Source organism: Candidatus Bathyarchaeota archaeon (assembly GCA_026014725.1).
Taxonomy (GTDB): domain Archaea; phylum Thermoproteota; class Bathyarchaeia; order Bathyarchaeales; family Bathycorpusculaceae; genus Bathycorpusculum.
On sequence record JAOZHV010000001.1, the window covers coordinates 1 to 57,088 of the forward strand.

Sequence of the window (57,088 nt, forward strand, 5' to 3'; positions counted from 1 at the left end):
TTCCACAGCCACTGCAACGTTGTCTCCGAAATTGCATGCTTGAGCGAAAGCGTAGTCTGCTAGCGAAAAGATTGCGCCGCCATGCGTGAAGCCCAAAGCGTTTGTGTGCAGTTTCTCAACTTTCATAGAAACTTTTGCGTACCCATCCCTAACTTCGACAAGCTTAATCCCTAATGCTTCTGCAAAATGATCTGTTCCCTTCATTGTTTCTTCTCCCTCTCGAAAATGCGTCCCTTGACCAAGTCATTGAATAAATTACGAAGTTTAGGGCTTGTCCCTTTGAATTTATTGGGCAAAGATATCAAACCTTTCGGCGCAAAAATGACAATTAAGACCAAAATGGCTCCAACTGTAATGTACGTAATTGGAGGCCCAACATTGCTAACTTGTGGGAAGTACGAGCCAAGAGAAGAACGCAAAGCTTCAACCACTATTGGCAGCGCAACAATCTGCTGAATCGAAACAAAAAAGATAGAGCCGATTACTGGTCCAGCAACCGTGCCTAACCCTCCTATAACGCTCATAATCAACGGCGTAAAAGAGTGGGCTGGAGAGAATATTGAATTATCAATGAGCCTGATGAAGTAGGCATATAACCCTCCTGATATCCCCGCAAAAAAGGAGCTTATAACAAAAGCGATAAGCTTGTATTTTGCAGTGTTTATCCCAATCATCTTGGCCTCCGCTTCATTCCCATGAATAGCCTTGAACCCTAACCCTATCCTCGACTTCATAATTATGTACATTACAGTGATAGCCGCCACGGCAAAGAAAACTACCAAAACATAAAATGGATACCCTTTAGGAACAAGAGTTGTCGTTGCATACCCATTAATGCCCTGAGTGATCCAGTCAAACTGACTCGACAAAGTTGCTGCGATGACTGAAAAACCAAAAGTAACCATAGCTAGATACCACGCCTTTAACCTTACACAGGTTAAACCTATCAACAAACCAATCGCAGCGGAAAGCAAACCGCCAACCAGAACCGCCAAAACCTGTATGCCGACCGATAAAGGTCCAACTGGCAATTGAGTTATACCCGCTAAGCTTGCTGCACTGTTGGCAATTGAACTCCCGATTATCGCTGAAGAAAACCCACCTATACCCAAGAAGACAGCGTGACCCAGTGAACCTTGACCTGAGTTAGCAAGAAAGTTCCAGCTGGCAGCGTAGATCGTGAAAATTACGATAAGAGTCAAAACAGTTAAGAAAAAATTATCTCCGACAAAAACTGGAATAAGACCTAAAATGCTGAAGAAGCCAACAATAGACAAGAAGCCTTTTGAACGCAGAAAAGTGTAAATTGATTGTTTAAGTGACATTTTCATTCTCCCTTCTCGCCGAATATTCCGTTCGGTCTGAGGACCAACACAACTATAAGTAGTGCGAAGGCAACAGCGCTTCCCCAAATCCCGCCGAAGAGCAAAGTTGCCAACTGCTCAGTGATACCGTACAGTAAACCACCGATGATTGCACCTTTAATGCTTCCTAAACCGCCCATTATTATGATGGCAAACGCTATGATTGTCGGCATGGCTCCGACCTGATAGTCAAACGAAAAAATTATACCGTATAACCCTCCAGCTACAGCGGCCAATGCTGCGCCGATGGCGAAAGTAAGCATGTAAATTTTCTCAACGTTTATCCCCATGAGAAGTGCTGTGCTGTTTCTTTGACTGGTTGCTCTCATGGCTAAGCCCACTTTTGTTTTCTTAATCAAAAACCCAAAGGCTGCAAGTGTGGCAATCACCACAAATACGGCAACGACGCGGTCATAGGTGATGGAAAAGCTGCCGAAGTTTAGACTTAAGCCATAGAAAGGGCTAACAACCTGCTTGGAAGTAGCTCCCCAAATGAGCATAGCCGCATATTCAAAAATGTAAATCAACCCTAAACTTACAAAAATCTCGTTCAACTTGTCTGTACCAAGAACTTTGCGGAATGTTAATCTTTCAACAGCAATTCCCAAAAAAGCAACAACAATCATGGCGACTACGATGGCCACGTATGCGTTCATTCCCGAGGAAAATGCTATTGTCCATGTCAGAAAAGCACCTAACATGAGCAGTTGTCCATGGGCAAAGTTAACTAGTTTCATGACGCCAAAAATAATGTTTAACCCAGTTGCCAATAGTATGTAAACGCAGCCAATGGCGACACCCCAGACTAAAGTTAAGACGACTGTTGGAGCGGTTATGTCCATATTTGAGCTTATCCTCTCTATAACGATTAATGGGTTGACATAAATTCTCCTGTTAACTATTTAAAATATGCTGGAAACAAAAGAAAAGAAGAGGTTTAAGATAATTTACTGTCCAGGTTGATAGCCTGTTGGTAGCGTGAAGTCAGCTTGCTTTAGGTTGGTTCCGCTGATCGGTACCCAAACGATTTGTGAGGTAAGATGGTTGGTTGCTGCGTCCCATTTGAGTTGCTCAACGAAGGTTATAGGCTCAATTTCATGGTAGTTGACGCCTGTGCTGAAGCTTATTTTGCCTGTCTTTGTTGGGAACAACCTTTGGTCCAGATTTGTGTTTTCGATTGCATCTCTAACGGATGCTTTGTCAACTGTTCCTGCTCTCGTAATCGCGTCTTTAGCTATGTAGAAAGCGTCATAGGTGCCTGCACCCATCATTCCAGGCATTACATGTGGATATAGTTGGTTGAACTTCTCTGTGTACGTCTGCACGGCTGTTGAGTATGAGGGTTGCATGAAAGGGTTAAATCTCGACTCAAGAAGTTGACCGTTTCCAGTTTCGCCTAAGAGGTCATAGAATGCGGGGTCTTGATTGTTTTCAATCACGATGTAAACAGTCTTTAAGCCGACATCGTTCCATCCTTGCTTTATTATTTGAGGTGATTTGTCTGGGTTGTCAACTACGAGCACTCCATCAGGTTTCGCGCTTGCCACCGCTGTCAAATCAGTCTGGTAATTGGTTGTTGCTGGGTCATAGCTTCTGTCTGCTACTAGGGTTATCGGTAAGCTTAGATTCTGTATCCAGTACTTTGTAGCTTGCTGAACACCTTGGCCGAATGCATCGTTCCTGTAGAGTATTGCAAGGTTGAAGTTTCGGTTTGGTGCAACCATGGGCTTCATCTCGTTGGCAAAGAATTCAACTACTGTTTTGCTGTAGTGGTAGGTTGTCGTGCAGTAATGGAACATGTAGCTCATTCCTTCGGCATCAGAAACACTATTGGGTCCATTTGGTCCAAAACCACCGTAGTTGCCTTGTGGGCCTCTTCGGGTGACTAGTTCGTTTGAGGCTCCAGTGATAATGAATGGGACTTTGTTATCAATGGCTACCATTTGGTTAGCAAGTGTGCCTGCGCTACCATACCCGCCTATGAGGAGGTCAACTTGGTCTGTTTCGACGGCTCTTGTTACTGGTGTGACTGCGTTGGCTGGGGCGTCGTTTATGGTGTCAGCAATTATGAGGGTTATGTTCACATTGGTGTGCCATTCATCGACATAGATACCACCTGCGTTATTTATCTCGTCTACTGCCATGCGAGCGGCGCGCTCCATATCCTGGCCGATTGGTGAGCCTGATATTGGTGCAACTAGGCCTATCTTTATGTTTCTGGCTTCTGCTGATGGTGCTTTTGGTGCTAACTGCAAAGCTGCTACTGTTGCAACGATTATAATTATAGCTACGATTATGGCTATTATTTTCTTTTGCAAATTAAATCCTCTCTTTTTTATTCTCTCAATATCGAAGCAGTGTGTTAATAAAATTAACTCTTTAACACGCTTTCTCTGCCTAGTTGGAAGGCTTTGAGGTTCAAATTGATGTATTTTTCCTTAAGCCTGCCCGCTATGGCTTGCTTGAAAGATTCACTCTTCACGGGAATTTGCGGAAGAGCCGAAAGCGCTCCCAAAAGAACCGTGTTAACAACCAGTAAGTTGCCTAACTGTTGCGCGATGCCTATGCCGTCTACTTCATAAACCTTGGCTTTAGCCCTAAGCATCGCCAGCAACTCCTCAGTTTTTTTAGGTTTAACGCCAACTGTGGCGCAGCTTGGCGGAATATACTTCATGTTCACGATTACAGTGCCGTTTTTCTTTAGCATCGGCAGGGCTCTTGCAGTTTCAAGAATTTCAAAACCGACAATCGCGTCAGCTTTTCCTGTTTCGATGAGGGGGGATTCAACCTTGGCGCCGATTCGCGCGTACGCTACGATTGAACCGCCGCGCTGTGCCATGCCGTGAATTTCCGCTTTCGCCGCATCAAACCCGTCTATCATTGCCGCTTCACAGTAAATGTCACTTAGAACCACAACGCCTTGTCCACCTACACCGCTAAAAACAATGTCGAGGCTTTTCATTTTTCCGTCTCCTTTATGGCTTCAAAGGGGCAGACAACTTGGCATACGCCGCACCCGTAGCAGAGCGTGCTGTCTATTTCGGCTCGTTCATTTGAGAGCGCGATGGCTGGGCAGCCGAAGGCTTTTACGCATACTCCGCAACCGTTGCATTTGTCGGTGACTTCTCTGGGTCTGCCTCTTTCGACAAGAAGCGGGCAGGCTCTTTGCGAAATAATAACTGATGGCGCGTTGTATTCCATGATTTCTCTTATCGCTTGGGTTGTGCCCTTAATGTCGTAGGGGTCAACGGTTACGATTTTTTCTATGCCAACCCCCTTCGCGATGTCTTGCAAACGAACAACTTTGGCGTCTGTGCCCATAGCAGTTTTCCCTGAACCCGGAGTTGGCTGATGCCCAGTCATGGCGACGACGCTGTTATCCAAGATTATCACGCAAATGTTTGCTTTGTTATACACAGCGTTCAAAAGTCCTGGCATGCCTGCGTGGAAGAACGTGGAGTCTCCGATAACCGCAAATGCCTTGTCTTTCACACCAGCATGAACCATCCCTGCGGCTTGAGCAATTCCAGCGCCCATGCAAAGGCATGTTTGAACCGAGTTTACAGGCGGCAAAACACCCAGCGTATAACAGCCAATATCGCCAGTAACGATTTTATCGTCTGATTTACCAGTTAAACTCAGTGCACTCTCTGGACACAGCGGAATACATTTTGGGTCGCCCCCACACATGTCGCACACTATTGCTTTGTGGCTGGTCGGATGCAGGGTTATGGCGCCGTATTTGCAGGCTTCTATACACCAATCACAGCCTTTGCATTTTTCTTCATCAACAATTATTGCGCCCGTTTTGCTGGATACGGCTAAGGCGTCTTCGGGGCAAGCGGTTATGCAGGGAGTATCTATGCATCCTTTGCAGGTTACTGCCGTGTTAAAGGTTTGTCCAATCCGAATCGAACGGATTCTTGATTTTAATGGGTTGAAGACTTTCTCTTTTTCATATGAGCAGACGTACTCGCAGATGTCACAGCCCACACATTTGTCATTGTCGCATTCAATGTGCTGGTTAACCATGTTCAAAGCGTAATAGAACGCTCGGTGAGGACAGCCAGGACAAAGGGCTGGCGGTCTGGGCGGCAGCTTCACAAGTTCTGGCTCTTCTGCTTTCTCTGTCAATTTTCGACTAGCTAGGGCTTTGCGTACGCTGTCGGGTGTTAACTCGCCGATTTCCTCTAAGCCTAACTGGTCTTTTCCTATTACGCGCAAGCCTAAGCGCTGAATGTTCTCTTCTAGATAGGGTCTTAGTTCTTCGATTACTATGAGTTTTTTAACTTTAAGTGCAAACCTTTTTACGATTTCTTGCGGGAAGGGGTAAACAAAACCCAGTTTTAGCCAAGAGAACTTTTTTGTGTCAAGCACTGAGCGGGCGTAGTAGTAGCCTACTCCGCTTCCTATGACGCCGATGTCGCTACCGTTGTCTTCAATGAAGTTGAATTTTGAGTGGTTGGCAAGTGTTTTAGCCTCTGCCATCTTCACCTCTAAAACTCGGTGCTGGCGAATGGCGTTTGATGGCACCATAACCCATTTTGAACCGACCTTGTCGAATTCTGGCTTGCGTTTTAGTCTTTGGAAATCACCGAGTTTAACCTTGGCTTTGCTATGCGCAACTCTTGTTGTGAGACGGAGAATTACGGGCAGATGCAGTTTTTCGCTGATTTCAAAGGCTTCCTTTGCCATATCATGGGCTTCTTGCGGGTTCCCAGCGTCAAGCAGTGGCAGTTTTGCGTGAACAGCAAAGTAACGGGTGTCTTGCTCGTTTTGGCTACTGTGCAACGCTGGGTCATCACAGACGGCAATAACCATCCCGCCTTCAACGCCCGTGTAAGCCAAGGTCATGGCTGCGTCAGCGGCAACGTTAAGTCCAACATGCTTCATTGACGCTATAGAGCGCACGCCAGCCATGGAAGCACCAGCGGCAACTTCCACAGCCACAATCTCGTTAACGCTCCACTCGGCATAGATATCTAATTCTTTAGCAACTTCGGCTATTGCTTCCAAAATTTCAGTTGCAGGCGTGCCTGGGTAAGAGGCTGCAACTTTAACGGTGGCTTCCACTGCCCCACGTGCAACTGCCTCATCTCCGTTAAGCAAGGCAAAACTGCCCGGCTTATCAACTGCAATCTTGGAAGTCATCTTTAAATCCTTACATTTTGCCCTTACGCAAGTCCAGAACCCGTTTTGCTTTGCCCTCTGTTCTTGGGAGTTCGCCTGGCTTTACGATTTCCACTTCAGCGGTTATGCCTGTTACAATGTGGATTCTCTTTTGAATTTCGCTCTTGAGGGCGTTGATGTTTAGGTTCGGGTCTTTGGACGCTTTCTCAGATAATTCAACCTTAACAACGAAGGTGTCCAGTGCTCCTGGTCTATCTACAACTATAAGGTATTGAGTAGCCAGTTCTGAGAAGCACATTACTGCAAACTCGATTTGCGAGGGGAAAACGTTTACTCCGCGGATAATGAGCATGTCATCTGATCTTCCATGAACTCGCATCATTCTGGCGTGGGTGCGTCCGCATTTGCATGGGGCAGTTTCTATTTTTGAGATGTCCCGTGTACGGTATCTGAGCATTGGCAACGCTGTTTTAGTCAGTGTTGTGAAGACTAGCTCCCCTTCTTCACCAGGAGACAAAACCTCGCCCGTGTCAGGGTTTATGGTTTCAACGATAAAATGGTCTTCCCAAACATGTAATCCGTCATGCTCCTCACACTCCACGGAGACACCTGGACCGCAAAGCTCGGTTAACCCGTAAATGTCAAAGGCTTGGATTCCAGTGTCTTTTTCTAGTCTTTCCCTAATTTTGTTTGACCATGGTTCAGCGCCGAACATGCCGATTCTGAGTTTGAGGTCTCTTCTGGGGTCGATGCCTTCTTGAGCCATGGTTTCTGCAAGATAAACCGCAAAACTTGGCGTGCACGCAAGGATGGTTGCGCCCAAGTCTTTCATGAGTTTAATTTGGCGCTGCGTCATGCCACCGCTTGCTGGAATAATTTTGGCTCCGATTTTTTGAGCGCCATAGTGGAAGCCTAAGCCGCCAGTGAATAAGCCGTAGCCGTAAGCAATGTGGATGACATCTTGGCGTCTGCCACCTACAGTATAGATAGAGCGCGCCATAAGTTCAGACCAGACATCCATGTCACTTTGCGTGTAGGCACCGATGATTGGGTTTCCAGTTGTTCCGCTGGAAGCATGAATCTCTACCACTTCGTCTGATTTGACTGTGACCATGCCGAACGGGTAGTTATCCCTCAAATCGTTTTTTACTGTAAAAGGAATTTTTTGTAGGTCCTCAAGAGAGCGTATGTCTTGAGGTTTCAGCCCTACGCTGTCAAACTTTTTGCGGTAAAAACTGCTGTTTTCATAGCAGTGCTTGACTTGTTCTTTGAGTTTTTTGAGTTGATAGTTTTTGAGTTCTTCAGTGTGCATGGTTTCTATTTTTTCGTTCCAGTACTTGCCATTGGCCATGATTCTGTCCCTCTCTCTTTTATAGGCCTAGATACACTTCTTTTATGTGACTATTAGATAAAAGTTCCCTACTCTTGCCTTCCAATATAATCTTTCCCTGCTCAAGAACATAGCCTCGGTCAGCCACGTTTAAACTGTCATGAATGTTTTGTTCCACCAGCAAGACGGTTACGCCTTCTTCGTTGATTGTTCGCACAGTGTCGAGAACTTTCTCCACGATCATGGGTGCTAAACCCAGTGAGGGCTCATCTAAAATTAACAGTTGCGGATTCGACATTAGGCTTCGACAGATAACCAGCATCTGCTGTTCGCCGCCGCTGAGTGTTTGCGCGAGTGATTTTTCCTTCTTTTTGAGCACTGGAAAGATTTCGTAGACTTTCTCTTTGTTTTCCATGACGCTTTTTTTGTCTTTTATGGTGTAAGCGCCAAGCAACAGGTTTTCTTCAACAGTCATGCGGGGAAAGATTTCTCTGCCCTCAGGAATCATAGTGAGTCCACGTTTGACTCGTTCGTAAGGGGGCAGTTTGCCTATGTCTTCGCCCTTAAACTTGATTGACCCTGTTTTTGGCTGCAGAAAGCCCATGATGGTTTTGACGAGGGTGGTTTTTCCTGCACCGTTAGGTCCGATTATACTGACGATTTCTTTTTCGTTAATCTTGAAAGTTACCTCTCTTAGAATCTGCACCAGTCCATAAGCAGCAGACAAGTTTTCTATTTCCAGCACGCCTTATTCTTCCTCCCCTGAAAGCAGAAATCGCTTGCCTAAGTAAACCTTCACCACGTGCTGGTCGTTGCATACGTGTTGCGGTGTGCCTTCGCAGATTTTTTCGCCATGGTGCAATACGATAACTCTGTTGCAAAGCCCCATGATTACACGCATCACGTGCTCAACTATGAGTACCGTAACTCCTTGCTTGTTTATCTGTTTGATAAGTTCGATTGCCTCGTCACATTCTTTCGGTGTTAAACCCGTTAGCAACTCATCAAGTAAAAGCAGTTTAGGGTTTGTTGCGAGCGCCTTGGCAAGTTGAATTTTGCGCAGTTCAACAACGTTTAGGCTTTTCGCTGAAACACCAAACTTTTCTTTACTTAAACCCACAAAGCCCAAGAGCTCCTCAGCCCTCAGCAGGGCATCCGTTCTTTCTGTTGATTTTTCCTTGTTAAATAGTACACTTGTAAGTACATTTTCGACCGCGGTCATTTCGGGAAAAGACTGAACCGTTTGCGCTGTTTTGGTGATGCCTTTAGCGCAAATTCGGTAAGGCGGAAGCTTAGAAATGTCCTCGTCTAAAAACAGGATTTGACCTGAATCAGGTTTGTAGACGCCGCTGATTAGGTTTAAGAGTGTGGATTTGCCTGACCCGTTGGGTCCAACAAGCCCTGCTATTTCACCGCTTTCTATCGTGAAATCGACGTTTTTTAGGGCTTGGAGTCCTCCGAAACGCTTGGAGACTTGGGTACATTTTAGCAAATTAGCTGTTCTCCGAATAGCAAACAAATATCCCACGTGAAAATATAAAGCTTGGCGAAAACGATGGCTATGAAGGGTCCCTCTTCCACACGCTCTTTTTTTCTAAATTTTGCGGGGGTCTATTCTTTTTATCCCTGGCAAGCAATCAAACACTTTGTCCGTTGAAATTATTGTGTGGTCTTCAACCTGGTTTAGTGCAGTTGCCGCGTAATAGGCATCAAAAATGGATGTAAAACGGTATTGCTTTAGTAATGTTAACGCAAGTAAATCAATTAGGTATGTAGTATCTAGAAAAACCAAGTTTTCAATGGCTGTTAGAGTGGCACCTCTGGCAACTATTTCATCTATAGAGACTCCTTCTTCCTGCGACACATAATATATTTCATGCAAGGATTCTCTAGAAGCATAAACCGTCCCATAGTTTCCTTTTACTATTTTTGAAAATAGGTTTTTTGCGGTTGGTTTTAGCCAGTCTTCTTCTTTGACATAGGCATACAGCATATCAGTTTCAAGCATCAAAGTTGTTGTCGCCTTTTAGCGCGTTTTACTGCGTCTTGTCTAGCGAGTTTTTCTGCTTCGTCTTTTAACTCCCGCCGTTCCTTATCGGTGTGCAGCCATCCTTCGGCTTCTTTCTGAGGAATAGTGGGAAGAGGTATGGTAACAAAAAATGAGCCAGCGGGGATTACTACGGCTCTTGTTTTTCTTAGCCCTAACTTTTTTGGTACTGTCATTCTTCCCCTTTCGTCAATTTCAACCACAGACACTATGAATCCCTGAAAAATAGAATAAACCCTCATTTTTATAATTTTCCCCATTTTGGGATTTTTACCCATAAATTCAACGCATTAATTAAAAGTTAAATATTAAGTGAACCTACTCTCATATGGTGTCTTGTTTGCCAATAACACAAGTAAGCATTTTCCTCGACAACAGACCAGGCTCACTCTACGAAGCCATGACCCAACTTGACCAAAACAAAATAAAAATCTACGCCCTATCCATCGCCGACGCAGGCGAATTCGGCTTAATACGCCTAATCACTGAGGAGCCGCAGAAAGCCGCCAAACTGTTGGAAGATGCCGATTTTAACTTGGCAAAGTCGAAAAAGAACACGGAAGTCACAGCGATTTTCAGTTCAAAACATGATAGGCTATCAAAAATCACCAGGATTCTTGGTGACGCTGGAATAAACATAGAATACGCGTACTCTTCTGCTGTTCATGTTGATGGCAAGGTCGCATTAATCCTGCGCCCAAGCAATGTTGAAAAGGCAGAGCAGATGTTGGCGGAAAACGGTATTGAAGTTCTCTCTCTGGAGCAGATTAAAAAGTACTTTCAGTAACTAGACTATTGGTAGCGCTGTCGCCAGCTAAACTTTAAACACTAGCTTTACCATAATAATGCTGATTTCTGTTCAACGAATCAATATTCTTGAACGATAAGATTTAATTTAGACGGTTGCGGGACGATAGCGCAGAGGTAAAATAGATGGTAACAACCAACCTTGACAAGATTTTTAATCCTCAAGTTGTAGCTATCATTGGCGCCAGCGATGCGGAAGGCTCAGTAGGCTATGCTATTGTGAAGAATTTTACTCAACTGGGCTATGCTGGCAAAGTGTATTTTGTTAACATTCGCAAACCAGAAATTTTGGGCGTTAAAACTTACCAGTCGGTTGATCAGATTCCTGAACCTGTAGATTTAGCCATGATTGCCACACCAGCCAAGACGGTTCCCGATGTAATGGAGGAATGTGGAAGAGCAAACGTGAAAGGCGTAATAATCGTTTCAGCTGGCTTTAAAGAAACTGGCGCTGCAGGAAAAGCGCTGGAAGAAAAAATTCTGCAGATTGCACGGAAATACGGCATCCGCGTTATCGGTCCAAACTGCATCGGAATAATTCGACCCCGAAAGAACCTTAACGCTACTTTCCTTGATAAAATGCCAAAGCCTGGCAATATTGCTTTTCTGTCTCAAAGTGGTGCTTTGGGCTCAGCTATCCTTGATTGGGCAATCAATGAAAACATCGGCTTTAGCAACTTTGTCTCTGTCGGCTCAATGATTGATGTGGACTTTGGCGATTTGATTGATTACTTTGGTGGTGACCCTAAAACTAAGAGCATACTAATGTATGTGGAAGGCATAACTGAAGCCCGCAAGTTCATGAGTGCCGCACGGCACTTCGCAAGAACCAAACCCATAATTGTCGTGAAATCAGGCAAGTTTGCTGAAAGCGCGAAAGCTGCTGCTTCTCACACGGGTTCTCTTTCAGGCGAGGATGACATTTATGATGCTGCATTCAAGCGTGCTGGTATTGTTCGTGTGGATGAAATAGCTGACTTATTTAACGCTGCTGAGGTTTTGGGGACTCAACCCTTGCCTAAAGGTCCAAGACTTGCTGTGATAACTAATGCTGGTGGGCCAGGTGTGATGGCTACTGATTCTCTGATTGCTCAAGGGGGCAGGTTGGCTCATTTAAGCCAAAAAACCTTGGATTCTCTCAACGCTGTTTTGCCTCCGTTTTGGAGCCGCGGCAACCCAATTGATGTTCTCGGTGATGCTCATGCTGACCGTTACAGGATTGCGGTTGAAGCCTGCTTAAACGATGAGAATATTGATGGCATTTTGATTGTTTACACTCAGCAGGCTGTTTCTGAATCGGTTGAAATAGCCAAAAGCATAGTGGAGCTTGTACGTAGTAAAACTTACCAGAACAAAACTATATTGACTTCTTTCATGGGTTCTGGTGCGGTGCAGGAAGCAAACAAAATCCTCAATGCTAACAATATCCCGACTTATTCAACGCCTGAGCAAGCCATCAAAACCTACATGTACATGTACAATTACCAACGGAACATTGATTTGCTGTATGAAACACCTGAAGAGTTGCCTGTTGATGCTGCGCCTCCAAAACGTCCAATTCAAGTTATTCTTAGAAATGCGGCTTTTGAAGACCGTGAAGTGCTAACTGAAGATGAAGCTAAAAGAATACTAAAGTACTACAATTTCCCAGTCGTGAGGACTGCTGTTGCTAACAATGTCGATGAGGCGGTTGCGTACGCGCAAGACATGGGTTTCCCTGTTGTCTTAAAGATTTTGTCACCGCAAATCGTGCACAAAAGCGATGCTGGCGGCGTAATCCTTAATGTGAATTCTGCACGTGAAGTGCGTGAAGCGTTTGAAACTTTAATTCAAAGAGCAACAGCTTACAATCCTAACGCTCAAATAATCGGTGTTACAGTTCAGCCCATGATTGAGAAGAAAGGCTACGAAATCATCCTCGGCGGCAAAACTGACCCTGTTTTTGGCCCCGTAATCCTCTTTGGCATGGGCGGAGTAGGCGTGGAACTGTTTAAGGATTACGCGATTGGGTTGCCACCGCTAAACACTGCGCTTATTGACAGGATGATGGAAGAAACCAAGGTTTATCGGCTTCTCAAAGGCTATCGCGGTGAAAACCCCGTTGACCTCAAACGACTCTATGAAACTATGTTGCTATTCTCCCAGTTGCTGGTTGATTTTCCGCAGATAAAAGAAATAGACATCAACCCCCTGTTAATCAACGAGAAAGAAGCCTGCATACTTGATGCGCGAATTGTTATCGACAAAGACAAAGTCTGCAAGCAATTTGAGCCCCATGAACACATGGTAATTAGTCCTTACCCCAAAAAATACGAGCTCCTTTGGACGCTCAAAAACGGGCAAGAAGTAATGCTTCGACCTATAAAACCTGAAGATGAACCTTTATGGCTACAGTGGTTCCAAAGCCTCTCAGAGGAAGCCATACGTTACCGTTTCTTCCAGATGTTAAAGGATACGCCGCATGAAGTTCGAGTCCGCTACTGCAACATTGATTACGACAGAGAAATCGCCATTGTCGCCGAAATGGTGGAGGACAGCAAGAAGAAAATTCTTGGCGTAAGCCGCCTCAGCATCGAGCCAGATGGCAAGAGCGGGGAGATGGCTTTTATTGTTAGTGACTACTGGCAGGGCTTGGGTTTAGGCACTAAGATGGTTGATTACACGCTTGACATCGCCAAAGAGAAGGGTGTTGAAAGCGTTTACGCAATCATGCTGCCTGACAACTATAGAGCTTTGAGCCTCACTAAGAAAATGGGCTTCGACATTGAATACCTAAACGATGGCACCGTCAAAGGAGAACTCGACCTCAAAAATGAAGACATAGACATTCGTTGTCTACGGCAAAAAATAACGTTGGAAACGCCAATAGAAGAAAAGACGGCAATACAAGCAGTGCCAAAAGAAGCTAAGCGTGAAGCGAAACAGCGGCAACCAGAAGTTGCCTCTGCTTAATCAATTTTTTCACTTTGTTTAGAAATATAGACTAACTCGCAAAGACGTCTGAGCGGGCTTCAGATAGCATAATCAAGATGCTCGCATCTCACCATAGTTTGCTTTTCCACTTTTCTCCTTAAAGAAAACTACCAAAAGCCCCAGCAAGACTCTAAACAGCAGGGTATAGCTAGAGCTAGAACTTATACTCTTGGCTCTCATTCCACGTTTTTTCAAAATAATTCTTAAATATCTCGACGCAACCACGGTGATTAGTTTTCAGCAACTGCATTTTTGAAATTGGATTAGATATCAGATGTAAAGATGCAGTTTTCCTGTCCGTAATTATAACTTCGACTTGAGGTCTGTTGGATAAAAATCTGATCTGAAAGTTAACGCATTTTGTAAACGGGTATATTTCTTTATTAAATTTATCAAAGGCTGTTCTCTCTGTAATAATACGATATTCAATCCCGCGCTTAACGCAGTCGAGTTGTTCTGCGGCTAAGTTGATGAATAAATGAGTAAAAACTATCTCGCTAATTATTAGGTCGAAGCTTTGGTTCACTTCTTTTAAAAGATTTATTACGCGTTGTTCCATCGCTTTCTTTGGTTTTGTTATTATCTTAAATTCGCAACTTTCTACGTCTGTCGGTGTTTCTAAGTTGCTTGAGTCAAAGAAATTATTTGCCTCTTTTTCGAGCGATTTAAACTCGTCTTCTTTTGATTTGAGAAGTATTGAAACTGCCTCTTTCACAGGCAAGGATTCGTAAAGATTTGGCTTTCCGAGTATTTGAGTGGTCAATCCAATTTCTTGCAGCTTCCTGATTACGTTATAAGCGTTTGATCGGTCTATACCTGCCAAGCTTGCTATTCTTTCAATTTTTTGTCTCCCTATTCTTGAAGACACTATGAAAATTCTTGCTTCTAACGGAGTTAATCCAAGTCTATGAAAGATTGCGACATCTTGTTCTTTGATATTCATTCGCTATCCGCCCTTTAGCAATCAAGAAGTTTGTTCTGAATTTGGAATTTAATTTTTTCCTTTTTCAGGAGATTGGCGGTCGCTGCTGCAAACTAAGCAGTTTTGTGTCATAGATTGCATAACACCACTTCTTTAATAGCAAAAAAGCGATGTCAAATTCACCAAATAAAAGGAGATAAAAATGATTAGAATACTTCATAAAAATCAAAAGCAAGTATCAGCGACGATATTGCTGACACTGCTCTTTGTTTCAATTGGAGCAGCTCTAAGTATACCAGTTGCTAGCGCTATTGACGTTACAACGTATGCATGGATAGCCGTTTCACCTAACCCTGCCGGGGTCGGTCAGTCTGTGTTGGTTTCCTTCTGGGTTATGCCCCTTTCTCCGACATTTAACGATACTGCAACCGGTGAACACTTCCACGACTATACAGTAAAAATCACCATGCCCGACGGAAAAACCGAAATACAAGGACCGTACACCCCACCAGCAGTAGGCTCTACGTACTTTATGTACACACCCACACAGCTAGGCGAGTATACATTTACGTTCAGCTACCCTGGACAAACAATGGGTAACGGAAACAAGTATCTTCCAAGTAACAATACTGCAACACTTACAGTAACTGAACAGCCAATAGCACAATTAGAGAACCTTCCACTGCCAACCGAATACTGGTCAAGACCAATAAGCGGTGAAACCAGAGGATGGGCTTCGATTTCAGGACCATGGCTAATGACCAACTACGACGCATTCCAAGTTCCATTCGGCTCACAAGCAGGCTACAATCCATACACAGAAGCACCAAAATCTGGACACATACTCTGGACCAAACAGATCGCAGCAGGCGGTATTGCCGGCGGTCAACTAGAAGATTATAGCTTCTATCCAGGCTTGTCATATGAACTTCGTCTTACGCCCCCAATCATTATGGACGGAAAACTATACTACAACCTATTCCCTAACGCTTTTGCAGGTGGAACAGCAAGAAACGGATTTGCATGCGTAGATCTTAGAACAGGACAAGAACTATGGCGGGTAAATGACAACCGAGTAACTTGTGGACAGCAAATATTCATCAGCGACGCAAACCAAGTCGGTGTTTTCCAGTATGTTTGGGCTATGACTGGAACAACATGGACAGCATATGATCCACTAAATGGCGCAGTGATGTTTACAATCGCGAACGCAACTTCGGGCAGAGTTACTTTCGATAGTACAGGAAACATGTTAGTATACGTTTTCAGCGGAACATCAGGCAGACAATGGGCAGGTATGTGGAACCTATCAAAAGCAATACCTCAGCTATACAGCGGATATTCCATGTGGCAGCCAAGCGGAACTTACAACTGGCCAAACGGTATGCAATGGAACATGACATTACCCTACAACGGCACATTCATGGGCTCAGGAAACCAAAATCTAATTTACTTTAATGGCAAGCAAGGAGTAGCTGCAATAACAACCTTTAACGGCGGACCGGCTGTGCACATAGGCTATGACTTCACAGACAACAAAGTCAGACTACTTTGGACAAAGGAACGCGACTTCAATTCAATTACATGCTTTGGAGCTATAGGTCAAGATGTTTACGTTCAGTTAAACTCAGCTGATGGCAGGATCTATGCATACAGCCTTGCCACTGGTGAAAGAGTGTGGGTAACTGATCCTCCGACCAATGCGTGGGCAACCCAGCCAGGTAACCCAACAATTGCAGACGGAAGACTCTATGTGCCAGGATACGATGGCTATGTACATGTCTATAACGTAACAAACGGAGTCAAACTGTTCGATTTCTTCGGAGCTCAAACAGCTGAAGTACCTTACGGTCAATATCCACTGTACACTGGACCAATAATCGGTGGTGACGTTGCATTTGTACCTACCATGGAGCACTCGCCAACAATGCCTCTCTATAAAGGAGAAACCCTGTATGCTTTCGACAAGAATACTGGCGAGTTCTTATGGAATATAACTGGCTACTACCAGACCGGTGCCATAGCAGAAGGCAACCTAATACTCTACAACGCCTATGACGGCAGCATCTACAACTTTGGCAAAGGCCCAAGCGCAATGACGTTAACCGCACCAAACACTGCCTCAACACTTGGAACACCCATTGTATTACGTGGTACAGTAATCGATATCGCTACGGGCACAAAACAAAACGAGCAGGCAGCACGCTTCCCCAATGGTGTCCCAGCAGTGTCTGACGAGAGCCAAAGCGCATGGATGGAATACGTCTACATGAATCATCCAAAACCGACAGATGTAACTGGTGTACCAATCACGCTGAGTGTGATTGACTCTAACGGCAACTACCGAACCATCGGCAACACAAAAAGCGATGCAAACGGCATGTTTACCTATACATGGACACCTGACATCGAAGGCGACTTCACTGTTATCGCTACATTCGCTGGATCTAACTCGTACTATGGCTCATCTGCTCAATCCTCATTCACCGTCATGGCTGCAGAACCGATAGCAACACCGCAGTCAGTGCTTACTCTTCCACCAACTGAAATGTACATCTTAGGCGCAACAGCCGCAATCATCATTGCAATCGCCATTGTTGGCGCTGTAATGTTGATGACGATTAAAAAACGACAATAAGGCGAAATCTATGGGAACTATTGTCCCTCCTTTTTTTAGTTTAAATTTAAGGTTAAGTCAAGTTGGGGCTGAGTAGGCTTCTGGCTGAAATGTTTCCACGTTACCTCTAGCCTGAGAGTCGTGGTGTAGCATTTTTCTATTCTCCTGTAAAGTTTGGGCCAGAAGCCTCAGCAAACCCAAAGTGCCTGCTGTCTAAGCTGTTTTTTACTCGCTTTTTTGTGTGGCAAAATTTGCTTATAGAGGTGGTTGGTTGCTTGTGTGGTGACGGGCGAAGTTTGCCAAAATGGGCAAGCAAACTTTCCTAGTGCGTATATACAAACGTATATACAGCACCTACCCCCCTCCCTGAGCCTTTACACACTCGTACTAACAACTAATGAACACAGTCTCGAACAAAAGGAAAAAGTAAAAGAAGGCTTATACGAAATGAACTTTTACAGCGTGTGTTGAGCAGCTGATGCAGGGGTCGTAGGCTCTAACCAGCATTTCCAGCGTTAATTCAATTTCTTTTTCCGATTTATCGAGTATTTTTGGTACCAGATTTTTCATGTCGAGTTCAATGTTTCCATGGTTCTGGTTGGTCGGGATTACGCAGTTGGCTTTGGTGCAGTACCCTTTGTCATTATAGGTGTAATCATGGAACAGTATGCCTCTTGGCACTTCAACAGCGCCCACACCATGTCCAGCTTTAACTTTGATTTCTGGTTTGTTATAATCTGGTTGACCCTTTAAGCCCACTGCTTCCAATTCGTCAATGAGTCTAATCGAATCTTCGACACAGTGAACCACTTCTACAAGCTGAGCGATATTATTCATGAAGGGATTATGGCACACAGGTTTGAGTTCAAAGAGTTCGGCTGTCTGCTTAGCCAACGGCAACAGCTTATCAGCATTTAGGTTGAATCTGGCAAGTGCACCAACCATGTAAGAGTCACGGGAGTGTTTTGCACGTTTAGCAGTAGACATTGGGACAACGTATTCGTTGGTGTATGAGAGGTACTCGTTTGCTGGTGCGGCGCAGGTGTCGGTTGAGCCTATTTTTCCATCGTAGAACGCATACTCGTCTGGGCTGGTTAAGGCAATGAACTCTGTTTCTCTGGTGAAATCAGGTAGTTTACTGGAAACGCTCTTGAATAATTGTGCGACTGCTTGAAGGTCGGGGACTGAGTCTTTCAGTTTTTGTCTAAGTGTTGCTAATTCTTTCATGGAAGGAATCTTTGAGAAGCCGCCAGGCAATAGCCTCTGGGGATGGGTAGTTCGCCCGCAGAGAAGGTCAGACATTTCATTTGCCAGTCTGTGCAGGCGGAGAACGGTTTTTACTTCTTTTGGGTTTGAGGCTGCAAGCGGAATCACTGAGCCAACACCAAGCAGGTCAGGCAAGACAAGGAATCCAAGGTGCAGGATGTGGCTTTGCAGGTTTTCGCCGTGAAGCGCCAGTTTTCTTAGTTTTAGGTCTTGTTCGTTTATTTTTACGCCCAGAGCTGCCTCAGTTGCCTTCAGCGATGCAAGGGTGTGTCCTATGGAGCAGATTCCGCATATTCGGCTGGTTATGTGGTGTAGTTCACTGTATGGTCGTCCCACAACCATGGCTTCGAAGAATCTGGGGGCCTCAGGGATTGCCCATTCACATCTTTCTAACTTTCCATCGCGCAAATTTACGTATATGTTGCCGTGCCCCTCGACACGTGTAACATAGTGCACTGCTAGGTCTAAATTACGGTTTTTCATTTTTTCCTCTCCTGCCAACCAAAGTATAACCTAAACTTACTAATCGCATCATCAATCGTTAAGCCATATTTGATTAAAACTTCTTTTTGGGCGTTCTCGTTAGGGTTGTCTACTAAGCCGCGGCATCCCCAGCATATAGTTCCTTCGTTGACACAGCAAGAGTTGCAACCTGCTCTGGTGACTGGTCCCACGCAGAATTGTCCTCTTTCGAAGGCGCAGACATTTTCATTTTTCTTGCACTCAACGCAAACAGGATATGTGGGTATGTCTGGTCTTTTTCCAAGTAAGAGCGATTTTACCACGCTAAGGAATTCTTCCTTGTTTATAGGACACCCGTGAACGTAGGCGTCTACAGTTATTACCGCGTCTATGGGTCTTGCTGTATAAGCATCGAAATACTTTGCGTTATCACCATAAACGATTCTTTTGACATCGTCTAGCTCTCGGTAGTTTCTTAGCGAATTTATGCCGCCGATGGTTGCGCACGAGCCGATGGCAACAACTATCTTGGCATTCTTTCGGATTTGTTTTAATCGGTCTTCATCTTGGAGTCTTGTGCATGACCCCTCGATGAATGCTATGTCATAGTTATCGCTGTGTTCTTTCATGACTTCTCTAAAGCTCACCACTTCCACTTGTTGCAGAAGTGCCAGCAAATCTTCTTCCAGATTGGCGATTTGCAGTTGGTCTCCTTCGCAGCCTGCAAAATCAAAGAAAGCTACTTTCGGTTTCATTTAGAGTGCCTCCGGGATACCTTTTATTTTTGAATAATTAAACACGGGTCCATCCTTGCAGACGTAGACTTGGTTAATTTGGCAGTGACCGCACTTGCCTACCCCGCATTTCATCCTTCGTTCTAAAGATATTATAATATGGTCGTCTGGAACATTCCTGGCTTTTAAGTCTGCAATGACGAACTTGTACATTATGGGTGGACCGCAAATTACAGCGTAGGTTTTCTCAGGGTCAAAGTCTACTTGTGGAATCAGTGTTGTGATTACGCCTATGTTCCCTGCCCATGTTTCGTTTTCAGGACACCAGTTAACTGTAGGCTTAAAGTCAACATCGTCTCTTTTTGCAAGAGCAATAAGTTCGTCAGCAAAAAGTAGTTCTCTGGGTTCTTTGCATCCGTAGAGCAGGGTAACTTTGCCGTAATCCTTTCGGTTATCAAGTACATAGTTGAACAGTGACCGCAGTGGTGCAAGACCAAGGCCTCCGGCTATGAAGAGTAAGTCTTTGTTTTTGAGTGCTTCAGCGTCAAACCCGTTTCCGAATGGTCCTCTTATACCAACTTTATCGCCCACGTTTAGGGTGTGCATCTTGTTTGTTACGTTGCCAAGTTTGCGGATGCACAGTTCAAACGTGTCTTTCTTGGTAGGCGGAGATGACACGGATATTGGTGCTTCGCCGATTCCGAAAACTGAAACTTCCACGAATTGACCTGGTTTGTGACCAAGCGTTGACCTATCGTCTAGCTCGATTTCAAATAATGTTTCGTTGGCGGTCATGGCTTGTTTCTTTATGATTGTTGCTAGCCTAGGTACATAGTCGATATTGCCTTCAGTTTTAATCTGCACGTCAGGGGCTTCTGCGGCGGTAACATGTACCCCGCTCACGAGGCTTTCAACGTACATATCGTTGAATAAGTTAACAGGATTAGCAATATCTGGCAGGCAGTTTGAAGAGCATCTGCCACAGCCTACGCAGGATATGAAGCCGAAGCGGTCGTAGAGGTATTTGCCTTTTTTGAAGTAACGATGTCTGTATCGTGTTGGCCTTGTCGGGCGGAAGTTTTCTCCCGAAGCGATTTTGGCAAAATCTTCTAGCAAGCATCCGTCCCATGTTCTAACCCGTTCGCCTTGCTCTAGCGATAAGTCGGGGTTATCTTTAACGTCAAAGCAGTAGCATGTGGGGCAGACGAGGACGCAAGAACCGCAAGCTAAACATTTCTCTGAGTGCTTTTCCCAAAAAGAGCTTTTTTCATAACTTTTACTGAGCAGCTCAGGGATTAATTCAGGTGAGAAATCTAACCTTTGTTGTGTCATTGCAATTACTTCTCTTTTCTTTTGCCCGACCAGTTGGATGTCTCTTGCAAGCGCGTTAGTAACGTTTTTAGCATATTTTTCTAAAAGTTCTTCACCTTTCTGTGAGCCGATGTTAATGGCGTAGCGGTTTCCAAGGTCAGTGAGCATAAGGTCGTAGCCATACTCTACTGTGGCGCAACCCATGTAAGAGGCGAAACACCACTTAGACATTCTTTGAATGTTTACACCAATGATTATTGATGATTTTCGCTTTTCAAAATAGTATGGGTCTGATTTGGTTTCGGCAAAGATTTCGTCCATGTGAAGAAGAGCCACTATATCGTACGGGTGGACTCCGATTAGTACAATTGGTTTGGTCTCAGTCTGGTTTCTGGCTGAAAAGCCTTTCCCCACATTATAGGTTACTAAGGTTTCTCTTTGCGGAAAGAAATACTTCTTGGGTGGCAGAAGCGTGATGTCATAATCCATCCTCAAGTCACTAGCGGATTCTAAGGGGCCAAAAGCAAACTTGTCACCCTTAGCTTTTACGCCAATAACGTTGAAAGTTTCATTCTTAATCAGGGCATTTACGAAGTCCGCAAAGTTTTCTTTTGATATTATACGCATCTTTCCAATTCTCCGCTTTTCTTTTGTAAGCGTTTTCCTATACTAACAATGATGAACAATAAAATATTTTCTGAAAGAATACAATAAATCTGTTGAAAAAGATTACCTATAAGAATTTAAAAACGATTTTTAGACTTTTGAATGCCAAGATAAGACCTTAAAATTGTGTTTTATTGCCCTTTAAGCTTTTATATGGGTCCCTTCTGTATGCCTAAACGTTTATGCATAAAAATGTGCATAACACATCGGAGGACAAACATCTTGGAAAAAGATGACAAGCGCCGTTTAATGCTAGAAAAAGTGCTTAAAGAGCATGATTATCAGGAAAGCGCTTTGCTTGAGATTTTGCATCGCGCTCAGGAAATTTATGGTTATTTAGACAAAGAGTTGTTAATGGATGTCGCGGGGTCATTAAATATTCCGCCAAGCCATGTGTTTGGTGTGGCGACGTTCTATAGTTTTTTCAAAATGCGAAAGCCTGGGCAACATATTGTTACAAGCTGTTTGGGGACTGCATGTTATGTTAAGGGCGCTGAAGAAATCGTGCAAGCCATCGAGAAAGAATTCAAGCTTAAACGAGGCGGCTCCACAGAGGATGGGAAGCTTTCTCTGCTTGCTACTCGTTGCATCGGTGCCTGTGCGATGGCGCCAACCTTAGTTGTTGATGACGAAGTCATCCCTAAGGCTACAAAAGAAGTTGTGATTCAAAAAATTAAACAAGTTTTAGGAGGCAAGTAATCTGAATCTAGCTGATATTCAAAAAATAGCTGAACAAGAAGTAGATTTTGAGAGAGCATACAAATACCGCATCAACGTTTGCTGCTCAAGCGGCTGTGTGCCTCTTGGCGCGTTGAACCTCTTAAAAGCGTTTGAAAACGCTGTGAAGGAGTTTGGCGTAGAGAAAGAATGCAAAGTTGCACGAACTGGATGCCCAGGAACCTGCGCTGTTGGTCCAGCAGTAATGATTGAGCCCGGCGACTACTTGTATCAGCAAGTAACTCCTGATAAGGTTAGAGAAATCGTCAGAGACCACATCGTTCTGGGCTTGCCTGTTAAGGACATGTTATACAGGAATGAGGGTTTCTACAAGAAACAGCACAGGCTTGTCTTGCGTAACGCTGGCAAAATTGACCCGCAGAGAATTCAAGATTACATAGCTATGGGCGGTTACTCTGCCATTGTGAAGTGTCTGGCAACGATGACTCCGCAGGGTGTTATCTACGAGGTTGCAACTAGCGGTTTGAGAGGCAGAGGCGGTGCAGGTTTTCCAACAGGGCAGAAGTGGGGTCTTGTGGCGCGGGCGCATGGGTCGCCGAAGTATATTGTTGCTAATTTAGATGAAGGTGACCCGGGAGTTTTCGCTAACCGTACCTTAGCTGAGGCTGATCCGCATGCGATTATTGAGGGTATGTTGATTGCTGCTTATGCTGTTGGGGCAGAGAAGGGTTACTTGTATATCCGCTCAGAGTATCCGCTGGCGATTCAGACTTTGCAGAAAGCGATAGCTCAAGCTAGGTCAATTTCTCTTTTGGGCAATAATGTTCTTGACACCAATTTCAAGTTTGATTTGGAACTTCGGTTTGGCGCTGGAGCTTTCGTTGCTGGAGAAGAAACAGCTATTCTTGCTTCTGTGGAGGGTCGCAGAGCTATGCCTCGTCCGCGTCCGCCTTACCCAGCAAACTCTGGTTTATACGGTAAACCGACACTGATTCAAAATGTAGAAACGCTCGCAAACATCCCCATTATAATCCAGAATGGCGGTGCATGGTTTAGCAAAATCGGTTCACCCAAGTGCACGGGAACCAAATGTTTCTCGCTCACAGGCAAAACTAACAATCCAGGACTCATTGAAGTTCCCATGGGCATCACTCTGCGCGAAGTCGTTTTCGATATAGGCGGGGGCGTTCCGAAAGGTAGAGAATTCAAGGCAGTGCTGGTTGGTGGTCCTTCAGGCGGTTGTCTGCCAGATACTCTGTTGGATTTGCCGATTGATTATGATTCGCTTACGCGTGTAGGTGCAATCATGGGTTCAGGCGGGCTAGTTGTTCTTGATGACGAAACGTGCATGGTTGACACTGCCAAGTTCTTTACTGAATTTTGTGTTGACGAATCATGCGGAAAATGCACTCCTTGCAGGGCAGGGCTGATTCGGGTCAAAGAGATATTTGACAGGATTACAACGGGTGTCGGCAAGATTGAGGATATTTCGGCTTTGGAGAAGGCTGGAGTTTTTATTCGTGAAGCCAGCCTTTGCGGTCTGGGACAAACTGCGCCTAACCCTGTTTTGACGACTCTGCGCTACTTCAAAGACGAGTATATTCAACATATTAAAGAGAAGAAGTGTCCAGCGGGTAAATGCTTCAAAAAGACGCAGGAGGAATTCTAGATGAGTGGATCTTTGGTTAAGTTAAAAATTGATGGCGTTGAGGTAACTGTGCCTGAAGGTACTATGATACTTAAGGCTGCTAAAGACAACGGGATAATTATTCCTACCCTTTGCAGCTTGGAGGGCTTAACGCCTTATGGCGGTTGCCGCTTGTGCCTAGTTGAAGTTAGTGGTTCACCCAAGCTTTTCCCAGCATGCATAACTCCTGTAAGCATGGGAATGGAAATTACAACCAATTCAGAGAAACTAAAAGACTACCGTAGAATGGTCGTACAGTTACTTCTTGCTGAGAGAACCCACGTATGCTCGGTCTGCATAGCCAACGAGCACTGTGAATTGCAAGCTATGGCAAACCAGCTTGGCGTTGACCACGTTATGTTTGAACGTAACTTTAGCAGTGACGCAATTGACTTGTCGCATGATTTCTTAACGATTGACCGCAACAGGTGCATATTGTGTACGCGATGCATCCGAGTGTGTGATGAAATTGAAGGCGTTCACACGCTGGATTTGAAGCTTCGCGGCAAAGATGCTGAAGTTATTATGGATTTGGATGAGAAGTGGGCTAATTCTTGCTCTTGCACTTCATGCCGCAAATGTGCCAAGGTTTGCCCTGTGGGTGCCATTTACATTGAAGGAGAACCGATTGAGCATACTAAGCGTAAAGATATTGCGGAATTCATTAAGGCAAGGAGGGCGCGCAAATGACCAAGACTGAAAAAGTTAGAGTTGCAACCGTGTGGCTAAGCGGTTGCTCTGGTTGCCACATGTCGTTTCTTGACTTAGACGAGCGGCTAATTGATTTGGCAAAGAAAATAACTGTTGTTTATAGCCCCATCGCTGATGTGAAAGAGTTTCCAGAGAACGTTGTTGTGACGCTAATTGAGGGCGCAGTGGCAAATGAGGAGCAATTGGAGCTACTGAAGAAGATGCGGTCTCGAACAAAAATCCTCATAGCGCTTGGCGACTGCGCTGTCACTGGCAACGTTACGGCTCTGCGTAACTCTTGGCGTAACAGTGACCAAGCAGTTCTGGAACGCGCATATAAGGCTCCTGAGGACCTGAACGCTGCCATCCCAACGGCAGTGCCTAAACTGCTCATTAAGGCTCATCCGTTGCATGAGGCTGTTAAAGTTGACTTTTTCATTCCTGGGTGTCCGCCGTCGGCTGACCTGATTTACTACGTGCTAACGGAGTTGTTGGCTGGCAGGACGCCTGTGATGGAGGGAAGATCAAAGTATGGTTAAAGCAAAAACTGAAAAGAAAATTGTGATTAGCCCTGTTACTCGAATTGAGGGGCACGCGCAAGTCACGATTCTGTTGAATGATGATGACTCAGTAAAAGAAGCACTCTTCAAAGTTGTGGACTTCCGCGGCTTCGAGAAATTTACTGAAGGCAGGCCGTTCTATGAAATGCCTGGCATAACCAGTCGTTCATGCGGTATCTGCCCAGTTAGCCACCTCTTAGCCAGCGCTAAAGCATGCGACGCCATAGTCGGCGTTGCTCCGCCTGACGCTGCGGTTTTGCTGCGTCGTCTGATGCACATGGGGCAATTGATTCAGTCACATGCGTTGAGTTTCTTCCATTTGTGCTCGCCTGACTTGTTGTTAGGGATGGATTCTGACCCTGCTCAGCGAAACATTTTCGGCTTATTGGAGAAGAAACCTGAACTGGCAAAACGTGGCATACGACTGCGCAAGTTTGGTCAAGAAATAATCGAAAAAGTCGCAGGCAAAAAAATTCATTCAAGCGAGTGGATTCAGCCTGGCGGTGCCAAGTGGCCGCTGACTAAGGAGCGGGCTGATTATCTTCGCGGTTACTTGCCTGAAGCTATTGACAGTACGCAAAAGACGATTGAGATGTACAAGAAGATGCTTGACGGTTTCGAGGAGGAGGTTGAGAACTTTGGCAACTTCCCAAGCTATTATATGGGTTTGGTTACTCCTGAGGGCTGTTTGGAGCATTACGATGGCAAGATCCGCATTATGGACCAGAACGGCAAAGTGGTAGCTGAATGCGTTGACCCAACCAAGTACCAAAACTTCATCGGCGAGGCTGTTGAGCCATGGTCATTCATGAAGTTCCCGTACTTCAAAGCCATCGGTTACCCAGACGGCGCCTACCGAGTTGGACCACTGGCAAGGTTAAATGTTGCTTCGCGTTGCGGCACGCCTTTGGCTGACGCAGAGTTCAAAGAGTTCAAGAAGCTAGGCAAAAACGGCGTTGTGCAGAGTACTTTCCACTATCACTATGCACGGCTCATTGAGTTGCTGTTCTGTGTTGAAACCGCTAAGAAGCTGCTGAAGAACCCTGAAATCCTCTCTGAACATGTCGGTGCTAAAGCTTTAGTTAATCGTTATGAAGGTGTCGGCGTTGCTGAAGCGCCCAGAGGCACCTTGATTCACCACTACAAGGTTGACCGCACTGGATTGATTACGTGGAACAACATGATTATCGCTACAGAACACAACAACATCGCCTACAACAAGGCTATAACGCAGGTGGCTAAAAAATACGTTAAAGCCCGCCAACTCCAAGAAGGCATGCTGAACCGCGTTGAAGCAGTTATTCGCGCTTTTGACCCGTGCCTCAGCTGTGCAACCCACGCGGTGGGGCAGATGCCGCTTGACGTTCAACTTGTTGATGCACAGGGCAGACTGGTTGACAGAAAACTAAGATAAGTCCCTCTTCTCTATTTTTTATCTTCTTAATTTGGGCTGAGATAGTTAAGCGGTTATTATTGCCCAGTCATTTATCGTGTAACAGTTGCCTGTGGAGTTCCAGCAGCCCGCCAACGTTGGCATACAGGTTACAACAATTAATGAACTGCCGCTTTGAGCTTCCACGCTGGCGCTGAAAGAAAAACCTGCGGCGTTCTGGTCGATTTCAAAGAATACTGGTTTGCTCTCTGTTGCCCTATTTAATTCTTGGAAGGAGAAGGGAATTTTGAGCGTTGTGCTGTTTACTTTGAGGTAGTCCTGCGGGTTTTGAGCGGTGAAGCTGGCGTTGACACTATGCAGGACAACGTAGAAGTTGGCGGTTCTAAAGCCACTGTTGGAGCAAGTAACGTTAAACTGATTGGTGTGCCCAGAGGAAAACTCACCACCGCAATCAAACATGTAGGAGATGTGGGTTGGACCTATGGCTACATCATGTGCCTGAAAAACCAGCAAAACCGCAACCATCGCAACTGCACCGTAAATGAGAAGGTTTCTTTTTTTGCGGTATTGCTTCAGCGAGGGGAACTTGAAAAATAACGTTAAGACGATGAGAGCGAGCACTGTGACAGCTATGGCGTAGGGAAAAGCATACACGCTTGGATCAACGATTGCCAGCACAACAGAATTGAACGTCATTTACTGCTTCATCGCTTGACACTAGAATTCAGCTTTTTAATTTTAAAAACTTTACGAAAGTAAGGCTATTAGTCGTTAGAAGATTTACGTACCTACCTCTTCAATTAGCTCTTCTATAGGGCGGGTTTTTCCTTGGTCAACTTCTTTTAGGGCGGCTTTGAGTTCTTTGGCGATTTGTTTGTCTTCGGTTACTTCTATGGTTTCTAAGAGTTCCTCCATGAGGTTAGCGGCTCTTGCTAGCAGCTCTTTTTCTTCGGTTGTTAGCATGGCAGTCACGTTTGGTTCACCATCACTTTATATGCGGTGATGGGTTTCTTAACTTTTGCCCTTAAAACAAACTGCCTATTTTAATCGGCTTTTTGAGCGGCAAAATTGCTTATAGGGTGGGTTTGGGCTGTTTTTTTTGTTAATGTGGAAAGATGCAAGACTGCGCGAGGTGAGACATGGCATAAACCCGCGGCTTTTCTGGGCGATTCTTGTAAGCCCACTTCACTGGCAATGCGCTCTCTACCCAAAATTGCGTAGCTCACCAACCTATTAGGAGCCTATTTGGATGCTATTAGAAATTCTATGCAGAAACTATAGAGGGGTAGGTGAAATTACCGTTTTTCAACGCCAACAGCATGCTGAAAATCTCGCCTTTAAATAGGGGGATAGGGTCTAATGGCAGAGCAAGCAAACTTGCTACCGTACATACAAACGTACATGCTTTCACACACACGAACAATCGCCAAGCCCACAACCAAACAGCAACCCAAACCAGACGCAGACACAAAAAAGCAATCTTTAACACGGATGTTGTCCACAACAAACCACCACTCAACAACAACTAACCAAAAAACTAACCAACAAGACAAGCCATTTCTAAGCAACAAGAGTTTTTATGTAATCCCAAACCTTATCGCCAACATAATGCAGGGTTTTAACAACAGGACCCTTCTTGGTCTGCCGTACCGTTGCCGCATCAAACAGGCTCTCACCCACAGCTAAAGCTTTACCATACTTCACATCTGCTACCAAAACTAATTCGCCAACCCCAAATTCGCCTTCAACGCGCACGATACCCGGCGCCATCACCGTTGCTCCCTTACAGACGTACGGGACTGCACCCATGTCCACGATGATTTTCGGAGCTTTCGCAGCGAATTCGGAGAACAGCAAAGTCGGCAGAAATTTGTCACTTGCCTTGTAGAGAACAGCCTTCCCACCGATGAGGTAAATCAAGCCCACATCCGACTCAACCACTTCCACGCTGGCTTTAGCGCCGAAAACCTCCTCCAAATTGAACTTGAGCTTCTGCTGGGCTTCTTCTAAGATTTGCTTGGCTTCTTTGGCTTTTAGGGGGTATCGGCGTTGTTTGGTGGGCATTTATTCTCTTCCTGTACTGCGTCTTTTTGTTGGTTATTAGGTTTTTCCTCCTCTGCTTGGGCTTTTGGTTTCTTGCGCAAGATTCTCTCTATCCACTTGCTAAAATCCACTTTCAAAAGCATGATGGTTATGATGATGGTTAACACGACAGAGAGGGCAATCATCACTTCTTGGCTTATCCAATCGGAGACAGAAGTCTCGATGTAACCACCCAAAAAAGCACCTACGATGGCGATGGTGAGTTTGCCAAAAAAATAGGCACTGAAGAATTTCACTGGACTATACTTCATGAGCCCCAACGGGATAACTATGGGTTCGTCGGGAATCGGCGACGTCGCCGCCAAAAACAGCAGTGGAAAAGCCCAACGCCGAACCTTCACTGCATCAGCATCCAAACGCTTTCGCCTCTGCTCGCTCAACCTGCCGCTGATGATGAACGTAATCATGTAGTGGCTCCCCTTGGCTATGGCAGCGCCTAACGCAACCAGAAAACCCACAATTACCAACGTAGTGGCGTCAGCGCCTACTAGGAGGTTGGGGAACCATGTGGGAATGAGAATGTTTGAGGGACCAGCGAACGGAATCGCGTTCACCCCAAGGGAAAAGGCGAAAACTATCAAGAATTCAAGTATCGACGCCATGCTCGGTTATTCACATTCCTCTCCCCAAATTTAGTGCATGCCACGCTTATAAAGTGCAAGCGTAAAAAATGCTCAAAAATAGTTTACTTAGCTGTTGCATCAAGTTCTGGGTTAAGGGTGTGGCATCAACAGTTCATTACTACTCGTTGTTTTGAAAATAAGTCAACAATTTCGCAAGTTCTGTCTTACCTAAAGGAGTTAACGCAATAACCTCATTATCCAGATTTGTGAATAAGCCTGCCCTGTTCTTAAAGTTATTAATAAAATCAGTTTCATAAACATTATAGTCTACACATCTCTGCCTAGCAGTCTTCATTTGAAACTCCAACGCGCCGCTGGGAGTTACCAATGCATTCTCAAACGCTGTTAGCAAGGCTACTTGAATTTGTGCAACTGCCTTCTTTTTTTCTGCAATCTTATAAATCGGTCGCGCTTCCCCTCTTGCTCTCAAAAACAGCTTATTCACCGTTTCTTCGGATATCCTGTTTTCTTGTAGGAAAGTTTGGAGTTCAAGTGGGATATCTTGGGGTACAGGTACGATATCCTCTTCTTGTATTGACGCGCTAACTTTCATCTCTACGCCCTTGGATAAATAGCGGTTCAATAGAACTTCAAAGCATTTTTCACGGTATCTTTCGTCAATTGTGTTAGTGAATTTAATTATGTCTTGTATGGGTTTTCTAAGTTTCTCGAAGTCGTAAGCTTCATTTGAGCTATTGGCGGTTGACATTTACAGTTAGCCTCTTTTAGACATACGGAATTTTAGGCAAATAAGATTTGCGTTGCAAACCTCTAATAATGTTCAACTATCTAGCAATGGAGTATCTGCTCAACACCAGCAAAACCCCTTAGTCGTTTTCTGTAGTCCATGAGATAGGTTTAAATGTTGAGATATAAAGTATAGAAGAGAACAAGATAGATGAGGATTCCAGAATGAGCGAAATGACAACCGAAATCCTTGAACAAAACCTTGGCAAAATCGTACTCGTCCGCCTAAAAGGTGGAAAGAGCCTGCGGGGTAGACTGAAGGGTTTCGACCAGCACCTAAACCTAGTTCTAGAAGAAACCGAAGACACAACTGTAGTGGAAAACCAAAAGAAGCTAGGACTCATAATCGTCCGAGGAGACAACGTAGTCCTTATCTCACCACCGCCTAGGTGATCACCGTGGGAAAAGGCACTCCATCCATGGGCAAGCGCCAAGGCAAAACCGTCCACATAATGTGCAGGCGCTGTGGAAGACGCGCATACCATGTGCGCAATAAGCGATGTGCAGCTTGTGGCTATGGTGAAACAACCACGATTAGACGGTACACTTGGCGAACAAAGACTCTGCAAAGACAAAGAGTCGTATAAAATATTTTTTTAAAAAAAATTACTTTTCCTATAAAAGAAACAAAATTAGAAATAAGAATTAAATTGTGAGCTGTTCTCAATCAGTTGCTGTGTTATAGTAGCCCTTATCTACTTTAACAAAGATAAGTGGACCCTTACTCTGCGCCATTTCACGCGCTTTTCTGAGTGTATTGTTAACCATTCCAAGGATTTTTTCTTTATCATTAGTGTAATGAAAGCGTTTTTCTCCCAGTTCAAGTTTAAGCAGATTCTCCGCTAAAATTTCTGTTCCGCAGATTTCGCCGTTCTTTATCAGTGTTGCGACAACAACTTCTTGGAGCTGTTGTTTTTGTTCGATTTTACGCCATAATGGTTCAGCTTCGCTTAGTGTTTTTGACATCTTGTTCCATCTGGTAGCGTTCTGGTCGCCTATTAGTAGTTTCACGCGTTGTTTCCATTTCTTAAACCATGTGCCTATCCAAACCGTGACGAAGGCATTTAGTTCGTCTGAGTCTTCTTTAAAGAGTTGCTCTATTCTTTCAGCAAGTTCGCATTCGCTTGCTTCTTTTCCAATGAGGTTCCAGTGGAATTTTAAGTAATTTGTAAAATCTCGGCAGGCAACCTGCAAGACTTTGCGGTCCGAGCCCGTTACATCCAAGGCTGAATCCGCATCTTTTAATTTCTCCCCTATCATTATCTCTATGAAGTTCATTATGATTCCCGCTCTCTAAGCCCTCTCCATACTGACTAAAGTCGAGGTTTTAATTAAACTTTATTTTTTATTCACATATAATTGCCTTAGTCGCATTATGACAATATTCCGTATTTCGATATAACCCTAAAAACGCCTTATTTAATGAAATGAGGAAGTGCAGTAACATCTGGCAAAATCAAATCAGGCTGCTCATTTGCCAGTTCTTGGCGGTCAAACAGGCCTGAAAGCACTGCTACGGTTCGTGCGCCCGCAGCTTTGCCCGCCCGTACATCATTAACTGAGTCGCCAGCGATAATGCAGTCACTTATTTCTAAGTCCAAGGCTTTCATGCATCGTATTAATGCTTCTGGGGCTGGCTTCGGCTTAGACGTATCCAAGGCGGTCACGATGTGCGCAAAGTATCTTGAGACTCCCAGATAGTCAAGTTCTTTTTGGATGGTTTGGTTTGGAACATGCCGCATGGTAATCAACGCAAGCTTAGCCTTTCCAGACAGCGTCTCCAACGCGGCTGAAACGTTCGGCAATAGTTTTGTTTTAGTCTCGGTGATGGAGTAATAAGCATCCAAATAGACCTGCAGGAACCGTTTCTTATCGCCATTAATTATGTCGCTGAAGGGTAAGCCCTGCTCGATTCTTCGCGGGATTTCAAGCGTAAGCTTTTTGTGAGGCGGTTTTTGTCCAACGGCTTGGAAAGCTATCCTTGCGGCTTCTATGTAGGCTTCGGTAGAGTCAACTATCGTGCCGTCCAAATCTAAGAAAATTCCCTTCGCTTTTAACCCATTTTGATTCATTGCTTTCTGTTTTTGAATGGTGTGGTTGTTTCTTAAAGCTTTCTCACTGTTTCAATGCAAATCCTTGTTTTCAGCACTATATTTTCTATATAGTCTATAATGGCTATCTCTATAGGTTACTCAATACTATGTTCTTTTTTGAAAAAAGGTAAAGGTGAAAAAAGAATGCTTTCAAGAGATTGTGATGGTTGCTCCCTGCTAAAGGCATGCAGCACACGCTACAAAAAAGCTGTAGTAGGCGATAAAGTCTATTGCCCAGACGGAACAGCTCACCTAATTGACAGTCACAGCGTAGATCAGAATACGGAAATAATCTGCCTCATAGAAGAGTGTTAGGCGACCAAGACAAAGGTCTGCTCGGGTTAACGGTGAATGCACGATAACCCTGATTTTTTATTTACTGATTTTTTTCTATAATTCAATTTATCATCAAAAATATTTATTATATGTTCTTCTATAATGCCTTCGTATTCTATATTCAGCGCCTATATTACCCACTTTTTCAATACTTCCGCACCGAGGAAAAAACAAATGAATACAACATACAAAATCTTAGGCGCTTTAACGATAATCATAGTTATTGCAGCAACTCCAGCCCCAACTGCATCACCAGCCCCAACACCCACCCCTGAACCCGCAACATTGAATGGTGCAGGCGCATCCTTCCCATACCCATTAATCAACGCCATGATAACCAACTACACAGCCACTAGACCGTGGGCAACCATCAACTACCAATCAATTGGCAGCGGAGGGGGCATCAATGCATTGCAACAAAAAACCGTTGACTTTGCAGGTTCAGATGCACCGCTGACAGCAACCGAGACAAACAACATACCTAACGCACTACATATTCCAGAAACTATCGGCGCCGTAACAGTGACCTATAACTTACCCGGTATACCTACAGGTTTGAAATTAACTGGGCCAGTCATCGCTGGCATCTACCTAGGAACCATAACCATGTGGAACGACAGCGCCATTAAAGCTCTTAACCCAACCGTTACATTGCCAGGCCAAGCCATCATGGTTGTCCGCCGAGCTGAGAGTTCAGGAACAACCTTTGTCTTCACAAGCTACCTTAGTGCAGTAAGCAGTACATGGGCTAGCACGGTTGGACAAGGCAAATCAGTCGCTTGGCCAGTTGGTGTTGGTGCCAACAATAACGCTGGTGTTGCTGCAACTGTTGAAGGAAACGCCTACGCAATCGGCTATGTTGAACTCGCCTACACAATAGAGAACCAAATGAAGGTCGCCGCAATCCAAAACGCCGCCGGCAACTTTGTCATGCCAACCCTCGCAACCACAACTGCAGCTGCCCAATCAGTCGCCTCGGCAGGTTTACCTGCAGGTAGCGCAAGCTGGTCAAGTGTAAATATTCTAAACGCTCCAGGTGCAGACTCTTACCCAATCGTGAGCTTTAGCTACATTATCGTCTATAAAGAACTAAACGTAATTCCAACAATGACTCAAGCCAAAGCAGTTGCCCTTGTGCAATGGTTATGGTACATGGTACATGACGGACAAAACTTGGCGTCAGGCTTATCATATGCACCTTTGCCATCCAACGTTGTCACAGTCAACGAAGCAACTATAAGATCAATTACCTACAACGGCGCACAAGTTTACACATCCTAAAACCCATTTTATTTTTTTAATTTTAATACACTATTCTCCATGCGCTCATAGCAACTGATTTTGGATTCTTTGCAGATAGCCATTGACTATAGAGGTAACTACTGGCGTTCTCAGCAACCGTTTAATATAAGAAGTTCAGCTTAAGACTGATTCAACGTTCAGGTTCAGGACAACTTCAGAAATATCGGTTGCGTATTCTGCGGTTCGTCTAACGCTCTCAATTAGCAATCTAAGGTTAACAATTTCTTCTATTTTGGCGGTCTGTGTAGAAAGAACCGTTTCTTTCTCCAACTTGTAGACTTGACTTAGCCTTTCAATAACGCTTTCAGCTAAGTTAAAGTCATGCTTAAACAGAGCCTCCATGGCATTCTCAAACATTAAAATAGCCAAATTGCTGAGCCGACCTATCCGCTCCAAAACCTCGGCGTTAACAGGGTCTTTGAGCAGCAGTGTATTTTCAGCGATTTTTGTTGCGTGGTCCGCGGTTCTTTCAACTGACTTAGCTATTAGCCTATAACCGAGGCATTCTCTTTGGTTGCTTAAGCCGATTTCTTTAACTATTCTCTGGTTTGAAACAGCCAACTTGAGAAGCCGCACGATGTAGAGGCTAAAACGGTTAACTTCGCGGTCAGTTTTGATAACTGATTTAGCGCTTGTATAATCAAGATTCTTCAATGCCAATAGGGCTTCTTTATGCATGGATGAGGCGATAATTGACATACGGCTTAGGGCATTTTGAACCGTTAGTTCAGGATAATTAAGCAAAACCTGCAGGGTCAAATCAGTCTGAGTGTCAATCACTATTTCAGTGCCCACCAAATAGTGCCTAGCAAAACCCTTGAGGTGATTGCGCAACTCAGAGGAGAGCGTTTTCTGCCCCTGCGCCCTAATGTGGATAATGTTGTACCCGCTCAAGTAAGCAGAAATCGCTGTTCTCATAACAGCGTAAGGATTATCGTTTACTGAAACTTTGATGAAAGCTTCGTCATGTTTTTCTTTTTTAGGCAAACTCGAAGGCGCAATAGACAGCGAGCCGTCTTCTTCCTCGCGCACAATCATTGAGCTTCCGCGTTTAAGCTCGTTTTTTATTGCCCAATCCTTTGGCAAAGAGAGAATGAATGTTGATCCGCCTGTGACTTGGAGCTTGCGTTGCTCTTCGTTTACTTTTTCTGCTTTTTTCGCCACTGTTGACTCCAAGTTACTCTTTCTATGGTTTTTCATTATATTAGGTATATCTATATAGACTATAAATTTTATGGAGATTTGCTATATAACCAATGATGTTTTTTATGTGCATAAAAACAAGGATGAAAATATGAGGTCTAAATATATAGTTTTAATCGCTATAGTCGCTATCGCCATAATCCTTAGTTCAGTCGTTGCATACGTTTACCTTTCACAATCAGGCTCACAAGAAACGACAATAAACTTGAATGGTTCGGGCGCAACATTTCCCTATCCCCTCTTAAACAGCATCATCACAAAATACACAAGCGAAGTCAAGCCTAACGTGCAGATTAACTATCAAGCCATCGGCAGCGGCGGCGGAATTTCTGATTTAAAAAACAAAAACGTTGATTTCGCAGGAACAGACGCTCCGTTAACTTCCTCTGAAGCAGTTGATGCTCCAAACGCTCTCCACCTCCCTGAAACAATCGGCGCCGTAACAGTAGCCTACAACCTTCCCGGTATTCCTTCTGGTCTCCGTCTAACAGGCAAGGTCATAGCTGACATTTTCCAAGGAAAAATAACCATGTGGAATGACCCAGCCATCCAGAACCTAAACCCCAACACCGCCCTTCCAGCGAAGGGAATCAACACAGTTCACCGCTCAGACGGTTCAGGAACCACCTACATCTTCACAGGATACCTTAGCGCTTCAAGCACAGATTGGCGCGATAACGTTGGACAAGGCAAATCAGTACAATGGCCAAGCGGAAGCGGCTCAAACGGCAACACAGGCGTTGCTTCAATCGTCAACAGCACCCAATACTCCATCGGCTATGTCGAACTAGCCTATACAATAGAGAACGGTATGACGGTTGCAGCAGTGCAAAACCCCTCCGGCAACTACGTCTTGCCAACATTAGCCTCCACGACAGCAGCAGCCGCCTCTGGAGCCAGCAGTTTACCCCCAGGAGATGCAAGCTGGCTTAACGTCAGTTTGCTTAACACTCAAGGAGAAGACCCATACCCAATTGTAAGCTTCACTTACCTATTAGTATACAAAGAACTCAATGTCATACATGGAATGACTAAAGAACGTGCAACCGCACTGGTTGAGTTCTTATGGTACGTTGTGCATGATGGACAACAGATAGCTCCAGCACTTGATTACGCGCCTTTGCCAAACGATGTTGTACACCTCAACGAAGCAACAATTCGGTCAATAACGTTTAACGGACAACAACTCATAACGTAGGTGGATCAAGCTCTGAAACAGCTCCACTTCCAAAACTTTTTTACAACAAAAATAAGATTAACAGGCGACTTTATTTTCAAGAATTTAACCGCTGTCATCGCGGCGTCAGCATTAATCATCCTCATCGTTACAGGATACGTCTTAACAACTGGTTCAGGTCCAGTCTTACAACAGTTCGGAACAGGCTTCCTATTTGGCACCTCATGGAACCCAGTTGAAGGCAAAGAAATCTACGGCGCTCTCCCATACGTACTGGGAACTCTTGTCACTTCAAGCATTGCACTCCTAATCGGGGTGCCTTTAAGCTTGGGCATCGCAATTTTTCTTGTAGAAATGGCTCCCCGCGGACTCAGAGTGCCAGTCGGCTACCTAGTGGAGCTTTTAGCGGCAGTTCCAAGCGTAATTTATGGCCTTTGGGGACTGTTCATTTTCCGTTTCTGGATACGTGATTTTATTGAAATTCCCATTTCAACCTATTTAGGTTGGATTCCGATTTTTAGCGGGTCACCGTTTGGCTTAGACATTTTCACAGCTGGGTGCCTCCTCGCAATCATGATTATTCCCACGGTAGCTTCCATCTCAAGAGAAGTGATAAGCGCTGTTCCCAACAGCATCCGCGAAGGCGCCTACAGCATCGGCGCGACAAAGTGGGAAGTCATCCGTCACTGGGTCATAAGCTACGGGCGCTCAGGCATTTTCGGCGCCGTAATCCTCGGTTTAGGGCGAGCGGTGGGCGAAACAATGGCGGTTTCAATGGTCATCGGCAACGCGCCCGGTGCAGCAGCCATGCCCACCTCACTGTTTAAGCCAGGGCAAACCATGGCTTCTCTTATCGCTAACGGCTTTTTGGAGTCAACAGGAACCCTTGAAACCTCAGCCTACATAGGTGTTGGCTTAATCTTGCTAGTGGTAAGTTTACTCATCAACGTGGGCGCACACTTGATGGTGACGCGTGTCCTAAAGGTTAAAGGAGGCGCAGTCGAATAATCTCCAACTATGCCTTCAGAAAATTCAAAAACCGCCTCTTCTTCGTTCTCTGCGCGACTTGCGTGGTCATAGCGGTTACTCCCCTTGCAAGCATCCTATACGAGGTCATTGCAAGAGGCGCACCACAAATCAGCCTAAACTTTCTCATTCAAACCAATGCCAACGGTGGCATCGGACCAGCAATACAGGGCACATTGATTCTTATCGGGTTAACAAGCGTAATCGGTGTTCCAGTCGGAATATTATCAGGCGTTTACCTTGCAGAGTTCGGCAACAACAAGTACGCATCCGCAATGCGCTCCATTAACGACATTTTAACCGAGTTTCCATCAATCGTAGTTGGAATAACTGCTTACGGTGTAATCGTAATCGCCCTAATAGGCAGTTACTCTGCCATTGCAGGCGCCATAGCATTATCATTCATACTAATCCCAATTGTTGCCCGAACAACCGAAGAATCCCTAAAACTCGTACCAAACAGCATGCGAGAAGCATCGTTGGCGCTGGGTGCACACAAATGGCGGACAACCCTTAGTGTAGTGCTGCCTTCAGCAAAAAGCGGTTTGATAACAGGCACGCTCCTTGCAGTCGCTCGCATTGCAGGCGAAACTGCACCCTTAACCATGACTATTCTCGGCAACAGGTACTTCTTTCAAGGTCTAAACCAGCCCATGGCAGCCTTACCCCTTGAAATTTGGAGAAACTCTTTACAGCCCTCAGCTAGTATGCAAGCGCAAGGTTGGGGTGCCGCCTTGATTTTGATTCTTATCGTGTTAAGTTTGAACATTGCAGTTAGAGTAGCAACCAGAGGTAGATTGAGAAAATGACAATCGAGAATACACCAGAAGAGAAAACCCTTGACAAACAACCAGTCGATGCAGACCTAAAAATGCAAAGCATCAACTTTAGCGCTTGGTTTGGACAAAAACAAGTCCTAAAAGACATAAATTTAAACATAAAAAGCAACGCTGTAACCGCCATAATTGGGCCCTCAGGATGCGGCAAATCCACATTCATCAGAGGTCTCAACCGCATGCATGAACTTGTACCCAACGCCAAAACGGCTGGACAAGTGCTTCTAGATGGCGAAAACATTTACGACAAACAAGTTGACCCAGTACAGATACGACGCAGAGTCGGCATGGTCTTCCAAAAACCCAACCCATTCCCAACAATGTCCATTTACGATAACGTTGCGGCTGGCTTAAAGTTAACTGGCGCAAAAAAAGGCAAAGACCTCGACGAAATAGTCAAAAAAAGCCTAGAGCAAGCTACACTGTGGGACGAAGTGAAAGACGACCTAAAAAAACCTGGCACAAGCATCTCAGGCGGTCAACAGCAACGGCTTTGCATAGCTCGCGCAATTGCTCTGCAGCCTGAGGTCATATTAATGGATGAACCCTGCTCCGCTTTGGACCCTATTGCTACAGCTAAAATTGAGAAGCTAGTGGTAGAACTCAAGCAGGATTACACAGTGGTCATAGTTACTCATAACATGCAGCAAGCCTCACGAGTTTCAGACTACACTGCGTTTCTGTATTTAGGCGAGTTAGTTGAATTTGGAAAAACCAAAGACATTTTTGAATCTCCAAAAAACCCATTAACAGAAAAATACATAACAGGAGAATTCGGATAGGAGAAAAGAGTATGAGCAGAATAATCGACAAAGGCTTAGAAGAACAATCCGTTATGCTTGTAAGAATGGGAGAGTTAACCTACGAAACCTTGGCTCTTTCCATACAAGGCTACCTCACCGGAAAAAGCGTTCAAAAACAAGTCAAAGAACTTTCAGATGAACTCATAGCCATGGCAGATAAAATCGAAGACCAAACCTTCCAGTTAATCGCCCGCTTCCAACCCGTGGCCTCTGACCTGCGAACGATAAAATCCTACATGAAAATAGGCTATGACTTCGCAAGATACGGACGGTACGCTCTTGACATCGCATACATCAACGACCAGTTGAACGGTTTAAGTGAATGTGCGTCGTGGAACAAATATTATATCGAAGACATGAGCAAAAAAGTTCTCTCCATGGTAAAAATCAGTATAGATGCTCTCAGAAAACACAATGTAACGCTCGCTAAAACTGTCTCTGAGACCGAACGAGAAGTAGACAAAATGTACTTTGCATACTTGGACAAGTTACTTAACCAAAAACGTGTTAGTAGTAAATGCGTAATCTCAACTGTGCTGATGACGCGGTACTTAGAACGAATTGCTGATCACGCAACGTACGTTTGCGAATCCATCGTGTACATAGCGACAGGTGAAAAAATCATCTTGAGATAATTTTCTGTCTTGTAAAAGTTATTCGGTTAAGAATATGTTAAAACATTAAAAGCAAAAAACTCAGGCTATTAGGCCAACTCTTCTTTCCTTACGCAATTAAGCTTTTCTTATGCAACTATTCCCGCTTTTTCTTCTCGATTAGAGCTTTGCTACGATTGTATCATGAAAGTGAATGTTTAAACATTCACCCATGAACCTGCCGGCATTGACTCTGGGATAGTGAATTCTAACGTGAGCGGCGCAGTCTTCTCTAACCTGATTTCAATAGTTACCTGTGACCGCACTAGTGCTGCGTTATCTAAGCTTAAAGACACAACGAGAAAACCTTTTTCGCTTGAATCTAAGGCTTGATCGCCGTTGCTATTTTGAATGTAGAGCATAGCGTTGTCTTCTGTCACGCCTGATACCATGTTGTCGAATGTTTCACCGGGTGTTGATGCGCTGCTTCCTTCGTAAACATTTGGCCATGCGTTTGAGCCTATTTTGAGAGTTACTACAGTTGTTTCCTCGTTCATTGAAACATATTTTGTTCCGAAGGTTTTCAACGGAATGAGTATGGCTGTTACGTTTGCGCCGTCTGCGGAAGTCTTTACGAATGTAGTTCCATCAACTGATAATGGTGTGCTAGCTTGCTGTAAACCTTGCTGGATTACAGTCTTCCCCTGTTCCGTTGCAAAAAGTCCTTGGTTAACGACCATGAAGCTGAAAACAGCTGCAATTATAACAAATGCAATGAGAATTATCGCGGCTTCTAAACCAACTATAGCTCGCTTTTGTTTTACAAAGTTGCATAGGTTTTTTTTCCAGTTCATTTTACTTTCCTCTTAATGTTACCTCACTAAAAGGCTGTTTTTATATTAATCATTTATGAACTGGCAATACTGATTTCTGATATTTCAAGATGCTTTGTTTGTTAAAAATGAGAAAGATGCTTGCGTTAATCGCCGCTCCCCCAACGACGAATTATCGCTAGCTTTTTCCTAATACAGCGGGACATAACTGTTTGCTGGCATAGATGCAGGTACAGTAAACACTATTGAAATCGTTGCGCTGTTCTCTATTCTCAACTCAAGAGTTATTGGTGCTCTAGCAGTTGCTTCATCGCCTGAGCCAAGCGCCACTAAGAGGTAACCCTCCTCACCTGAGTTTAATGCTTCATCTCCGTTGCTGTTCGAAACCGCAAAGACCACTCCTGTTGTCAAACCCTTTGCGTGTCCAGCACTGTAAGTTTCATTTACGTAGATGTTGCATGGTTGTCCACTTGTTGTTTGCAGTGCTAATTGGAAGCCCGCGAATTCATCGAATTGTTTGCCTGTCGGATCATAAACTATGCTTGTCGCGTTGTAGCTTGTTCCGTCGCTTTCACCTACATGCAGTGTACCTAGATATGCGTTTGCCCATGCTTTCTCGCCTACCGTTAATATTATGCTTGTTTGGTTTCTTCCCATGTTGATGAAGTTTGATCCGAATGCTTTTATGGGAATTATCGCGTAGTTAACGGCTGTTCCAGCGGGATTGGTTCGGACAAGAATTGTTCCATCAACAATTAACGGTGTGCTAGCTTGCTGTAGACCCTGCTGCATTACTGTCTTGCCTCGGTCGGTGGCGTACAAGCCTTGGTTAACGACCATGAAGCTGAAGGCAGCTGCAATTATGACAAAGGCTATCAGTATTATGGCTGTTTCTAAGCCTACAATGCCTCGTTTATGTTGGACAAAATTGATGATTTGTGCTCGTACAGAATTGCGGATTTTTTGGTTGCATGAAGGACAACTTACCATCTGAAGTTTTGATCTAGTGTGCCACTCGTAATTGCATTTTGTGCATTTTATGTTTGGTTTTTCTTTGTTCAATTTCCACCACTTCTACTTATACTACTACTTACACTACTTATTATTAGTATGTATTAAGAGTTAATATTTAATAAACGTTGCGGTTTTTGAAGCATACAACAGCAAAGTTTACCATAAAAGCATGGTAATTTTATGCCGCAACCTTATTTTTAGCATATTTTTTGAGAAAAATCTAATTAGGCTGTATTACTCGAAAAATCTTAACTTATATTATTGCCGTTGGTAACCCTAAACTTGGCATCGAATTTAAAGCGCCTTGTATTAGCGTATGCGATGCTATTGATGCTATGCCGCTTATAGTAAGCAAGATTCCAAGATTCAAGAAGAAAGTCCCCCAGTATCCGCCTGAAACGGCTTTAACGGTTAAAGCGTTCATTATGGCCATTATGAAGATTACGACTGTGTTGCTGATTTGTATTAATGTTATCGGCAGGACGTTGAAGCCAAAATATGACAGTCCTGTTAAGTATTGAGACATAAAAATTGCCAAAACTTCCAAAACTGTAAGAAGAACAACAATTAAAGGTTGAGTAACCAAAACTACCATCTGAAAACTGTTGGCAACCACATCACGCATTTTTCTGAGTTCAAGAAATTTTACCACCCTGTTTCCTAATGCGTTACCTAATACTAAGGGGTCAGCTCCCCTTCCTAAAGAATCAAGCAGTATTTTATTGCTCATGTGAACATGGTATGATGCGGCCTCTTCAGAAAGTGTTTCTAACGCTTGCCTGTGGTTAATTTCCAATTTTACTCTTGATAAAGCTGAGTTGACAAGGTTGCGTAGGGGACCAAGTTCCATATGGAGAATAAAGGAAAGGGACGTTTTCAAATCAGACGTGGAAGCCATGTTCTCGCCCAGAGCCTTCAGGAAACTGGGGTAGTTCTTGTCAATTTTGGCAACTTCTCTCTCTAACATGTAGCCGAAAATGCCTGGAACAATAGCTCCCAAACCAAAAATAATAAACGCATACGGCGCGCCGAGTCGGATGTAGGAAAAAACGGCTAGTACAGCAGATGCAGGAATAATCGTCAGAATGCTTAGCCTCATATACTTGTATATTTTTGGCGGGTACTTGCCAATGTAGACGATTTGTTCGGTGGGCGCTGCAGATTTAAAAAGCCCATACATCATTATTGTTGCCAAAACCGAGATTATGTAACCTAAAATTATTACGCCCGAATCAATCATGAAAACTGACATGATAACAAGTGTCATGATCAAGAAGACAGTTACACTCTGGAAAGTTGTAGATATACCGCCTAAAGTCTCTAATGTTTTAACCGTTCGTGAATAATATCCCGAATACTCTTCCATCAGCATCGAAGATTCGATTTCTAAATATCCTTTAGGTTCAACGCTGGAGAATGTGTTTGTGCAACGGACAAGAATATCTTTTAATGGTGACTTGACAGTTTTGGCGATTTGGGCTGTGGCGTTGGTGATTCCGTAACCGAAATGTTTTGCCAAGTTTTGAATCTTCTTAAAGACAATGGAGTAAAATCCGTATTCTCGGTTTTCAGCAATTATTGTAATTAAATCTGAGGGGGTTGTTTCTCCCAAAGATAAACTGTACATATGAAAGATGGCTGTTGTGAGCGCTTGGTCAATCCTGCTTCTGACGCTTCGTTTTTCCATGTATTTTAACATGCCTAAAACAGCTAATCCCAGTACAAGACTAATCATGGCTTCAATGAGTTCTTTGTTAACCACAAAGTAGAGGAAAAAAAGCATCGAAGGGGTTAGCACCAGAACTAATTTTTTGTGTTGCCTCGTCATCAGTAGGTTTTTTTGTGTTTCATTACTTAGTCGAATAAATTTTTGATTCAAACCCACGGGACTTTCATCTCTTTAACTCGACGGTGGACCTCCCATATGCCTAAAGTTTTGGCAGTTGTCATTGCTTTGGAGACTTCGGTATGGGTTGGGAAATTTTCTGCAAGATAATTGAGTATTTCAGCTCTGACTTTCATTTCCTCGTAAATGTCTCGGATTCTGTCTTCACCCCATCCCCTGAACGCAAGAACTCGGTTTTCTAGATGGAAGCTTGAACCCATGAAGCGAAATTGATCTAAATCTTCATCGTACATAAAAGTAGGCAGATAGTTTAGTCTGCCTTCGTCAGGTTCATAACCGATAACTTCGTTAATTGAGGTGCAACGCCGGATGAATTTGCTTCCTCTTTCTATTCTTGCTTGGAAAATGACTAGGTTTAAGCCGTCGATGTGGCTTTTGGGTACATCAATTGGGTATGAGGTCAGTCTCTGGAACAGTTGCCCAAGGTTACCTGCGTGCATCGTTGATAGAACAGGGTGACCAGTTTCAACGGCTTGGAAGGCTATCTTGCCCTCTTCGCCTCGCAATTCGCCTACGATGATGTAATCTGGTCTTTGTCTTAGGGCTGCTTTTAGGAGGTCAAACATTGTTATTTGAACTCCTGTGTGGAGTCTGGTGATTTCTCTAATCCAGTTTTTGTGATAAACGTTGATTTCTGGTGTTTCTTCTATGCTGATAATTTTTGAGTCGGCACCGATGAATGTTGTCAGGGCGTTGAGCGTTGTTGTTTTGCCTGAGGCTGTTTCTCCGCAGACCAAGGCAGTTATTCCTACTTCAAAGAGCATCCATAAATAAGCAGCCAGTTCAGGTGTGAGTGTATGCCATTTGATTAGTTGTGCAACTGAAATTGGTTCTTTGGGGAACTTTCTTATGGTGAAGTTGCTGCCTCTCAGGCTGATGTCTTCGCCAAAGACTATGTTAAGTCTTGAGCCGTCGTTCAAGTGAATGTCAATTATGGGGTGGGTATAGCTTAGGACTTTCCCGTGTCTTTCAGCTATATTTCTCAGTAGCTCGTTGATGGCTTGTTGTGATACGTCCACGCTTGTTTGAAGGTTACCAAAAGTTCTATGATAAACAAAAACACTGCCTTCGCCAGGAATGCTAATGTCTTCAAGGCCAGGATCTGCTAAAAATCCATCTAAAAAGCCATGCCCTATTTTTTCTCTCAAAAAATGATAAAGCAAAATTTCTTCATCGGTTCCTTTTGGCAATTTAACCATTTTTTTCTTGATTGTTTGTCTAAAAAGAGAGGCTAAAATTATGGCTTTTTGGTCACCATAATCTTTGCCTTCTACGAGTCTTGCGACTGCTGTTTCTATTTCAGCCAATATTTTTCGGTCTGGATTTGGCGGCTCAATGATGTTGTATCTGTTGGCTGATTCGCCCATTGTGATATGAGCGTAAATGCCTAACCCTAATGGATATAATACATTAACTTTTTCTTCGAAGGGTACTTCTTCTATGTTCGTCGTATATTTTGGCTGTTCAGGCAATCCTTTAACGTAGGACGCCAAGTAAGGATGCGTTTCCATAGCGCTTTGCAGAGTTTTACAAACGACTGTGTTGAACAAACCCAAATCTTGTTCTTGTTCATTAAATGTTTCAATACGCGGAGTTCTGAATTTTAGCCTGATGAATTGCCTTAGCTTAGTTAAACTTGCGTAATCGGGCATTTTTTATCGTCTCCTATAATCTCACTCCGCTAAGTGGCATCACCCGTAAGCCTATTTGGGGATTAATTGCAAGGGTTATAGAGCTCTTTCTTTCGCCAGTTACTCCCCATAGCTTTACTGTTTTGAGAAGTTTAACGTCTATACCTGAGATGCAGGCGTTTTCTAGTACAAAGTAAGCGTCAGAGTTTGCTCTGAGTTTCATCACTGATTCTTGAGAAAGAAAATCTGGGTGAATGGTAATTATTACGGTTTTTCCATCAGAAACTAGATTCTTTACCCTTGTAATGAACGTTAAAAATTCATAGAGCGGCGTATCCACTGTTAAAACACTAAGGCTGTCTATAATTACAACATCATATTTTTGTTTCTGTGTCTCAAGAAAGTTTGCCGTTACCATCAAAAAGAAGGAACTCATGGCTTGGCTCCATCTTCCGCCTTCAATATGCAGTGGATAGATTTTGAGATGCCCATAAAGAAAGTAACTGTAAGGGTCAAGCTTAATTGACTCCATCATTGCGAGATATTCTTTTGTCATGGCCTCGCTGGAGACGACGTAAACACGTAATCTGTTTTTGAGCATTGCGTAGACCATTTGCTGGACGAATACGGTTTTCCCTGAGCCGTGGCCGCCTTCAATCAATATCAAGCTGGGGGTGGGTATTCCGCCTCCAAGGTCTCTGTCCAATTCGGGTATACCTAAGCGGACTACGTTTGTGCCATTCATGCAATCACACCTTCCGATGATGCTGTAGTCCCATAGTGGGAAGCAAATGTTACAGAAACTACGTCTTGGCTTGTGATTTCAGGTGCCCCGCTGGGGAGGTTAAGGCTGATGCTTACTTGTTCTCCCGGGTTTATGAAGTTATGAGTTGCTATGTTGAAAGTAGTGGTGGTTCCTGTTACCTTGATTTCAGTAATCGTGTAGCTTTCAATGGTGTAAGAGTGCCAATCTGAGCTACTTCCGTAAGATAAGATTATGGTGTTCCAGTTGTATCCGTTGGAGTTCTGGAGGAAGATTGTTTTTGAGCCTATGTTTTTGATGGTGATGTCGCTTGTTGTGGCGGTTACTGAATCAACGGTTAGTTGCATCTGCGTGCTGATTTTGTCTTTTTGGTTGCTTATGTATTCGTTTGCTACGTAGGAGACTTCTTGAACGCTTGTAAAGAACGCTGTGCAGACCGTGGAGAAAATAGCTATAAAGCCTATAAGCACAATAAACGATGCTAACCCAATGGAAAATCCCATATAATCACCTACGTTGTTGGCGCTGAAAAGAGGTAGTCACTTCCGATTCCTTTTGAAGGAACAATTTTAGCTTCTAATACTGTCCCGTCGATACTGCCTGTTGGATAAGCATATATTGTTGCGGTTTCACGGGGCTCCCATACGCCGTTGCCATTTGCGTCAGTTAAACTGAACTTTCCGCTTCCGGCACCAGCAGTCACATCATAAGTATAAAGTTGTGCTGCGCCATAATTGCCCACGTAAATATCTAGATATGTAAAATCGTTAATGGGCAGTTTGCCCGTGTTTTTCGCGTATATCGCGTAAACAGGGGAGCCTGTTGTGTTTGCTGTGGCATAAACTATGTCTAATTGAGTATCGATTATGCTTTTCGCGTCTTTGACACCTTGTGTGAATTCGCTTTGGACAATATTACCAGTGTAGAGGGCGCAAGCAACAAAGGAGCTGGCTACGATTACTGACGCTATAACAATGATTATATGCGTAATTGTAACCGAAAAACCCATTATTTAATGCCTTCTGCTCTTCTTCTTTTTGGGTCTCAGTTTTTGATCGATTAAACTCTTCTTCTTTTTAGACCTTCGCTTGGTTAAATCGCTCTTCTTTTTAGGTCTCAATTGTTGTTGGATAGTTATCTCGTTTTTTTCTTTAGCTCTCAAATGTTGATCGGTTAAATCGAAGAGCTTCGCCATGTCCTCTGAGTCTAAATTGGTTTTAGAAATTGACGCTGCCTTGTACATGAATAACAGCAAATGGCTTTTGTTGTAGCCTATTGACCTGATTTTTTCGGCTGTGACCGCCAAAGAGCAAATAAACTCGCTGGCTTGCTTTGGCAAATAGTTTGTCATTTCGCATAAGTTGGCAAGTTGGTGTATGTTCTCTGCGGTTAGTCCTGTGTCTAAAAGTTCCCAGATCCAGTCTATGTATGCTGATGGCTTGATTGGTTTCGATGGAGCGATTGCTTGTGGTGTTATTGCAGGTTTTTCTTTAGTCGGGGCTTCTGTTTGGGGGGCAGGTTCAGATTTTTTCGGTGAAATCTCTGTAAGCTCTTTTTCGCTTATGGTATTTTCTTCGGGTTTTCCCAATACTATCGATTTTACACCTGGAGGCAATCTGGCTGCGTTTAGCTTCTCTAGCTCTTTATCGTTTGTGACTGTTCTTAAAACGTTGAATGGATTTTCCATCTCACTTACTGTTGACCGAAGGTCTGCAATCGATTTCTTTAGGTCACCTACAGCAGTATGTACGTCGTTTGATAGCGCGTCAACATCAGACCTGAGTTCGCTTAATTCGGTCTTTTCAGTAGCGTTTATTAAAAAACCAACTTTTTCCTTACCGATTTCGCGGTTTACGTATCCGTCTGAGCTGCTGCTGTCGTTAGACAAACCTAGTTTTCTCCTAGTATAGCTGTTTTTATTCATTTGTCGTCTTGAGAACAATATCTAATTTATGAATTTCAAATCAATATAGGAAATAATGGATTGGTTGCGCAATGTATTTGCTCCTATTTTTTATGTTAGCCTCTTTGTGTAGCTTTTAGTTGCTGATCCTTTGGTTCTCCTTGAAAGTCATCATAATAAAACAGGTAAAGATATATCCTAAGGGCAGACTCTATCCGCGAGCTTTAAATGTGTGAGCCCCGAACATATTGCGTAAATGTAGTAAAAGGGCGATATTTTTGGCTGTTTACTTATCCAGCATCGTTGGAAGCGCAAGCATAGGCGTGTACTCGCTTGCAACAGAAGACATAGTGATAATTCCAGTTATAGTGCCGCAGAAAAAGGCACAAGAGTTCGCTGACTGGTTAAAGGTTAAACTTGCTTACACATCCATCAGCGGCTCGGTTCTTGCAGGTGTGTTAGCATGTGCAAACTCGAACGGGATTTTGCTTCCTAATTCTGTTCGGGATGAAGAATTAAAGCGCCTTAAGGAAGTTTTTGAGGGCAATGTCACGGTCATGGAGACGAAGAAAACTGCTTATGGCAACCTTGTTTTAGCCAACGATAAAGGCGCAGTGGTTGATCCACGCTTAAAACCTGCCGATATTAAACAGGTTTCTGATACGTTGGGCGTGGAAGTTGTGCCAACGGAAATCGCGGCGTTACCATACGTTGGCTCTTTAGCTGTGGCGACCAACAAGGGCGTGTTGGCTCATCCGTTGCTAAGGGAAGAAGAGAAAAAAATCCTTGAGAGTGTTTTTAAGGTTCCTGTGGATGTGGGCACAATAAACTGTGGCATCCCCTATGTTGGCACTGGTTTAATCGCTAACAGTCATGCGGCAGTGGCTGGTTCTATGACAACTGGACCCGAGATGTTTATTATTGGGAATGCATTGGATGTTGTGCAGGAAGAGAAATTACCATGAAAGCTTTCAAAGTAACTGGCGAAATCAACAAGCCAAAACTGAACACTCCGTTCGTTAAAGAAGTAATTGCTGAAAAAAGTGAGAATGCTGTGGAGCAAGTTTACGCCGAAATTGGCAGCAAGCACCGAGTAAAACGCTTCCACATTAAGGTCTCCAAAGTTGAAGAAATTCCAGTTGAAGAAATTGAGAATCCAGTGCTAAAGAAACTGGTTAGTGGGGAATAGGCACTTGGCAAAAAGAGCCCAAGCTGAAGAGGATCTTCGCAAACTCAGCGTTGAAATGCGCTATCTTGAGCAAACCGCAGAGACGCTTCAGCAACGCATCAGCATGGTAAACGCCGCAATCACCGATTTGACATATGCAAACATGACCTTAGACGGCATTGAACAAGAGAATGATAACGCTGAGATGCTTGTTCCAATCGGCGGGAGCTCTTATGTAAAAGTCAAGCTTGCAGACAAAAACACGGTGGTCGTTGGCATAGGTGCGGGTGTAAGCATCGAGAAAACTCTTCCAGAAGCCAAAGCAACCCTGAAAGAACGTTTAGATGAATTGGAGAAGACCATGAATGCGGCTCAGCAGCAGTTCGCTCAGGTGGCTGAACGCATCAACGCGGGCAGAGCTAGGCTTGAAACTTTGCTTTCTAGCGTAAGAGAAGGGAAACAGTAGCGCGATGTTTGAGAAGCTCAAGTCAGGGTTTAAAGGGTTAGTTACTAAGGTAACTACGACTGAGCTTAAAGCTGAAAGCCTAAGACCTATTTTGTCAGATTTTAAGATGAGTTTGGTTGAGAATGATGTGGCTTTTCCTGTTGCAGACAAAATCTGCGATGAACTGGAGAAACGGTTGGTGGGCGTTCAGGTTAAGCGTCTGGAAGATAGGAAAAAAATTGTAGATGAAAACCTCAGACAAGTGCTTCTTGAAGTTATGCTTACTAATGTGAAGATTGATTTGCTTAAAGTGGCGGAGCAGAAACGCAAGAAAGCTGAACCGCTGGTTTTAATGTTTGTTGGCATCAACGGTACAGGAAAAACTACGACTATTGCTAAGGTTGCACAGTTTTTCCGTGATAAAAGCTACTCAGTGGTTCTCGCTGCCGCTGACACGTACCGTGCTGGCTCCATTGAGCAGTTGGAAGAGCATGGCAAGCGTTTAGGCATGCGTGTGATTAAGAGCATATATGGCGGTGACCCTGCCGCGGTCGCTTATGACGCGGTTAATCATGCTAAGGCTCATGGGATTAACGTGGTTTTGATCGATACTGCTGGACGGATGCAGACAAATCAGAACTTGATGAACGAGTTGATTAAGGTTAGGCGTGTGGTTGGTCCTGACTTAACGATTTTTACGGTAGATTCATTGATTGGTAATGATGCAGTTACACAGGCTGAAGAGTTCAACAAAGCGGTGGGCATCGATGCCACAATATTGACAAAGGTGGATGCTGACGTTAAAGGTGGCTCAGCGCTTAGCGTGACTTACGTGACTCAAAAGCCGATTTTGTTCATCGGGGTGGGGCAAACGTACAAGGATTTGGAATTGTTTAATCCTGAAAAATTCGTGAATATGGTGCTTCGGTAGACCTTGTCTTTTGTTGGAGGAGGAATCAGGTGATAATTAGGCAAGAGAAGCCATCAGAATATTCTGCCATATATGACTTCGTTAAAGTTGCCTTTAAAACGGCTAAAGTTGCCGATGGTAACGAGCAGGATTACGTGGACAAATTGCGTGCCAGCGGTAATTATGTTCCTGAACTTGCGTTAGTGGCAGAAGAAGACGGCAAAATCGTTGGGCACATAATGCTGACAAAAACCTACGTTGAAAAGGGCAACTCAAGGTTTGAAGCGCTTCTGTTGGCGCCTCTTTCTGTCGCATTAGAATATCGCGGACGCGGTATTGGTTCAAAACTAGTTCTCTACAGCTTTGACTTGGCAAAAAAGTTAGGTTACATGGCTGTTTTTGTCGTGGGTGACCCTGCATACTATGGCAGGTTTGGTTTTAAGTCGTCTGCCCCCTTTGGAATCAAACATGCCCAACCGATGGCGATTCCTGACGAGAACCTCATGGTTTACGAGTTATCCGCTGGTGCATTGGCAGGCGTTACTGGAACCGTAAATTTCCCAACTTGATGCCGCTTAAGGTTCTTCTAGGCTGTCGAGTTGGAAGCGGATTTTGCTTGGGTAGAGCCAGTATGCTTTTATGAAGTTCTCTATGCTTTGGTCGATGTCGAGGGCTTGAAAGAAATTGATGTAATCGGCGTCTATGTCGTTTAGATTTTTTGACGTGTAGACTTTCAGGTTAGCCAAGTACTCCTTGTTGGTTTCTACGTTTTGCATCTGTATGGTCTGGGGTACTTCGATAGCAATTGTTAGGTTGGTTAAAATGTCTAAGGCTGCAATTTTGCGTACTTTATCATTTTTTGTTTTAACTACAACGAGGCGTTTGTCAAAAACTCTAAAATTCCAGTTGCTGGCAACATCTAAAGAAGCTGACATAAGCGTCACACAAACAAACCATTCCAACCTTAAAAACATCAACCTACTTTTATGTTACTTTTCAGTGTATCGTCTATTCATTTTCAAAGTTTGTTGCTTTCTGGTAGACCCTATCCCCCTATTTAAAGGCGGATTTTTCAGGGGGTTTCAATATTTTTCGGAGTGTTTCTGCACCAAGTAGAATAGACTCAAGGTTTTTGCGGTTGCACTTGTTGCTACTTAACGCGTGACGCGCAGGGCATACAGAAAAATGCTGTCTATTGCTTTTTGCGCCCTAAAAAACGCTGGGTTTTTTCGGAAAGGTTGAACAATGATGGCTTATGTCAAATAAGGCTTTAAGGGAGAGGGGCAAAGGTTTGAGCAAACGCGTTGTCCTAATTATAGTGTTACTCTTGGTGGGCGCAGTTCTTTTAATCAACAGCTTAAACATTGGCTTCGACATTGGGTCAGTGTGGTTTGGAGAACAAGCCACTTCGCAGTGGCGCATGAACAACTACATTTTCTTAGAAGCACAGTACGCTTACGGATTCTTTGGACTAGCAACTCTGGCAATCGGAGGATTAGCAACAGGCATAGCGTTACCAGCGTTCTTTTTCTTCGCAAAATCTAGAAAAGTCAGGATTGCATCGGCTGGCTTCTTCTTTGGCGCAATAATTCTTACAGGTTTAGGGTTTAATACACTTGATTTCATGCTGGGCTGCTTTTACTGGACTAACATGACGTATCCACCGCCAGTACACGTAGCCGTTTTGGGCTATGTTGATGTGTGGAACTTTTACTTTTACCTGTTTGTTGTGCCGCTGTGGTTGGGGGGATTCTTAATGGGGCTGGCAATGTCCTTCGGCGCAATGGTTCATCCACAAAAGGCATTAACCGCCAATTACGCTTTGAGCAAACAATTAAAGTTGCCGGGTTTGATTATGCAGGAAACTGGACAGCCGCAAGAGTACTTTGCTGAATCCAGAGTATTCACAAGAAAACGCAAAATAACCAAGAGTAAATAGGCAACAGGATTTTTCTTAATATATGCATCATAAAACTTTTCTAAAATTACGCATATTTTTTATAGCTCGTCAGAAATCGAACTGCTCTTTTCAGCCTTTCGCTTGGTTGCTTCCGCCATAAAAGCAGACCTCGGTCCCTTTATCTTGCTTATACTCTCTTCTAGAGTGCTTAATGCATTTAAGATTAATCGAAAAAGAAAACACTATTAAGAAAAGAGGTGAAGAATAGCTTTTTTAGACCATGCGTTTTACAAGGTCGTTTATTGCTTCGCCACGGTAGCCTGCTTCGCCGCCTGCACGGAAGCCCTTCTTGGTCTTGCCCTTGTAGCCCTTGCGTGGCGGATGCAACCTGAAACGTGTTTGTACATCTGGTAGTTTTTTGAATTCTACTTTGCAGTTTACTATGGCTTCTGCGAGGTCATCGAAGGATTTGTAGCCTACTTTCTGCAGGTATTCTTCGGTTAGTTTTTTGTCGCCTGCTAAACGTGCGCGTTTCTGAAGCATCAGCGCTATGGTTTCTTTTGTGGGTTCGCCCCATGTGACGTAACTGTGGACGCGTTGTAGCATGCCCTTGTAGGCTGGGCGGCTGTCAATGATTACTGCATGGTTAGTGTGGGTTAAGTTGAGCAGCTCAAGGGTTTCTCGGGCTTCACGCTGAGCCTCAACGGTGCCTCGAATCTTGACCGCTACTAAGCATTTGCATTGTTCAGTTTTTGGCGCCATTCTATTTCACCCAATCCGTCTGAGTAATCAAATTGTAAGTCTTGCGTAAACCGTCAAATATTGCACATGCGTAAGAGGGCACGGTTCTTGTTGAGCCGTAGCTTCTCATCCACAGGTCTTTGACGCCTGCTAAGCCCAAAATGACCTTGGCAACCTCGCTGGAAACCAAGCCTAAGCCTCTTGGACCTGGAACGATTACTACTCGGACGCCGCCGCACTTGCCTTCCACTTGGAAAGGAACAGAATGTGGTTTACCGCAACCGCATTCCCAACTGCCGCATCCACGTTTTACTGGTGTGATGTTTAAGCGGGCGTTCGCTGCGGCTTTTTCAATGGCATTGCGTACTTGGCTGGCTTTCCCCTGCCCTAACCCGATGTAACCGTCTCTGTTTCCGACGGCGACAATGGCTTTGAAGCGGGATTTTTCTCCAGCGTCAGTTTGCTTTTGAACTAGGTTAACGTTTATGACTTCTTCTTGAAGGTCAGGGATTAATGCATCAACGATTTGTGGCTCGCTGATTTTTATGCCACTTAGGATTACGTCTTCGATTGTTGTTAGTTTGCCTTCTTGTATCATTTTACCCAAACGGGTTTTAGGAACCCATTGTTCTAGGTTAGTTTCTCGTTGTTCTCTTTCTCTTCGACTCATTCTTTCTTTACACCCTTCTTAGTTGCCTTTTCTTTTGGTGCTTTCTCTTTCGGTGCAGCTTTTGCCTTGGTGGTTTTTTCTTTAGCAGGCTTTTCTTTGGGAGCCTTTTCCTTTGCGGCTTTCGCCTTTGGTGCTACCTCAGCTTTTTCTTCAGCTTTCGGTGCTTTGGCTGCTTTTGGTTCAGCTTTGGGTTCAGCTTTCATTTCAGGTTTCGGTTCTGCTTTTGGCGCAGGTTTTGGTGCAATCTCAGCAGGCGCCTTAGCAACACCTTTGAATGCACTCAAAATGTCAGCTTTAACCTTGGTGAAGTGTTCTGGGATTTTTTCTGGCGCTACACTTTGTGCTACGTAGTTTGAGAATTTTTTAGAATACTCTTCTGAACCTGAGCCTAAACTTTTTGCGTACTTGGCGATGTGGTCGCCTTTGATGCGTTCCTTAACGAGTTTTTCTTCATTGTGGGGAACATTTACACCTGCATCTAAAACGCCGCTCAACACGGCGAAAACCTTCGAGCCTTTGGTGGGCACAACTAATCCTATGTCTAGGATGGCTTCTTCCACGCCTGCGGCTTTAGCTTTCAAACCGCACAGCAAGCCTGTAAGGTAAGCTGCTGGAGTGTTGCCTGTCGGGGCTTTCCAACCGTAAGTTTTAATGAGTTCTCGGCTGTTTGCCGCTGCTAAAACTTGGTCGCCGTTTCGTTTTGCGATTATAATTTGTGCTGTCACGTTTTTTAGTGATGTTCGAGCAACAAGCCGTGGCTTTCCAGAAATAACCATAGCCTTTCGTGCTTGGTAATCAGTCTTTCCTTCGCGCCTGCGTCTTAATTGTACACGGTAACTGCTACCTTTTGCCATCTTAACGTTTCCTCCATAAATCGTTCGCCTTTAAATTACGCTCTAAGTCAGCAATAGATTCGAATCTGCCACTGCCCGCCATGCGGTAATATTGCGTGTAAGTATCTTCAGTGATGATTCTGCTTGCTTTAAGCTCGCGCAACTTGCGCCTAAGAGAGCGAATCTTTTTCATCCAAGCTTCTTTCTTAGTAACAGTTGCGTAGCCTGCACCAGTGTAACTTCCAGGTCCACCGCGTCTGCCCTTACGCTTCTTTCCTTGAATAACTTTTGCTCTGGAACGGCTTACGCCTTTCTCTGGCAGTGAAATGATGATTTTTTCATGGATTAGTTTTCTTACTTCTTCGCGTGTAATTGCGCCTTCGACATCATCCATGCGGTCAGGATTAATCCAGACGCGGTTTTGTCCTATCTTTAGGATTTGAGCGGCTAAACGTCTTTGGTTGCTTAGGTTGGTCATTGTTCTTTCTTCTCCTTTTTCTTTGGTTTAGGTTTGCTTTTCTTAGGCTTCTCTTTCTTCTCTTTCTTTGGCTTTGGCTCTTCCGCTTCCTTTTCCTCTTCTGCTTCGGCTTCTTCAGATTCTTGCTCTTCTTCCGCTTCTTCTACCTCGGCTTCTTCACCCTCAGCTTCAGCCGCTTCCTCTTCAGTCGCCTCAGTCTCTTCAGTTTCAGGTGAAACTTTAATGTTTAAGATTTTAATCTCAAGTTTTTTGGCTTCAGCTATAATGAGGGCTCGTTTGCGTTTGCCGACAGTGTGCGCAATGCGTACAGCCTGAGTTGCAGGGTCAACCGCCGATAATTCCTGCAAGTTATGAACTAGAACTTCACGGTAACCAGAAGGATGTAAACCACGGGCGATTTTTGGTCCCTTGTAACCTGTGCTTGGTGCTGGGGGCCAGCCTTTAATTTTTCGACGTATCTTATTGTCTAAGCCGCGTTGTTTACGCCAGCTTGGGCTGAAGCGTGAGTACCGCCAGCTTTCAGATCTTAGGAATTTTGGTTTCTTGTTTTTAGCGCGTGCTCTTGCTTGGAGTGCTTTGCGTGAAGGGGATTGTTTTTTCTCGGTCATTATGCCATACCCTCGTTTCGTTCATACGTATATATGCCGTCAAGGAAAACACGTGGGTCTTTTCGTCTAACTTTGGTGGATTGCTCGATGTTGGCGGCGCTTTGGCTGACATCTTCTAGATTTATGCCTTCAATGATTATATCTTCGGATTCAATTTTGACTTTTACATCGCCAATAAGTTTGACTTTGCGTGCTCGTCTCTCGCCCGTAAAGTTTTCAATTATGACATTTTTGTTTTGATATTTCACGGTAATTGGAAAGTGTGAGAAGACGATTTTCATCTTGTAAGAGTAGCCTTTTGTTACGCCTGTTATCATGTTTTTGATGTGTGATTCAATTGTTCCCACAAGCGCTGCTTCTTTCTTGCGCGGCCACTTTGCCCAGACACGGATGTTTTTGCCTTCACTATCGATTGAGACTGGTGCATGAGAGAAGTCGCGTGTTAAGGAACCTTTTGCGCCTTTAACGATTACTTTTTTGCCTTCTAGGCTAACGTTAACGTCATCAGGGACTTCGATTGTTCGGGAAATTTCTGGGAGCCGCATAGACTACACCTCAATACACGAAGGCTAACAGCCTTCCTCCAAGATTTTTTTCTTCAGCATCTTTGTGAGCGATAACGCCTTTGGATGTTGAAACAACCATGATGCCCACGTCTCTGGAGGGCAAGAAGCGTTTTTCCCATTCCTCATAGTCGGCTGCTTTTACAGCGAAGCGTGGTTTAACTGGGCCACACTTGTTTATTCTGCCTAAGAGTTGAACTTTGAATTTCCCTGAGCGCCCATCGTCTATGAATTCGAATTCGCCGATGTAGCCGTTTAGTTGCATGATGCGCAGGACGCGCCCTAAAAGTTTAGAGGCAGGACTAATTACGCATTCACGCTTGTTGCGTGTTTCGTTGTTTATGATGGCGATGAGACCATTTGTTAAAGTGTCCATTGTTTTGCCTTGCTCCTACTCATATTTTTTGAATCCTAATTTAGGTGCGGCTTCTCTAAAACAGTGCCTACATAAATATAAATTGTAACGTCGAATAACTGGTCCATACGAGCCGCATCTTACGCATGGTCTTGAACCTTTGCCGTATTTTCGTTCTTTCTTAACTTGCTGTTTTCCCATACATTCACACTCTAGACGATTTCTACTCCTAAAGTTTGTTTTACAAAGGCGATTGATTCTTCAGGCGTTAACAAATGCTTCTTGCCAACTGACCTGGCTTGCCGCTTTCTGAGCTTTATTCTGTGACCTGGACGGCTTACAGCTACACTGATGTCCATGCCGAAGATGCCGATTTCAGGGTCGTAGCGGACGCCTGGAATTTCAATGTGTTCTTTGAGACCGAAAGAGAAATTACCACGTACATCGAAAGCTCGCCTTGAAACCTTGTTATCAACCACTGGCAACACTTTCTTTAAGAAGTCTATTGCTGGCTGCTTTCGCAAGGTCACAACCACAGCGATGGATTCGCCTTCGCGTATGCCGAAGTCTCGGATGGTTTTTTTAGCTTTCTTTTTGACGGGTGTTTGACCTGTGATTTCTTGGAGAACTTTGTTGGCTTTTTCGAGCGGTTCGCCTGATTTGCCAACGTTAAGGTTAACCACGACTTTTTCGATGCGTGGCTTGAGCATGGGGTGCTCTTCCCAAGTTTTAAGGTAAGCTTCTTCCTCAGACACTTGGGGATGCCTCCTGTAATGTTATGAGCGGTTGGGCTTCACCTACGCAAAAGACGTAGTCGAGGATTGTTTGGTATCTTGCGCCTTGTTGGTCTTCGATTACGACGAGAGCTTGGCGGCGTTTTTTAGCTTC

General features: G+C 44.2%; 64 protein-coding genes and 2 pseudogenes (1 of these 66 cut by a window edge). 24 read left to right on the plus strand and 42 right to left on the minus strand.

Annotated elements, in window-relative coordinates; all coding sequences use genetic code 11:
• The 11 genes from NWE95_00005 to NWE95_00055 all read right to left on the minus strand — a co-directional run.
• Positions 1–204 (minus strand): PaaI family thioesterase (locus NWE95_00005; GenBank protein ID MCW4002286.1); only part of this gene is annotated, 204 nt, incomplete at its 3' end.
• Positions 201–1,325, minus strand: a complete 1,125-nt coding sequence (locus NWE95_00010; protein MCW4002287.1) for a branched-chain amino acid ABC transporter permease — start codon at positions 1,323–1,325, stop codon at positions 201–203. The genes NWE95_00010 and NWE95_00005, both read right to left, overlap by 4 nt.
• A gap of 2 nt (positions 1,326–1,327) precedes the next feature.
• The gene (locus NWE95_00015; GenBank protein ID MCW4002288.1) at positions 1,328–2,206 is read right to left on the minus strand and encodes a branched-chain amino acid ABC transporter permease; all 879 of its coding nucleotides are present in this window, start codon (positions 2,204–2,206) and stop codon (positions 1,328–1,330) included.
• Positions 2,207–2,311: 105 nt separating this feature from the next.
• Positions 2,312–3,682: an ABC transporter substrate-binding protein gene (locus NWE95_00020; GenBank protein ID MCW4002289.1), complete on the minus strand. Its 1,371-nt coding sequence runs from the start codon at positions 3,680–3,682 to the stop codon at positions 2,312–2,314.
• 53 nt (positions 3,683–3,735) lie between these two features.
• A complete protein-coding gene (locus tag NWE95_00025) occupies positions 3,736–4,326 on the minus strand; it encodes an indolepyruvate oxidoreductase subunit beta (protein ID MCW4002290.1) in 591 nt (196 codons plus the stop codon).
• Entirely contained in the window at positions 4,323–6,515 is a 2,193-nt protein-coding gene (locus tag NWE95_00030; GenBank protein ID MCW4002291.1) for a thiamine pyrophosphate-dependent enzyme, read from the minus strand. Before NWE95_00030 ends, NWE95_00025 begins: the two co-directional genes overlap by 4 nt.
• A gap of 10 nt (positions 6,516–6,525) precedes the next feature.
• Positions 6,526–7,845, minus strand: coding sequence for a phenylacetate--CoA ligase (locus NWE95_00035; protein MCW4002292.1), 1,320 nt, complete (start codon positions 7,843–7,845; stop codon positions 6,526–6,528).
• Between the two features lie 19 nt (positions 7,846–7,864).
• On the minus strand, positions 7,865–8,569 hold the full coding sequence (locus NWE95_00040; protein MCW4002293.1) for an ABC transporter ATP-binding protein: 705 nt from the start codon (positions 8,567–8,569) through the stop codon (positions 7,865–7,867).
• 3 nt (positions 8,570–8,572) lie between these two features.
• Positions 8,573–9,316, minus strand: a complete 744-nt coding sequence (locus NWE95_00045; GenBank protein MCW4002294.1) for an ABC transporter ATP-binding protein — start codon at positions 9,314–9,316, stop codon at positions 8,573–8,575.
• A gap of 102 nt (positions 9,317–9,418) precedes the next feature.
• Complete coding sequence (locus NWE95_00050; protein MCW4002295.1) at positions 9,419–9,832, minus strand: VapC toxin family PIN domain ribonuclease; 414 nt, start codon at positions 9,830–9,832, stop codon at positions 9,419–9,421.
• Positions 9,832–10,113 (minus strand): VapB-type antitoxin, encoded by a 282-nt coding sequence (locus NWE95_00055; protein MCW4002296.1) that lies wholly within the window; start codon positions 10,111–10,113, stop codon positions 9,832–9,834. The genes NWE95_00050 and NWE95_00055 overlap by 1 nt, the downstream gene beginning before the upstream one ends.
• A 98-nt stretch (positions 10,114–10,211) precedes the next feature.
• Between NWE95_00055 and NWE95_00060 the strand changes: the two genes are divergently transcribed.
• Together NWE95_00060 and NWE95_00065 are read left to right on the plus strand one after the other, a co-directional pair.
• Entirely contained in the window at positions 10,212–10,658 is a 447-nt protein-coding gene (locus NWE95_00060) for an acetolactate synthase (GenBank protein ID MCW4002297.1), read from the plus strand.
• 146 nt (positions 10,659–10,804) lie between these two features.
• A complete protein-coding gene (locus NWE95_00065; GenBank protein ID MCW4002298.1) occupies positions 10,805–13,630 on the plus strand; it encodes a GNAT family N-acetyltransferase in 2,826 nt (941 codons plus the stop codon).
• Between the two features lie 175 nt (positions 13,631–13,805).
• On the opposite strand, the gene NWE95_00070 is transcribed toward NWE95_00065, so the two are convergent.
• Positions 13,806–14,594 carry a hypothetical protein gene (locus NWE95_00070; GenBank protein ID MCW4002299.1) on the minus strand — a complete coding sequence of 263 codons (789 nt, stop codon included), beginning with the start codon at positions 14,592–14,594 and terminating at the stop codon, positions 13,806–13,808.
• A gap of 181 nt (positions 14,595–14,775) precedes the next feature.
• Between NWE95_00070 and NWE95_00075 the strand changes: the two genes are divergently transcribed.
• Positions 14,776–17,211 carry a PQQ-binding-like beta-propeller repeat protein gene (locus NWE95_00075; protein ID MCW4002300.1) on the plus strand — a complete coding sequence of 812 codons (2,436 nt, stop codon included), beginning with the start codon at positions 14,776–14,778 and terminating at the stop codon, positions 17,209–17,211.
• 417 nt (positions 17,212–17,628) lie between these two features.
• Here the strand turns inward: NWE95_00075 and NWE95_00080 are convergent, their stop codons facing one another.
• The 3 genes from NWE95_00080 to NWE95_00090 are packed head-to-tail and all read right to left on the minus strand — an operon-like array spanning position 17,629 to position 21,590.
• Positions 17,629–18,939 carry a Ni/Fe hydrogenase subunit alpha gene (locus NWE95_00080; protein MCW4002301.1) on the minus strand — a complete coding sequence of 437 codons (1,311 nt, stop codon included), beginning with the start codon at positions 18,937–18,939 and terminating at the stop codon, positions 17,629–17,631.
• Complete coding sequence (locus NWE95_00085; GenBank protein MCW4002302.1) at positions 18,936–19,673, minus strand: NADH:ubiquinone oxidoreductase; 738 nt, start codon at positions 19,671–19,673, stop codon at positions 18,936–18,938. Before NWE95_00085 ends, NWE95_00080 begins: the two co-directional genes overlap by 4 nt.
• Positions 19,674–21,590 (minus strand): 4Fe-4S dicluster domain-containing protein, encoded by a 1,917-nt coding sequence (locus NWE95_00090; protein MCW4002303.1) that lies wholly within the window; start codon positions 21,588–21,590, stop codon positions 19,674–19,676.
• A gap of 261 nt (positions 21,591–21,851) precedes the next feature.
• Here NWE95_00090 and NWE95_00095 point away from each other — a divergent pair, with 261 nt between their 5' ends.
• From NWE95_00095 to NWE95_00115, 5 genes are read left to right on the plus strand one after another with little or no spacing between them, the layout of a single operon-like run.
• Entirely contained in the window at positions 21,852–22,328 is a 477-nt protein-coding gene (locus NWE95_00095; protein MCW4002304.1) for an NAD(P)H-dependent oxidoreductase subunit E, read from the plus strand.
• A gap of 25 nt (positions 22,329–22,353) precedes the next feature.
• Complete coding sequence (locus NWE95_00100; GenBank protein MCW4002305.1) at positions 22,354–23,976, plus strand: NAD(P)H-dependent oxidoreductase subunit E; 1,623 nt, start codon at positions 22,354–22,356, stop codon at positions 23,974–23,976.
• Positions 23,977–23,988: 12 nt separating this feature from the next.
• Positions 23,989–24,684 carry a 2Fe-2S iron-sulfur cluster-binding protein gene (locus NWE95_00105; GenBank protein ID MCW4002306.1) on the plus strand — a complete coding sequence of 232 codons (696 nt, stop codon included), beginning with the start codon at positions 23,989–23,991 and terminating at the stop codon, positions 24,682–24,684.
• Complete coding sequence (locus tag NWE95_00110; GenBank protein ID MCW4002307.1) at positions 24,681–25,223, plus strand: NADP oxidoreductase; 543 nt, start codon at positions 24,681–24,683, stop codon at positions 25,221–25,223. The genes NWE95_00105 and NWE95_00110 overlap by 4 nt, the downstream gene beginning before the upstream one ends.
• Entirely contained in the window at positions 25,216–26,658 is a 1,443-nt protein-coding gene (locus NWE95_00115) for a Ni/Fe hydrogenase subunit alpha (protein ID MCW4002308.1), read from the plus strand. Before NWE95_00110 ends, NWE95_00115 begins: the two co-directional genes overlap by 8 nt.
• A 45-nt stretch (positions 26,659–26,703) precedes the next feature.
• Here the strand turns inward: NWE95_00115 and NWE95_00120 are convergent, their stop codons facing one another.
• Positions 26,704–27,333, minus strand: coding sequence for a hypothetical protein (locus tag NWE95_00120; protein MCW4002309.1), 630 nt, complete (start codon positions 27,331–27,333; stop codon positions 26,704–26,706).
• A gap of 84 nt (positions 27,334–27,417) precedes the next feature.
• A complete protein-coding gene (locus NWE95_00125) occupies positions 27,418–27,609 on the minus strand; it encodes a hypothetical protein (protein ID MCW4002310.1) in 192 nt (63 codons plus the stop codon).
• Positions 27,610–27,926: 317 nt separating this feature from the next.
• Between NWE95_00125 and NWE95_00130 the strand changes: the two genes are divergently transcribed.
• Complete coding sequence (locus NWE95_00130) at positions 27,927–28,166, plus strand: hypothetical protein (GenBank protein ID MCW4002311.1); 240 nt, start codon at positions 27,927–27,929, stop codon at positions 28,164–28,166.
• A 31-nt stretch (positions 28,167–28,197) separates the two neighbouring features.
• Here NWE95_00130 and NWE95_00135 read toward each other — a convergent pair whose 3' ends face one another.
• The 3 genes from NWE95_00135 to NWE95_00145 form a co-directional block, all read right to left on the minus strand.
• The gene (locus NWE95_00135) at positions 28,198–28,701 is read right to left on the minus strand and encodes a DUF1947 domain-containing protein (GenBank protein ID MCW4002312.1); all 504 of its coding nucleotides are present in this window, start codon (positions 28,699–28,701) and stop codon (positions 28,198–28,200) included.
• Positions 28,671–29,342 carry a VTT domain-containing protein gene (locus NWE95_00140; GenBank protein ID MCW4002313.1) on the minus strand — a complete coding sequence of 224 codons (672 nt, stop codon included), beginning with the start codon at positions 29,340–29,342 and terminating at the stop codon, positions 28,671–28,673. Before NWE95_00140 ends, NWE95_00135 begins: the two co-directional genes overlap by 31 nt.
• Positions 29,343–29,481: 139 nt before the next feature.
• Complete coding sequence (locus NWE95_00145) at positions 29,482–30,072, minus strand: hypothetical protein (protein ID MCW4002314.1); 591 nt, start codon at positions 30,070–30,072, stop codon at positions 29,482–29,484.
• Positions 30,073–30,275: 203 nt separating this feature from the next.
• Here NWE95_00145 and NWE95_00150 point away from each other — a divergent pair, with 203 nt between their 5' ends.
• Together NWE95_00150 and NWE95_00155 are read left to right on the plus strand one after the other, a co-directional pair.
• A complete protein-coding gene (locus NWE95_00150; GenBank protein MCW4002315.1) occupies positions 30,276–30,503 on the plus strand; it encodes an LSm family protein in 228 nt (75 codons plus the stop codon).
• Positions 30,504–30,508: 5 nt separating this feature from the next.
• Positions 30,509–30,697: a 50S ribosomal protein L37e gene (locus NWE95_00155; GenBank protein MCW4002316.1), complete on the plus strand. Its 189-nt coding sequence runs from the start codon at positions 30,509–30,511 to the stop codon at positions 30,695–30,697.
• Positions 30,698–30,773: 76 nt separating this feature from the next.
• Here the strand turns inward: NWE95_00155 and NWE95_00160 are convergent, their stop codons facing one another.
• Both NWE95_00160 and NWE95_00165 read right to left on the minus strand, forming a co-directional pair.
• Positions 30,774–31,388: a hypothetical protein gene (locus NWE95_00160; GenBank protein ID MCW4002317.1), complete on the minus strand. Its 615-nt coding sequence runs from the start codon at positions 31,386–31,388 to the stop codon at positions 30,774–30,776.
• A 137-nt stretch (positions 31,389–31,525) separates the two neighbouring features.
• Entirely contained in the window at positions 31,526–32,182 is a 657-nt protein-coding gene (locus tag NWE95_00165) for an HAD family hydrolase (GenBank protein MCW4002318.1), read from the minus strand.
• A gap of 165 nt (positions 32,183–32,347) precedes the next feature.
• Between NWE95_00165 and NWE95_00170 the strand changes: the two genes are divergently transcribed.
• Both NWE95_00170 and pstS (NWE95_00175) read left to right on the plus strand, forming a co-directional pair.
• Positions 32,348–32,518, plus strand: a complete 171-nt coding sequence (locus NWE95_00170; protein MCW4002319.1) for a hypothetical protein — start codon at positions 32,348–32,350, stop codon at positions 32,516–32,518.
• 195 nt (positions 32,519–32,713) lie between these two features.
• Entirely contained in the window at positions 32,714–33,820 is a 1,107-nt protein-coding gene (gene pstS / locus NWE95_00175; protein ID MCW4002320.1) for a phosphate ABC transporter substrate-binding protein PstS, read from the plus strand.
• Positions 33,821–33,955: 135 nt separating this feature from the next.
• On the opposite strand, the gene NWE95_00180 is transcribed toward pstS (NWE95_00175), so the two are convergent.
• Complete coding sequence (locus tag NWE95_00180) at positions 33,956–35,005, minus strand: phosphate uptake regulator PhoU (protein MCW4002321.1); 1,050 nt, start codon at positions 35,003–35,005, stop codon at positions 33,956–33,958.
• Between the two features lie 130 nt (positions 35,006–35,135).
• Here NWE95_00180 and pstS (NWE95_00185) point away from each other — a divergent pair, with 130 nt between their 5' ends.
• The 5 genes from pstS (NWE95_00185) to phoU are packed head-to-tail and all read left to right on the plus strand — an operon-like array spanning position 35,136 to position 39,521.
• The gene (gene pstS, locus NWE95_00185) at positions 35,136–36,242 is read left to right on the plus strand and encodes a phosphate ABC transporter substrate-binding protein PstS (GenBank protein MCW4002322.1); all 1,107 of its coding nucleotides are present in this window, start codon (positions 35,136–35,138) and stop codon (positions 36,240–36,242) included.
• Positions 36,243–37,229 carry a phosphate ABC transporter permease subunit PstC gene (pstC, locus tag NWE95_00190; GenBank protein ID MCW4002323.1) on the plus strand — a complete coding sequence of 329 codons (987 nt, stop codon included), beginning with the start codon at positions 36,243–36,245 and terminating at the stop codon, positions 37,227–37,229.
• Complete coding sequence (pstA, locus tag NWE95_00195; GenBank protein MCW4002324.1) at positions 37,229–38,056, plus strand: phosphate ABC transporter permease PstA; 828 nt, start codon at positions 37,229–37,231, stop codon at positions 38,054–38,056. Before pstC ends, pstA begins: the two co-directional genes overlap by 1 nt.
• A complete protein-coding gene (gene pstB, locus NWE95_00200; GenBank protein MCW4002325.1) occupies positions 38,053–38,865 on the plus strand; it encodes a phosphate ABC transporter ATP-binding protein PstB in 813 nt (270 codons plus the stop codon). The genes pstA and pstB overlap by 4 nt, the downstream gene beginning before the upstream one ends.
• An 11-nt stretch (positions 38,866–38,876) precedes the next feature.
• The gene (gene phoU / locus NWE95_00205) at positions 38,877–39,521 is read left to right on the plus strand and encodes a phosphate signaling complex protein PhoU (protein MCW4002326.1); all 645 of its coding nucleotides are present in this window, start codon (positions 38,877–38,879) and stop codon (positions 39,519–39,521) included.
• Between the two features lie 176 nt (positions 39,522–39,697).
• Here phoU and NWE95_00210 read toward each other — a convergent pair whose 3' ends face one another.
• The 8 genes from NWE95_00210 to NWE95_00245 form a co-directional block, all read right to left on the minus strand.
• Positions 39,698–40,333, minus strand: a complete 636-nt coding sequence (locus NWE95_00210) for a hypothetical protein (GenBank protein ID MCW4002327.1) — start codon at positions 40,331–40,333, stop codon at positions 39,698–39,700.
• Between the two features lie 168 nt (positions 40,334–40,501).
• Positions 40,502–41,374, minus strand: a complete 873-nt coding sequence (locus NWE95_00215; GenBank protein ID MCW4002328.1) for a hypothetical protein — start codon at positions 41,372–41,374, stop codon at positions 40,502–40,504.
• A gap of 205 nt (positions 41,375–41,579) precedes the next feature.
• Positions 41,580–43,109 (minus strand): hypothetical protein, encoded by a 1,530-nt coding sequence (locus NWE95_00220; protein MCW4002329.1) that lies wholly within the window; start codon positions 43,107–43,109, stop codon positions 41,580–41,582.
• A 92-nt stretch (positions 43,110–43,201) separates the two neighbouring features.
• Positions 43,202–44,884, minus strand: a complete 1,683-nt coding sequence (locus NWE95_00225; protein ID MCW4002330.1) for a type II/IV secretion system ATPase subunit — start codon at positions 44,882–44,884, stop codon at positions 43,202–43,204.
• Between the two features lie 13 nt (positions 44,885–44,897).
• The gene (locus NWE95_00230; GenBank protein MCW4002331.1) at positions 44,898–45,608 is read right to left on the minus strand and encodes a flagellar accessory protein FlaH; all 711 of its coding nucleotides are present in this window, start codon (positions 45,606–45,608) and stop codon (positions 44,898–44,900) included.
• Positions 45,605–46,129, minus strand: a complete 525-nt coding sequence (locus NWE95_00235; protein MCW4002332.1) for a hypothetical protein — start codon at positions 46,127–46,129, stop codon at positions 45,605–45,607. Before NWE95_00235 ends, NWE95_00230 begins: the two co-directional genes overlap by 4 nt.
• Before the next feature lie 8 nt (positions 46,130–46,137).
• Positions 46,138–46,635 (minus strand): hypothetical protein, encoded by a 498-nt coding sequence (locus tag NWE95_00240; GenBank protein ID MCW4002333.1) that lies wholly within the window; start codon positions 46,633–46,635, stop codon positions 46,138–46,140.
• Between the two features lie 3 nt (positions 46,636–46,638).
• On the minus strand, positions 46,639–47,514 hold the full coding sequence (locus NWE95_00245) for a hypothetical protein (protein ID MCW4002334.1): 876 nt from the start codon (positions 47,512–47,514) through the stop codon (positions 46,639–46,641).
• A gap of 293 nt (positions 47,515–47,807) precedes the next feature.
• On the opposite strand from NWE95_00245, the gene NWE95_00250 reads away from it, so the two are divergent.
• Genes NWE95_00250 through NWE95_00270 form a run of 5 tightly spaced genes read left to right on the plus strand, consistent with a single transcriptional unit; the run spans position 47,808 to position 50,621 of the window.
• Complete coding sequence (locus tag NWE95_00250) at positions 47,808–48,494, plus strand: translation initiation factor IF-6 (protein ID MCW4002335.1); 687 nt, start codon at positions 47,808–47,810, stop codon at positions 48,492–48,494.
• Complete coding sequence (rpl18a, locus tag NWE95_00255) at positions 48,491–48,718, plus strand: 50S ribosomal protein L18Ae (protein MCW4002336.1); 228 nt, start codon at positions 48,491–48,493, stop codon at positions 48,716–48,718. The genes NWE95_00250 and rpl18a overlap by 4 nt, the downstream gene beginning before the upstream one ends.
• 4 nt (positions 48,719–48,722) lie before the next feature.
• Positions 48,723–49,163, plus strand: coding sequence for a prefoldin subunit alpha (pfdA, locus tag NWE95_00260; protein MCW4002337.1), 441 nt, complete (start codon positions 48,723–48,725; stop codon positions 49,161–49,163).
• Between the two features lie 4 nt (positions 49,164–49,167).
• Positions 49,168–50,073 (plus strand): signal recognition particle-docking protein FtsY, encoded by a 906-nt coding sequence (gene ftsY, locus NWE95_00265; GenBank protein MCW4002338.1) that lies wholly within the window; start codon positions 49,168–49,170, stop codon positions 50,071–50,073.
• A 29-nt stretch (positions 50,074–50,102) separates the two neighbouring features.
• Positions 50,103–50,621: an N-acetyltransferase gene (locus NWE95_00270; GenBank protein ID MCW4002339.1), complete on the plus strand. Its 519-nt coding sequence runs from the start codon at positions 50,103–50,105 to the stop codon at positions 50,619–50,621.
• Positions 50,622–50,627: 6 nt separating this feature from the next.
• On the opposite strand, the gene NWE95_00275 is transcribed toward NWE95_00270, so the two are convergent.
• A complete protein-coding gene (locus tag NWE95_00275) occupies positions 50,628–50,987 on the minus strand; it encodes a hypothetical protein (protein MCW4002340.1) in 360 nt (119 codons plus the stop codon).
• A 356-nt stretch (positions 50,988–51,343) separates the two neighbouring features.
• Between NWE95_00275 and NWE95_00280 the strand changes: the two genes are divergently transcribed.
• Positions 51,344–51,991 (plus strand): hypothetical protein, encoded by a 648-nt coding sequence (locus NWE95_00280; protein ID MCW4002341.1) that lies wholly within the window; start codon positions 51,344–51,346, stop codon positions 51,989–51,991.
• Positions 51,992–52,225: 234 nt separating this feature from the next.
• Here the strand turns inward: NWE95_00280 and NWE95_00285 are convergent, their stop codons facing one another.
• The 10 genes and pseudogenes from NWE95_00285 to NWE95_00330 form a co-directional block, all read right to left on the minus strand.
• Entirely contained in the window at positions 52,226–52,714 is a 489-nt protein-coding gene (locus tag NWE95_00285; protein MCW4002342.1) for a 50S ribosomal protein L30, read from the minus strand.
• A 1-nt stretch (position 52,715) separates the two neighbouring features.
• Entirely contained in the window at positions 52,716–53,363 is a 648-nt protein-coding gene (locus NWE95_00290; GenBank protein MCW4002343.1) for a 30S ribosomal protein S5, read from the minus strand.
• Between the two features lie 257 nt (positions 53,364–53,620).
• Positions 53,621–54,217, minus strand: a pseudogene (locus NWE95_00295) (50S ribosomal protein L18).
• Position 54,218: 1 nt separating this feature from the next.
• Positions 54,219–54,674 carry a 50S ribosomal protein L19e gene (locus NWE95_00300; GenBank protein ID MCW4002344.1) on the minus strand — a complete coding sequence of 152 codons (456 nt, stop codon included), beginning with the start codon at positions 54,672–54,674 and terminating at the stop codon, positions 54,219–54,221.
• A gap of 215 nt (positions 54,675–54,889) precedes the next feature.
• Positions 54,890–55,282: pseudogene (locus NWE95_00305) on the minus strand (50S ribosomal protein L32e).
• Positions 55,282–55,827, minus strand: coding sequence for a 50S ribosomal protein L6 (locus NWE95_00310; GenBank protein ID MCW4002345.1), 546 nt, complete (start codon positions 55,825–55,827; stop codon positions 55,282–55,284). Before NWE95_00310 ends, NWE95_00305 begins: the two are co-directional and overlap by 1 nt.
• Positions 55,828–55,837: 10 nt before the next feature.
• Positions 55,838–56,221 (minus strand): 30S ribosomal protein S8, encoded by a 384-nt coding sequence (locus NWE95_00315; GenBank protein MCW4002346.1) that lies wholly within the window; start codon positions 56,219–56,221, stop codon positions 55,838–55,840.
• 15 nt (positions 56,222–56,236) lie between these two features.
• Positions 56,237–56,401 (minus strand): 30S ribosomal protein S14, encoded by a 165-nt coding sequence (locus tag NWE95_00320; protein ID MCW4002347.1) that lies wholly within the window; start codon positions 56,399–56,401, stop codon positions 56,237–56,239.
• An 11-nt stretch (positions 56,402–56,412) separates the two neighbouring features.
• Positions 56,413–56,955 (minus strand): 50S ribosomal protein L5, encoded by a 543-nt coding sequence (locus NWE95_00325; GenBank protein MCW4002348.1) that lies wholly within the window; start codon positions 56,953–56,955, stop codon positions 56,413–56,415.
• A protein-coding gene (locus NWE95_00330) for a 30S ribosomal protein S4e (GenBank protein ID MCW4002349.1) crosses the window boundary here: on the minus strand, positions 56,948–57,088 show its 3' portion. Its footprint extends 624 nt past the window's final position; 141 of the gene's 765 nt are visible here — the last part of the coding sequence; the start codon falls outside the window, past its right edge — the gene reads right to left on this strand; it ends in the stop codon at positions 56,948–56,950. Before NWE95_00330 ends, NWE95_00325 begins: the two co-directional genes overlap by 8 nt.

Bases quoted from the DNA above. Each gene is read 5' to 3' on its own strand.
- NWE95_00010 (MCW4002287.1), bottom strand. From the start codon at position 1,325: ATGTCACTTAAACAATCAATTTACACTTTTCTGCGTTCAAAAGGCTTC.
- NWE95_00015 (MCW4002288.1), bottom strand. From the start codon at position 2,206: ATGGACATAACCGCTCCAACAGTCGTCTTAACTTTAGTCTGGGGTGTC.
- NWE95_00025 (MCW4002290.1), bottom strand. From the start codon at position 4,326: ATGAAAAGCCTCGACATTGTTTTTAGCGGTGTAGGTGGACAAGGCGTT.
- NWE95_00030 (MCW4002291.1), bottom strand. From the start codon at position 6,515: ATGACTTCCAAGATTGCAGTTGATAAGCCGGGCAGTTTTGCCTTGCTT.
- NWE95_00035 (MCW4002292.1), bottom strand. From the start codon at position 7,845: ATGGCCAATGGCAAGTACTGGAACGAAAAAATAGAAACCATGCACACT.
- NWE95_00050 (MCW4002295.1), bottom strand. From the start codon at position 9,832: ATGCTTGAAACTGATATGCTGTATGCCTATGTCAAAGAAGAAGACTGG.
- NWE95_00055 (MCW4002296.1), bottom strand. From the start codon at position 10,113: ATGAGGGTTTATTCTATTTTTCAGGGATTCATAGTGTCTGTGGTTGAA.
- NWE95_00065 (MCW4002298.1), top strand. From the start codon at position 10,805: ATGGTAACAACCAACCTTGACAAGATTTTTAATCCTCAAGTTGTAGCT.
- NWE95_00070 (MCW4002299.1), bottom strand. From the start codon at position 14,594: ATGAATATCAAAGAACAAGATGTCGCAATCTTTCATAGACTTGGATTA.
- NWE95_00075 (MCW4002300.1), top strand. From the start codon at position 14,776: ATGATTAGAATACTTCATAAAAATCAAAAGCAAGTATCAGCGACGATA.
- NWE95_00080 (MCW4002301.1), bottom strand. From the start codon at position 18,939: ATGAAAAACCGTAATTTAGACCTAGCAGTGCACTATGTTACACGTGTC.
- NWE95_00085 (MCW4002302.1), bottom strand. From the start codon at position 19,673: ATGAAACCGAAAGTAGCTTTCTTTGATTTTGCAGGCTGCGAAGGAGAC.
- NWE95_00090 (MCW4002303.1), bottom strand. From the start codon at position 21,590: ATGCGTATAATATCAAAAGAAAACTTTGCGGACTTCGTAAATGCCCTG.
- NWE95_00110 (MCW4002307.1), top strand. From the start codon at position 24,681: ATGACCAAGACTGAAAAAGTTAGAGTTGCAACCGTGTGGCTAAGCGGT.
- NWE95_00115 (MCW4002308.1), top strand. From the start codon at position 25,216: ATGGTTAAAGCAAAAACTGAAAAGAAAATTGTGATTAGCCCTGTTACT.
- NWE95_00120 (MCW4002309.1), bottom strand. From the start codon at position 27,333: ATGACGTTCAATTCTGTTGTGCTGGCAATCGTTGATCCAAGCGTGTAT.
- NWE95_00135 (MCW4002312.1), bottom strand. From the start codon at position 28,701: ATGCCCACCAAACAACGCCGATACCCCCTAAAAGCCAAAGAAGCCAAG.
- NWE95_00140 (MCW4002313.1), bottom strand. From the start codon at position 29,342: ATGGCGTCGATACTTGAATTCTTGATAGTTTTCGCCTTTTCCCTTGGG.
- NWE95_00145 (MCW4002314.1), bottom strand. From the start codon at position 30,072: ATGTCAACCGCCAATAGCTCAAATGAAGCTTACGACTTCGAGAAACTT.
- NWE95_00150 (MCW4002315.1), top strand. From the start codon at position 30,276: ATGAGCGAAATGACAACCGAAATCCTTGAACAAAACCTTGGCAAAATC.
- NWE95_00160 (MCW4002317.1), bottom strand. From the start codon at position 31,388: ATGAACTTCATAGAGATAATGATAGGGGAGAAATTAAAAGATGCGGAT.
- NWE95_00165 (MCW4002318.1), bottom strand. From the start codon at position 32,182: ATGAATCAAAATGGGTTAAAAGCGAAGGGAATTTTCTTAGATTTGGAC.
- NWE95_00170 (MCW4002319.1), top strand. From the start codon at position 32,348: ATGCTTTCAAGAGATTGTGATGGTTGCTCCCTGCTAAAGGCATGCAGC.
- pstS (MCW4002320.1), top strand. From the start codon at position 32,714: ATGAATACAACATACAAAATCTTAGGCGCTTTAACGATAATCATAGTT.
- pstS (MCW4002322.1), top strand. From the start codon at position 35,136: ATGAGGTCTAAATATATAGTTTTAATCGCTATAGTCGCTATCGCCATA.
- pstB (MCW4002325.1), top strand. From the start codon at position 38,053: ATGACAATCGAGAATACACCAGAAGAGAAAACCCTTGACAAACAACCA.
- phoU (MCW4002326.1), top strand. From the start codon at position 38,877: ATGAGCAGAATAATCGACAAAGGCTTAGAAGAACAATCCGTTATGCTT.
- NWE95_00210 (MCW4002327.1), bottom strand. From the start codon at position 40,333: ATGAACTGGAAAAAAAACCTATGCAACTTTGTAAAACAAAAGCGAGCT.
- NWE95_00220 (MCW4002329.1), bottom strand. From the start codon at position 43,109: ATGCTTTTTTTCCTCTACTTTGTGGTTAACAAAGAACTCATTGAAGCC.
- NWE95_00225 (MCW4002330.1), bottom strand. From the start codon at position 44,884: ATGCCCGATTACGCAAGTTTAACTAAGCTAAGGCAATTCATCAGGCTA.
- NWE95_00230 (MCW4002331.1), bottom strand. From the start codon at position 45,608: ATGAATGGCACAAACGTAGTCCGCTTAGGTATACCCGAATTGGACAGA.
- NWE95_00235 (MCW4002332.1), bottom strand. From the start codon at position 46,129: ATGGGATTTTCCATTGGGTTAGCATCGTTTATTGTGCTTATAGGCTTT.
- NWE95_00240 (MCW4002333.1), bottom strand. From the start codon at position 46,635: ATGGGTTTTTCGGTTACAATTACGCATATAATCATTGTTATAGCGTCA.
- rpl18a (MCW4002336.1), top strand. From the start codon at position 48,491: ATGAAAGCTTTCAAAGTAACTGGCGAAATCAACAAGCCAAAACTGAAC.
- ftsY (MCW4002338.1), top strand. From the start codon at position 49,168: ATGTTTGAGAAGCTCAAGTCAGGGTTTAAAGGGTTAGTTACTAAGGTA.
- NWE95_00275 (MCW4002340.1), bottom strand. From the start codon at position 50,987: ATGTCAGCTTCTTTAGATGTTGCCAGCAACTGGAATTTTAGAGTTTTT.
- NWE95_00285 (MCW4002342.1), bottom strand. From the start codon at position 52,714: ATGGCGCCAAAAACTGAACAATGCAAATGCTTAGTAGCGGTCAAGATT.
- NWE95_00290 (MCW4002343.1), bottom strand. From the start codon at position 53,363: ATGAGTCGAAGAGAAAGAGAACAACGAGAAACTAACCTAGAACAATGG.
- NWE95_00300 (MCW4002344.1), bottom strand. From the start codon at position 54,674: ATGACCAACCTAAGCAACCAAAGACGTTTAGCCGCTCAAATCCTAAAG.
- NWE95_00310 (MCW4002345.1), bottom strand. From the start codon at position 55,827: ATGCGGCTCCCAGAAATTTCCCGAACAATCGAAGTCCCTGATGACGTT.
- NWE95_00315 (MCW4002346.1), bottom strand. From the start codon at position 56,221: ATGGACACTTTAACAAATGGTCTCATCGCCATCATAAACAACGAAACA.
- NWE95_00320 (MCW4002347.1), bottom strand. From the start codon at position 56,401: ATGGGAAAACAGCAAGTTAAGAAAGAACGAAAATACGGCAAAGGTTCA.